This is a genomic window from Roseateles sp. FW305-36 (assembly GCF_058787015.1).
The window spans coordinates 109,597-162,663 of record NZ_JBYSZK010000002.1 but is presented as its reverse complement, the minus strand read 5'-3'; the positions used below and the strand labels follow the sequence as shown (position 1 = coordinate 162,663).

The following is a 53,067-nucleotide window of genomic DNA, read 5'->3' as shown; positions in this document are numbered from 1 at the left end:
TCCAGCCAGGCCAGGCCGGCCTCGGGTTCCATGAACATCGGGTCCAGCACCTGGGTGCTGTAGCTGCCACCAAGCTGCAGCACTTCACGGCGGGGCGCCTGCAGCGCGGTGTCGATGCGACCGCGCAGCCGGCGGGCGGTGCTGTTGTAGGGCTGGCTGGACGAGTCGGGCTGGTAGGGGTTGGAGGCATAGCCCACCTGCACCTGCGAGAAGGGCTCGACGCCGGGGCCCTCGTAACGCGTCAGGTAGTTGACCGGGCTGTAGGCCATCACCCAGGGCTGGGGCGGCGGCGGTGGCAGGCCGCCGGTCTGCACGACGCCCGGCTGGAACTGCAGGGCGCGCTTGGCGCGGCGACAGGCGTTGGCGTCGGCAAAGATCAGGATGGCCACCGGCTGGCCGTAGAACTGCGGCGCCGTGCCCAGCGGCACCAGCAGCTGGCTGACGCCGTCGGCACCGGCGCTGGAGAAGGGCAGGCTGAGGTTCAGCGAGGCGAGGTCGCGCTGCGGCCAGGGGTAGGTGGGAGGGAGCGGCGTCTGCGTGATGGTCAGCAGCGGCACGGCGTCCACGCCCGCCAGGCTTTGCAGGTCCAGGCCGGAGAAGGCGAGGCCCGGCTGGGTGGCGCGCAGGATCATGGCCATGCGCTCCGTCTGCGGCCAGCCCGGCATGTCGACGGCGCGGAAGTCGCGGGCGTAGATCTTCTGGCCCGTGACCTTGGCCAGGCCGTCGATGCGAAAGCGCGCCTTGCCGGGGCCGCCGGACCAGTCGGGCGCGCCGGGCGGCGTTTGGGGTTGCACGGGGCTGCCCTCGGGCCGGGGCCGCGCGCGCGGGTTCTTCAGCACGGCCGGCCGCGCCAGGGCCAGCTCATGCACCAGCAGGGTCACCGCGGCCGCGCCGGTGCCGATGACGCCACGCCGTGTCAGTCGGAACGGCCCGTTTGTGTTCTGCGACACGCCTGTCTCTCCTCCCATGCGATGGAGGGCGAGTGTGTCACCGCGACGACCGCGGCGGTGAGAGGATCAGACCGGATTTGCCCGGGGAGAAACGGGGCTCGGCCGCGTCTTGTAGAAGGTCATGGGCTCGGCCTTCATCTGGCCATTCAGCTGCTTCAGCACGTTCCTGCGCATGGCGCCGACGACATGCATCTCGCAGGGCTTGCAGTCGAAGCGCAGGGTCAGGGTGTCTTCTCCATGGGTCAGCGTCAGCGGCTCGGCGCGCACCGTGCCCTGCACGCCGGTCACGCCCTTGGCCTGCTTGGGGCAGAGGCTCAGGGACCAGCGCACGCAGTGCTTGGTGATCATCAGCGGCACCTCGCCCAGCTCCTCGTGGCTCTCGTAGGCGGCGCCGACGACCTTGACGCCGTGGCGGGCGTAGAAGGCCGCCGCGCGGCTGTTGTAGACATTGGCGAGGTAGCTCAGCGTGTCCTCGGGGTAGGGCACGGGCGGCTCGACCGGCATGGCACGCGGCAGGCGCTCGAAGGCCGCTTCGCGCGCTGCCTCCAGCGCTGCCACGGCGTCGCGGCGCAGCGCGTTGAGCTTGCTGGCGGGCAGGAAGAGGGGTTCGCCGCGCATCGCCAGGCGCACGCGGCGGGCCTCGAAGATCGTGTCGCCGAGCTTGGCCAGACCTTCCTTCAACTGGGCGTCGGCCTGCTTCGCGTCACGCGCAGGCTCGTGGGCGTGGGGCAGCTTGACCGCGGCCTTGGCGCCGGTCTCATCCTTCAGGCTCAGCTCGAAACCCTCGTTGACCTGGGCCAACGTGAGGTCGACGGCGATGCGGCGTTCGCTGCTGGGCTTGGCCAGCATGCGCTCCCAGGCCATGTCGCGGTTGCGGTTGACGGCCGTGCCGGGGAAGAGGTCCTTGAGGTCGCCGAAGGCCTGGCCCTGGGACAGGTTGGGCTCGATCTTCCAGCGCGTGCCGCCCAGCGGCGTGGCCACGTTGACCGGCACGCCCTGCAACTCGCCCTGGCGGTCCCACCAGGTCAGCGCATCGCCGTTGTTGACGACCTTGACAGCATCGCGCGTATCGATGTCGAAGTCCTCGGCGCCCACGCGCGCGATCTCGCCCAACGGCAGGCCGGCATGCTTGGGGCTGTCGAAGGCGCCGATATCGATCTGGCGGCCGTTGACGAAATAGTCGGTGCCGCCACGGTTGAAGGCCTGCTCGGGTTCGGGCGTGAACGTGAAGCTGCAGCGGCCGTGGCCGGTGGAGGCCAGCTCCGGGCGCTGCTCCATGATCGCGTCCAGCAGCGTGCGGTAATGGGCCGTCACGTTCTTGACGGTGGCCATGTCCTTGTAGCGGCCCTCGATCTTGAAGCTGCGGATGCCGGCATCGATCAGGGCCTCGAGGTTGGCGCTTTGGTCGTTGTCCTTGAGGCTCAGCACATGCTTGTCGTGGGCGACGACGCGGCCCTGGGAGTCGGTCACCGTGTAGGGCAGGCGGCACTCCTGGCTGCAGCTGCCGCGGTTGGCGCTGCGGCCGCTGTGGGCGTGGCTGATGAAGCACTGGCCGCTATAGGCTACGCAGAGCGCGCCGTGGACGAAGAACTCCAGCGTCGCCCACTGCACCTGCTCGCGGATGGCGATGATCTGCTTCAGGTCCAGCTCGCGGGCCAGCACCATCTGCGAGAAGCCGACGTCCTGCAGGAAGCGCGCCTTCTCCGGCGTGCGGATGTCGGTCTGGGTGCTGGCGTGCAGCTGCATCGGCGGAAGGTCCAGCTCGAGCAGGCCCATGTCCTGCACGATGAGGGCGTCGACGCCGGCGTCATGCAGCTGCCAGGCCTGCTGGCGTGCACCCTCCAGCTCGTCGTCACGCAGGATGGTGTTCATCGTGACGAAGATGCGCGCGTTGAAGCGGTGGGCGTGCTTCACCAGCCGCGCGATGTCTTCGATGGCGTTGGGCGCCTTGTCGCGTGCGCCGAAGCCGGGACCGCCGATGTAGACGGCGTCGGCGCCATGGTTGATGGCCTCGATGCCGATGTCGGCATCGCGGGCGGGGGCGAGCAGTTCGAGGGGAATGCGGGCGGCCATGCCCGGATTTTAGGAAGCCGCCGCCACTTCCCTGGCGACCTCCTCCACCAGCGCACGCAGCCAGCGGTGCGCCGGGTCGTCGCGGTAGCGCACATGCCAGGCCATGTGGACGGGGAAGCTGCCCAGGTCCACCGGCGCGGGCAGCACCTTGAGCCGCCGGTCCTGGGCCAGGTGGCGGCAGATCAGGCGCGGCAGCGTGGCGCAGTAGTCGGTCACGGCCACCATTTCCGGGATGGCCAGGAAGTGCGTGACCGACACCGCCACCTCGCGCTTGAGGCCCTGGCGCTCCAGCGCCTGGAACAGGCCCACGCGCAGCCGCCCCGGCGGCAGCATGTTGACGTGCTTGAGGCTCTCGTACTGGGCCCGTGTCAGGCGCTGGCCGACCGTCGGGTGGTCGGCGCGCACGATGCAGTCCAGCCCGTCGTCGATGAGGTGCTGCACGACGAGGTTGTCGGGCGGGTCGACGACGCGGCCGAGCACCAGGGCCGTGGTGCCGGAGATCACGCCGGTGTCGGCCAGGTCGCTGCCAAAGGGCGTGAGCCGCAGCCGGATGCCTGGCGCCCGATCGCGCAGCCGCGCGACGATGGCCGGCACCAGCACGAACTCGACATAGCTGTTAGGCGCGATGGTCAGCAGCAGCTCGGCACGCGCCGGGTCGAAGGCCTGCTGGCCGAGGATGACGCCGTCCAGGGCTTCCAGCGCCGCGGCGATGACGGGCGCCAGCTCCTGCGCCTTGGGCGTGGGTTGCATGCCGTAGCGCTCGCGAATGAAGAGGGGGTCCAGCAGCAGGGCGCGCAGCCGCGTGAGGGCGTTGGACAGGGCCGGCTGCGTGATGTTGAGCCGGGCCGCGGCGCGGGTCACGCTGCGCTCCTGCATCAGGGCCATGAAGACGGGCAGCAGATTGAGGTCGTAGCGCATGCAGATATGTTGAACGGCGAATATCTGGAATTCAATAGATAAATTGGATGAATTGCTGCAGCGCATCCATTCTTCGGTCATCGCCTCAGCAACCCCCTGACCTGGAGACCGCCATGACCAATACCCTGTTCACCCCCACCCGCCTGGGCGCCATCGCCGTGAAGAACCGCATCGCGATGGCCCCGCTGACCCGCTCGCGTGCCGGCATGGACGGCGTGCAGACGCCGCTGGCCGCCGCCTACTACGCCCAGCGCGCCTCGGCCGGCCTGCTGATCGCCGAGGCCACCAACATCTCCCGCCAGGCCCGCGGCTATGCCTACACGCCGGGCATCTACACCGACGAGCAGGTCGCGGCCTGGCGCCCGGTCACCGACGCCGTGCACGCCGCCGGCGGCAAGATCGTGCTTCAGCTCTGGCATGTAGGCCGCATGTCCCACGTGAGCCTGCAGGAAGGCGGTGCCGCGCCCGTGGCGCCCTCGGCCCTGCAGGCCGGTGGCAGCGTGTTCACCGAGCAGGGCTTCGAGCCGCCGTCGATGCCGCGCGCGCTGCGCACCGACGAGATCCCCGGGCTGATCGAGGACTACCGCCAGGCCGCGCTGCGCGCCCAGGCCGCCGGCTTCGACGGCGTGGAGGTGCACGCCGCCAACGGCTATCTGCTGGAGCAGTTCCTGCGCGACAGCACCAACCACCGCAGCGATGCCTACGGCGGCTCCATCGAGAACCGCGCCCGTCTCACCCTCGAGGTTGTCGCGGCAGTGGCTGGCGCCTGGGGTGCCGACCGCGTCGGCGTGCGCGTGTCGCCGCTGTCCACCGCCATCGGCGACACGCCGCTGGACAGCACGCCCATGCAGACCCATGGCTATCTGGTGGCCAAGCTCAGCGCCTTGGGGCTTGCCTATCTGCACGTGGTGGAAGGCCAGATGCATGCCGGCAACCATGCCGACGCCTTCGACATCCGCGCGCTGCGGGCAGCCTTTGCCGGCGCCTACATCGCCAACAACGGCTACGACCGGCAAACCGCGCTGGACGCCACCGCCCAGGGCCGCGCCGACCTGGTGGCCTTCGGCCGCGCCTTCATCGGCAACCCCGACCTGGTGGCGCGCCTGCGCGACAACCGGCCGCTGTTCGACGCCCCCGCGTCGAGCTACTTCGGCGGCGGTGCCGAGGGCTATACCGAGTTCACCCAGCCCCAGGCCGCCTGAACAGGCCTTGCATTCCCCCCAGCCGGCCGCAACTGCGGCGGCCGACCCGTCAAAACCTCACCCCAAGACTCGTCATGAACAACTTCAACCTCTACGTCCCCACCCGCGTCCTCTTTGGCCAGGGCCAGATCGCCGGCATCGCTAAGCAGGTGCCGGCCGGGGCCCGCGTGCTGGTCACCTACGGCGGCGGCAGCGTGCTGGCCAATGGCGTCATGGCCCAGGTGCGTGAGGCCCTGGGCGAGCGCCTCATCGCCGAGTTCGGTGGCATCGAGCCCAACCCCGACTACGCCACGCTGATGCGCGCCGTTGCCCTGGGCCGGGAGCAGGCCATCGACTTCGTGCTGGCCGTCGGCGGCGGCTCGGTGGCTGATGGCAGCAAGTTCATCGTCGCGGCCATGCCCTACGAGGGCGATCCCTGGGAGCTGCTGACCGGCCAGGGCAAGGTCAAGTCGGCCGTGCCGCTTGGCGTGGTGCTGACCCTGGCCGCCACCGGCTCGGAGATGAACTCCGGCGCCGTCATCAGCCGCCGCGAGACTGGCGACAAGCTCTTCTTCGGCTCCGAGAAGGTCTTCCCGCGCTTCGCCGTGCTGGACCCGAGCACCCTGTACAGCCTGCCGCCGCGGCAGACGGCCAACGGCGTGGTGGATGCTTTCGTGCACACCATCGAGCAGTACCTGACCTACCCGGTCAACGCCAAGGTGCAGGACCGCATGGCCGAGGGCCTGCTGCTGACGCTGATCGAAGAAGGCCCCAAGGTGCTGGAGCAGCCGAGCGACTACGACGCGCGCGCCAATGTGATGTGGGCCGCCACCATGGCCCTCAACGGCTACCTGGGCGCCGGCGTGCCGCAGGACTGGAGCACCCACATGCTCGGCCACGAGATCACGGCCGTGCACGGCCTGGACCATGCGCAGACCCTGGCCATCGTGCTGCCCGCCATGCTGGCGGCGCGCCGCGCGCCCAAGCGCGCCAAGCTGCTGCAGTACGCCGAGCGTGTGTGGGGCCTGCGCGAGGGCAGCGAGGACGCTCGTATCGACGCCGCCATCGCCGCGACCCGCGCCTTCTTCGAGCGCATGGGCGTGCCCACGCGGCTGTCGGGCCACGCCATCACCGAGCCGCGGCTGGACGCCATCCTGGCCAAGCTGCAGGCCCATGGCATGACGAAGCTCGGCGAACACGGCGATGTGACGCTGGACGTCAGTCGTGCGGTGCTGGAAGCCGCCGTCTGAGGCTCAGCGCGTAAGGCGGTAGATCAGCAGCGCCGCGCGGATGGCGCCACGTTCGATGGACGAGATGTCCAGCCACTCGTCCGGCGTGTGGGCGCCGCCACCCGCGGCGCCCAGGCCGTCCAGGCTGTCGACGAGGGGCGCGACGAACTGCACATCGCCCGCGCCGCGCTGGCCGGGCGGGAAGGCCACGACAGCGCCCAGGCCGGCGTCGGCGCTGGCCGCCGAATAGGCCTCCAGCACCTTCAGGTTGCCTGGCGTGGGCGCCATCGGCGGGTAGCTCTCGTTGAAGCTGATCTTGGAGCGCGTGCCGGGCAGGGCCTGCTCGACGATGGCCTGCATGCGCTCCCTGGCCTTGGCGCCCTGCTCGGCGGTCAGATAGCGCAGGTCGCCGCGTACCTGCGCGTCCCGCGGGATGACATTGGTCTTGCCAAAGGCCTGGCCCTGGCTTTCACCGTCATCCCATTTGGCGCTGGTGCCGGCCACCAGGGTCGCGGCATTGAAGGTCAGGTCGGGCTCGATGAGCTGCTCTCGGAAGGCGTTCAGCACACGGGCCGCCTCGTAGACGGCGCCATAGCCGTCCTTGCCGAAGACGCCGGCCGAGTGGCCGGTGCGTGCCGTGACCGTCAGATGCCATCCGCCCGAAGCCCGGCGGCCGATGGTGGCGGCGTCGCGGCCCTGGTCGTCGCGGGTGGCGCCTTCGAAGGCGAGGGCCACGTCGCTCTGCTTGGCGGCATCGATCAATGCGGCCCGCGCCACCTCGGCGGGATGGCCCACGCGTTCCTCGTCGCCGGTGAAGACGACCCGCACCGTCGTGCCATTCAGCGCACCGGTCTCATTCAAGGCCTTGAGCGCCAGCAGGACGATGACGTCGCCGCCCTTCATGTCGGACACGCCCTGGCCGCGCACGCGCTTGCCGTCGGCGGCCCAAGGCGGCACGGCGCTGTCCTTCTCGAAGACGGTGTCCAGGTGACCGATCAGCAGCAGGCGCTTGCCCTGGTTGCCGGTGCGCTCGGCGACGAGGTGGCCGGCGCGCTTCATCTCGGCCGGCATGTCGACCCAGCGCGTCTTGAAGCCCAGGGCCTCGAATTCGGCGCCATACAGGGAGCCCACCTCACGCACGCCGGCCGGGTTCAGCGTGCCGCTGTTGACGAGCACGCTGCGCTCCAGCAGCTTGAGCGCATCGGGCGTCAGGCGCTTCACGTTGGCGACGACCTTCTGCTCCTGGGCATCGAGCCCGGCCGCGAACGCCGGGGACGTGACGAGCAGCAGGGCCAGCGTGATTCGGATAGCGTGTGGGGTCTTCATGCCTCGAGTGTCAATCACACGCCATGCAACGCCGCCTGCTGCTGACCCTGCCCCTGATAGCTTCCATGCCGGCACTCGCCGCCGGGCCGTCAACGGCCCTGAGCAGCGTGCAGGTCCTGCCCGAGCCGCTGGCCATGCCGGGCCTCAACCGCCTGCGTACGCTGCGCCTGTATCGGCCGCCCACCTACGACCACGACGCGCTGCGGCGCTACCCGGTCATCTATATGCACGACGGCCAGAACCTCTTCGACGCGGCCACCAGCTATGCCGGCGAATGGGGCGTGGACGAGACCATGGACGCCCTGGCCCGGGAGATCGGCTTCGAGGCGCTCGTTGTAGGCATCGACAACGGCGGCGAGAAGCGCAACAGCGAGATGGCGCCCTTTGACCACCCGCAGCTGGGCAAGGCCGAGGGCCCGGCCTATCTCGACTTCATCGTGAAGACTGTCAAGCCCTTCATCGATGCCGGCTGGCGCACGAAGCCGGAGCGCGAGCACACGGCCCTGATCGGCAGCTCGCTGGGCGGCCTCATCAGCCATGCGGCCCTGCTCAATCACGGCGAGACCTTCGGCCGCTATGGCCTGTTCAGCCCGTCCTACTGGGCGGCGCCGCAGATCTTCGACGCGACTGCCGCGGCCACCCTGCCAGCGGCCACGCGCATCCATCTCTACTGCGGCGGCCGCGAAGGCGGCGGCATGGCGAGCGGAACCCGGCGCATGCACCAGCAGCTGGCCCGCCAGCTGCCCGCGCAGCAGCTCAGCCTGCACATCGCTGACGAGGCGGGTCACAACGAAGCGGCCTGGCGGGCCGAACTGCCGTCGGCCCTGAAAACACTGTTCAGGCTGGGTTGAGGGCGTCGTCGACGGCGCCGCTGCGCGCGATCTGCAGCCGCTTCTCGTTGCGCCAGGCCGGCAGGTCCTCGGGCGCTTCGCGCGGCGACAGGCCGTTGGCGCGGATGGCGCCCACGTAGCCGTCGCGGCCCTGGGCCTTGGCGGCATACAGGGCCGAATCCGCCAGGGCCAGGCAGGCCCGCCAGTCCCACAACCGTGGGTGGCGCGGGTCCAGCGGGAAGGCGCAGAAGCCGATGGACACGGTTACATGCACGGTCTCGCCGGGACCGATCTCGAAGGGTTTGTCGCGCACCGCGGCGCAGACGCGTGCCGCCAGTTCGGCGGCGTCACGGCGCTCGGTCTCGCGGGCCAGGGCCAGCACCTCCTCGCCGCCCCAGCGCACCAGGGAGTCGGTCTCGCGGAAGACGCCGCGCAGCCGCTCGGCCAGCTGCACCAGCACCGCGTCGCCGGCCGCGTGGCCGTGCAGGTCGTTGACGCGCTTGAAGTGGTCCAGGTCCAGCAGCATCAGCAGCAGGTCGGCGTCCGAGCCCGGGCCATCGCTGTCGGGCGTCTCGAAGCGGCGCAGGCACAGGCGCAGGTCGTCGTCCAGGCGCAGCTCGAGGTAGCGGCGGTTGCGCAGGCCCGTCAGCGCGTCGGTCAGGCTCAGTTCGCGCAGCTCGGCGGTGCGCTCGTCCACCAGGGCCTTGAGCTCGGCCTCGCGCAGGCGCAGCGAGCGCGTGCGCCAGCGCATCCAGGCCCAGATGGCCAGCAGCGTGGCCAGCACGCCGCCGACGCGGGCCGCGTCCGTCTCCCACCAGGCCGGCTCCAGCGTGATGGGCAGCTGCAGCAGCTCGGGGCCCCACAGCGAATGGTGGGCGGTGGCCCGCACCTGCAAGGTGTACTGGCCGGGTTTGAGCGGCCCGAAGCTGGGGTTGCGGCCGCTGGCATCGACACGGGTCCAGTCGCCGTCCAGGCCCTCCATGCGGAATTCATAGCGCAGCCGCGCGGGTTCGGCGTAGTCCAGGGCCGCGAACTCGATGGACAGGCTGCGCTTGCCGGGCGGCAGGGTCAGGCGCTGGGCCGGGCGCGGCAGCTCCCAGGGCTGGCCGTTGACGCGCAGGCCGCTGATGACCAGGGGCGGGGTGGTGCGCTGGGCGCGGTAGACGTCGGGCAGCACGCGCAGCAGGCCGCGGCTGCCGCCGAACAGCAGGCCGCCGCCGGGCAGCTCGGTGCTGGCGAAGAACCAGAAGCTGCCGAAGTTGGCGCCTTCGGCGCTGCCGAAACTGTCGAGCCGGTCGGCCGCGGGGTCGTAGACGTAGAGCTGGCTCCAGATGCGGCCCTGGCTGTCCTCGTGCAGATTGCCCCCGAACACGCCCTCCACGCCATGACGCTCGCTGATGCGCTCGAAGCGGGCGCGACCCTGGGCATCCCAACCCTTGAGGCGGTGCAGGCCGCTGACCGGCGTGTCCACCCACAAGCGCCCATCGCGTCCCCACAGCAGGCTCATGACGATGGGGCTGGCCAGGGCCTCGTCGGGCGCCTGGGGCACGACCTCCAGGCCGCCTTCTCCGGCGACCTTCTCGCGGAACAGGCCCTGCTGGCCACCCGCCCAGAGCCGGCCATCCGGCGCACTGCTCAGCACGTAGATGCCCCCATGCAGCAGACCATCGAGCGGATGGACGCGCTCCAGCGCCGCAGCGTTTTCGCTGGCGAGGCGGTACAGGCCCTCCTGCATGCCCAGCCAGACGCTGCCATCGCCGCGCAGCAGCAGTTGCTGGGCGCGGGCACCGTCCAGGGGCCAGTCGCGCAGCAGGCGGCCATCGGCGGCGCGGTGCTCCAGCCGCCCCGCGGCGGCCATCCACAGGCTGCCATCGGCTGCCTCGGCCATGATCTCGACGACGCTGCGCCGCTCGCGCGGCCATTCGCCCAGCGTGGCCAGGTCGCGGCCCGGGCGGCCGTCCAGGCGGGCGATGTGGCCGTTCTGGGTTGGCGCCAGCACCTCCCCGTTCTTCAGCGCCAGCACCGCGCGCACGTCGGCCTCGGCAAGCGGGCTGTTCAGGTCGGCATCGGGGCCGCGCACGGCCAGGGCCGGGTGGGAAAGGTGGCGCTGCACGCCCAGGCCATAGCCGCTGACCCACATCGCGCCGCTGTGGTCGCGCAGCAGGCCGCTGACGTCGTTGCCGGCCAGGCCCATGACGCGGCGCGAGTCCTGGCGCAGCCGGGCCTCGATGGCGCCGCTGGCCGGATTGACCCAAAACAGCCCCACCTTGCCGCCCACCCAGAGCCGCCCGTCGGCGGCTTCGGCGATGGCATTGATGGGCATGTTGAGCATCTGCACCCAGCGCACCTGGCCCTGCTCGACGACGCCCAGGTGGCCGTCCTGCGTGCCCAGCCAGATGCGGCCGCTGCGGTCCTCGGCCACGGCCTGCACGGGGTTGCCGGCGTCCAGCTCGGGCAAGGCGAGGTTTTCCCAGGCGCCGTTGACGAAGCGGGCCAGGCCGCGCCAGTGGCCGGCCCAGACCACACCATCGGTGCCCACCTGCAAGGCGAGCACCCGCTTCTCGGCCTGGCCGCGCCAGCGCAGCTCATGGGCCTCGAAACGCTTGGCGGCGGGGTCGTAGCGGTAGAGGCCCTGGCCCAGAGTGCCGACCCAGATGCTGCCGTTGCGGGCCGCGGCCAGCGCGCGGATGGGCGGCTGCGGGCCCGTGCCGCCCTGGGCGCTGCCATGGCTTTCGACGCGGTCCTGTTCGGGGTCGTAGGCCACCAGGCCCTGGAATTCGGTGCCTATCCACATGCGGCCATCGGCCGACGGCGCCATCGCGCGCACCCAGCCCAGACTGCGCTTGGCCACCGTGTCGCCGGCCAGCTCGATGGGCCGCAGCCGGTAGCCGTCGTAGCGCGTGACGCCCCGGTTCAGGGCGATCCACATGAAGCCGGCCTGGTCCTGGGCGATGGCCGGCACCGAGTTCTGCGGCACGGTCACGCTGCGGAACTGCACCTCCAGCGGGCCCACGCCGGCGTCGGCGCGGGCCTGGGCCCCGCCACACAGCAACAGCAGGCCGAGCAGGCCTCGAATCAGGGGGTGCATACCCCCGCCATCCTAAAGGCGCCGATTGACGAAACCGCCGCCGCGGGTGTATTGCGCGCGCCTTAGTCGACCAACAAATCACGCAGCCGGCGTTGCGGATCGGCCATGAAGTCGCGCATCACCTGGAAATGGGCGGTGTCTTCATAGCCTACGCGGTGGATGCCATCGGCGCCGAAGCGGTAGACCCAGGCATCGGGATAGGCCATCAGCACGGGCGAATGCGTCGCGATGACGAACTGCGATTCCTGGCGCACCAGGGCGTGCAGGCGCTGCAGCGCGTCGAGCTGGCGCTGCGGCGACAGCGCCGCCTCCGGTTCGTCGAGGATGAAGAGGCTGCGGCCGCCGAAGCGCTCATGGAGCAGCTTCAGGAAGGACTCGCCATGCGATTGCTCGTGCAGGGAGCGGCCGCCATAGGAGGCGATGACGGGCGGGCCGCCCGGCCCTTCGTCCAGACGCTCGATCTCGGTGGCGACGTTGAAGAAGCTCTCGGCACGCAGGAAATAGCCGTCCCGCCAGCGCTTCACGCCCTTGGCCACGCGCAGGTAGTCGTGCAGCACGGAATGCGAGGCCCGCGTGCCGAAGCTGAAGTTGCGGCTGCCGCCTTCCGGGTTGAAGCCCAGCGACACGGCCAGGGCCTCCAGCAGCGTCGACTTGCCCGAGCCGTTCTCGCCGACGAAGAAGGTCACCTTGGGATGCAGCTCCAGCCTCTCCAGCGTCTGCACCGCCGGCAGGTTGAAGGGGTAGTGGTCGAAGGACTCGACCTGGTCGCGCTTCAGGGCGAGGTGGAAGACGAATTGGGAGGCGAGCATCGGCTCCCGACTATGCCAAGGCCGGGTGGCTTCAGGCCACGGCCGCCACCGCATCCACCACCACCCTGCCGTCCAGCAGCCTCAGCGTGCGCGAGGCCTGGGCGGCATGCTCCAGGGAGTGGGTGACCATGACCAGGGTCGTGCCCTCGGCATTGAGCTCGCGCAGGATTCGCATCACCTCGGCGCCATGGGCGCTGTCGAGGTTGCCGGTGGGTTCGTCGGCGAGCAGCAGGGCCGGGCGGGCGGCGATGGCGCGGGCGATGGCCACGCGCTGCTGCTGGCCGCCGCTGAGCTGGCTGGGTCGGTGGCCGGCGCGGTGGGCGATGCCGAGCCTCTCCATGACCTCGTCGACACGTTCGCGGCGGGCGCGGGCCGGCAGCTCGCCGTACTCCAGCGCCAGCGCGATGTTCTCGGCCACGCTGAGGTCGTCGATGAGGTTGAAGCTCTGGAAGACGAAGCCGATGCGACCGCGGCGCAAGGTGTTGAGCTGCTTCTCGCCCCAGCCGGCGACGTTGTGGCCGTCGAACCAGTATTCGCCGCCCGACGGCGCGTCGAGCAGGCCAAGGATGCCCAGCAGCGTGGACTTGCCGCAGCCCGAGGGGCCCGTGATGGCCAGGTATTCGCCGGCCTCGATGTCGAGGTCGATGCGGTCCAGGGCCGTGGTCTCGATGTCGCCGGAGCGGAAGGTCTTGGTGAGGTGCTTGAGCTTGAACATGGTCAGTCCAGTTGAAGAGCGGTGGCGCCGGTGAAGGCGCGATACGGGGAGACGACGACCTGCTCGCCGGGCTGCAGGCCGCCGAGGACTTCGACGACGCCGTCGGCGCGACGGCCAAGCTTGAGTTCGCGGCGCTGGGCATGGCGACCGTCGGCGTCGAGGACGAAGGCCCAGGCACCACCGGTGTCGGCGTAGAAGCCGCCGTCTGGCAGCAGCAGGGCCTGTTGCGTGTTGCCCAGCGTCAGGCGCACATCCAGGCTCTGGCCGACCTGCAGCGGCGGCGGCTCGGCGTCGAAGCCGAGTTCGACACTGAAGCGGCCATCCTTGACCTGGGGGTCGATGCGGACGACGCGCAGCGTGTGGTCGCGGCCGTCGTGGGCCAGCGTGGCGGCCAGGCCCTCGCGCACGCGGCCGAGATGGAATTCATCCAGGCGCAGCTCCAGCTTGAAGCGGCCCAGGCTGTCCAGGCGCGCGATGCGCGTGCCGCTGCGCACGCTCTCGCCGACCTGCAGCGCGAGGCCCGTCAGCCGGCCGGCCACCGGCGCCCGCACGGCCAGGCCTTCGCTGGCGGTGCGCATCGCGTCCAGCCGCTTGTTGAGGTCGGCCACGGCGCGCTGCATGGCCTGCACGGATTGCTCGCGCACGGCGAGCTCCTCACGGCCGTCGGCCTGCTGCTGGGCAAAGAGGCGTTCGGCCATGGACAGCTTGTCGGCCGAATCCTCCAGCGCCGACGGCGACAGGAAGCCCGTGGCGGCCAGCTCGCGGTTGCGCTGGTGCAGGCGGCGCACACGCTCCAACTCGAACTGCGCCTCGGTCAAGCTGCGGCGCTGCGCGGCCTGGGCCTGCATCCACGCGGCCCGCAAGGTGGAGAAATTGGCGAGCTGCTGGGCCGCCTCGCTGGAGCGCGCCATCAGCTCCTGGGCGCGCTGGCTGCTGGCCAGCACGACGAGCAGCTGGCCGGCCTCGACGCGTTCGCCATCCTTGACCAGCACCTGCTCGACGCGGCCTTCCTCGGTGGCGTCCAGCAGCACCGACTGCAGCGGATGGGCGGTGGCGCGGCCGACGACGACGTCGCGGAAGGCGCCAGGCTTGGCGGCAGCGATCTCGACATCGGCCCGGGCCACCGGCACGCCACGCGGCCAGTGGCGGGCCAGCAGGCCGGCGGCGCCCAACGCGATGGCGGTCGCCAGCACCATCAGCCAGCGGCGCGATGGCTGCGCCACACGGCGGTCCATGGCCGCGCCAGAAGTCAGCACCGCGCTCATCCCCTCAAGGCCTGCAGCGGCCGCAGCGCCAGCGCGGCATACAGATGGCGGGCCACGGCCAACGCCGTCACGGTGGCCAGCAGCGCGACGGCGGCCAGCAGCACCCACAGCGAGAACGGTCCCACCGGTGCACGTTCGACGAAGTCCGCCAGATAGCGCTGCGACAACCAGGCCGCCCCCGGCAAGGCGATGGCGCAGGCCACCGCCAGCACGCCGGCGAACTCGCGCGCCAGCAGGCCCGCCACCGCGCCCGCGCCGGCGCCATGCAATTTGCGCAGCACGATCTCGCGCTCGCGCAGGCGCAGCGTGTAGGCGGCCAGCGCATAGATGCCCACGGCCGCCAGGCCCAGGGCCATCAACCCGGCGATGCCGACGACGCGACCCAGCCGCGTGTCGTCGGCCACCTTCTGCAGCAGCATGTCGCGCATGGGCAGGGCACTGGCCTCGGCATCCGGGAAACGCTCCTTGACCAAGGCCGCCAGCTTCACGCGCGTGGCCTGGGGGTCGCGGCTGTGCACGCCGATGACGCTGTAGCCGCGCTCCACCACGGGCCGGATCGCGTGCGGCTGCGGTGGGCTGCGCGGGCCTTCGAGGCGGATGTCGTCGATGACGGCCACCACCGTGGCGGGTTTGCCGTCGTCGATATTGGGGCCGGTGCCGAGCTGCTGGCCCACGGCCGCCTCGGGGCTGGCAAAGCCGAGGGCGCGCACGCCGCTGCGGTCCAGCACGATGCCCAGCTGGGCCTGCTCGGCGACATGGTCGGCCGACAGGCGCCCGGCGATGACACGCATGCCATAGAGCTGGAAATAACCCGGCGTGAAACCGACGCCGGTGCGCAGGCTCACCGACTTGCCGCCGGCGCCGGTGAACTCGCCATACCAACTGGCGAAGTCACGGCCGGGCACGTCCTCGGCGGCGGCGGCAGTGATGACCTCGGGCCAGGTACGGATGCGCTCCAGCAGCGCCTTCGTCTGCGCCGGCTGGGCCTCCCAGGGCAGCTCGATGGCGACGCGATCCTGAATCTCGAAGCCGCGCGGGATGTCGGCGCTGTGCTCGGCCTGCCACAGCACCGTGAAGGCCAGCGTTGCGAACACGGCGGCAGCGCCGAACTGCAACGTCGTCATGACCCGGCGCAGCCATCGGCTGGCCCGACCCTCGCTGTGGCTGCGGCCCGCCAGCGACTCGGCCGGCCGCACGCGCAGCGCAATGCCGCTGAGGGGCAGCGCGCTGAGGGCGGCGATGGCGCCGCACAGCAGCAGCGTCAGCCCCAGCATGCCCGGCGCCAGCACGGGCGCATGGAATTGCCGCTGCATCAGCACCTCCACGGCGGGCGTGACCCACCAGGCCAGCAGCAGGCCCAGGGCGCCGGCCAGGCCCGCCACGACGGCGGCCTCGGCGAAGAACTGCAGGGCCAACTGCCGGGCGCCCGCACCCAGCGATTTGCGCAGGCCGATCTCGCGCTGGCGCTTCAGCGTGCGCACGCTCCACAGGTTGACGAAGTTGATGACGGCCAGGGCCAGCACGCCGGCCGCGGCGGCCGCCAGACTGCCGAGCTGCAGGCGGCGCAGCGGGCTGCCGGCACCATGCAGGCCGACGTCCACCACCGGCATGGCGCGCAGATAGGCCGGCTTGCCGCCGCCCTTCAGGAAGTCCATCGGGAAGCCGGGCGGGATGGGTTGCTGGTCCAACAGCCGCTGCGCGAGCGTGGTCAGCTGCTCGGGCCGGGCGCCCGGCTGCAGGCGGGCGTAAAGGTGGCCGGTGGTGTGGAGCCAGGTGTCCGAGCGCGCCAGATAGGCCTTGGCGGCCGGCGCGTGGAAGCCGGCAATGGCGTCGAAGCCGAGCATGCCGTTGAGGTTGGGCGTGGGCAGCACGGCCTTGACGGTCAGCGTGAACTGATGCGCCGGCGCGCGGCCTTCGGGGTCGGGCGGCAAGGCGATGCTGAAGCTGCGACCGACTGCCTGCACCGTGCCGAACAGTTTTTCGGCCGCCGATGCGCTCAGCGCGATGCCCTCGGGCGTGCCGAGGGCCGCAGCCATGTCGCCTGTCAGCGGCTTCAGGCCGAACAGGGTCTGCAGGTCGGCGTCGCCCACCGCGATGACGATGCGGCTGCTGCGCTGCACACCCTGGGCATCGGCGGCGCTGGCCGCCAGCTGCGTGAACAGCACCCGGCTCATCGCCTCGACCGGTGCGCCGTTGGCGCGCAGCTCGTTGTACAGCGGCACGGTGGGCACTTCGCGGAACCAGTCGGTCTTGATGCCCCCGGGGCCCCGGGCCTGCCATTCGAAGGTGACGAGGCGCTCGCGCTCGGGCAGGCCGGCGTCGGGCCACAGCACGTCCTGCAGGAGGCTGGCGGTCAGCAGCGTGAGGGCCAGGCCCAAGGCCAGGCCGGCGATGACGAGGGCGGCCGGGCCGGGCTCGGCGCGCAGTTGGCGCCAGGCACCGCGCCAGAAAAGGGTGGAGGGGAGCAGCTTCATGTGAGGCTCTTGTGCAAGAGACGGGCCAAGCCGTCTTCCCCGGGGAAACCGGGCTTCCCACGGCGCCGGCGTCCGGAAGCGGACACCCGCACTGTCCGCTTCCGGACAGTGCCTTGCCCGGCCCCACAGCCGCGCTTAGAGTCGCGCCCTCTCATGGCCGGCCTGCTGATCCTCGACGACGACCCCGACGTGGCCCTGGCCGCGCGCCTGGCCCTGCGCAAGCTCGCGCCCGTCGCCGTGCGCAACGACCCGCGTGAACTGGCGGCGTCCCTGGACGAGATCGCCCCCGACGTACTGTTGCTGGACATGAACTTCACGCCCGGCGCCAGCGATGGTGCGGCCGGCCTGGCCCTGCTGCGCGAGGTGGTGGCCCGCCGCGATGCGCCGGCCGTCATCGTCATGACGGCCTATGCCGAAGTCGAGCTGGCCGTGCAGGCGCTGAAGGCCGGCGCGGTGGACTTCATCACCAAACCCTGGCCCAACGAGCGGCTGGTGGCCTGCGTGCAGGCGGCCCTGGCACGTCGGGCACCGGCACCTGCGACGGGCGAACTGCTGGGCGATTCGGCGGCCATGCAGTCGCTGCGCGCCCAGATCGCTCAGGTAGGGGCCAGCGAGGCCAGCGTGTTGATCCTCGGCGAGAACGGCGTTGGCAAGGAGCTGGTAGCGCGCGCCCTGCACCACGCCTCGCCGCGTTCGCAAGGGCCGCTGCTGGCCGTCGACATGGGCTCCCTGCCCGAGGCGCTGGTGGAGAGCGAGCTGTTCGGCCACAGGCGCGGCAGCTTCACGGACGCGCGCGAATCGCGGCCCGGGCGCTTCGTCGCGGCGGCCGGTGGCACGCTGTTCCTCGACGAGATCGGCAACCTGCCGCTGCCCCAACAGGCCAAGCTGCTGGCCGCGCTGGAGCGCCGCGAGGTGACGCCGCTGGGCAGCGACCGGCCGGTGGCCGTGGACGTGCGCGTGCTGGCCGCGACCAACGTGCCCGAGAGCGAACTCTTCGATGCGAAGCGCTTCCGACCCGACCTGCTCTACCGCCTCAACACCGTGGTGCTGCGCGTGCCGCCGCTGCGCGAGCGCGGCGCCGGTGACGTCGCCCTGCTGCTGCGCCACTACCTGGCCCACTTCGCAAGCGCGAAGCCGGCGCGGGACATCGACGCCGATTCGCTGGCGCGCCTGTGCGCCTACCGCTGGCCCGGCAATGTGCGCGAACTGCGCCAGGCGTGCGAGCGTGCCACGCTGCTGGCGCGCGGGCCGGTCTTCACGTTGGCGGACTTCGGGCTGACGGAGCCGGCCACGCCGGCGCCGGTCGAGCCAGGCCTGGACCTGGCTCAGCGCGAACGCGAGGCGGTGCAGGCAGCGCTGGCCCAGGCTGACGGCAATATCAGCCAGGCAGCCAAGCTGCTGGGGGTCAGCCGCGCGGCGCTGTACCGACGGCTGGAGAAGCATGGGCTCTGATCGCGTCCGCATCGCTCTCGCTGCGCTCCTGCTGGCCGCCAGCGCGGCGGGCACGGTGGCAACGCTGCAATCCCCGCGGCTGCTGGTGGCCTGCGTGCTGGTCGGCCTGATTGCCGCGGTCCTCGGTTGGACGGCCCTGAGCCGTCTTGCCCACAAGCCGGCCCCCCTCCCCCCCGACCCGCCGCCGCCACCGCGGCCCGATCTGGACGCGGCACTCGAACACGCCCCACTGGCCCTGTGGCGCCTCACCGCGGGCAAACCGCCGCTGGCCCTGAATGCCGCCGCCCGCCGCCTCATCGCACCCGGCCGCGCCGTCGAGCCCGCCAGCCTGATTTCGCTGCTGGACGCCGACCCCGGCCGCCGCGTCGTCACCCTGCCCACCGAGCACGGCCAGGAGCGCGCCGTGCTGGCCGTGTCGGCCCTGACCGTGCAGGGCGAGGCCTGGCGTCTCGCGGCCCTGGCGCCCATCGAGTCGGAGCTGGAGACCGAGGCCCTGGCCGCCTGGCGACAGCTGGTGCAGGTACTGACCCACGAGATCATGAATTCGCTGACGCCGATCGCCTCGCTGGCCGCCAGCGCGCCGGCCCTGCTGGAGGCCGGCGAGCACGAGGAGCTGCAGGCGGCCCTGGCGGCGATGGCGCGACGGGCTTCGCATCTGCAGGGTTTCGTCGAGCGCTATCGCAGCGTCAGCCAGCCGCCGGCACCCACCCTGGCCGACACGCCGCTGCTGCCGCTGCTGCAGGCCGTGCAACACCTCGTCGCCCCCGCCTGGGAGGCGGTGGGCGGCCGCGTGGCCGTCAGCGTCGAGCCCGCGACCCTGGCCCTGCGCACCGACGCGGCCCAGCTGGAGCAGGTGCTGATCAACCTGGCGCAGAACGCCCTGCAGGCCTGCGCCGGACGGCCTTCGCCCAGCCTCGGCATCGAGGTCGCGCTGAGCCGCGGCGCGCGGCTGCGCCTGACCGTGGCCGACAACGGTCCGGGCGTGGCGCCGGGGCTGGAGAACCGCATCTTCACGCCCTTCTTCACAACCCGCGAGGGCGGCAGCGGCGTTGGCCTGGCCGTCGTGCGCCAGCTGGTGCATGGCCTAGGCGGCACGGTGCGCCACGCCAAGCGACCAGGCGGCGGCGCCTGCTTCATCCTGACGTTCTGACTTCCTGAAGCCTCTCGTCCAAGGACTGGCTTGACCGGTCACCCGACGGGACGGCGATGCTTGCGGCATCGAGCCGCAAGCACATCGCCAGCGCGGGCCGGCCAGGGAGCGGCCCGACGCTCGGCCCGAAAGAACCACAAACCTTCGGCATTCATCGAGAAATGCCGGCTTTCCTCAGTGGTGTGTCCTCGTGGCGGATGTTAGGCTGCCCGCTGTTACACCCCGGGGATGGAGTCGATGTTTCACGAGCTGCAGGAGTTGCTGGGCGCCTACTTGATGCCGGTATTGATCGCAATACCCCTCGCCATCATCGTGCTCATCGCCGCCTTCAAGCGTGACGACTACCGTCCGCCGCGCGAGTACACGCCGCCGCCGCGCCCGCCCGCCGGGGGGCACCACGCTAATGCGCCGGTGGTGCTACCGCCGCTGCCCATCAGCCCGAACGCCGGCCCCGGCCCGACCATGGCCAGCGCCTTCGTCACGGCGCCCACGCCCATGCAACCCCCGGCGCCGCCCGCGCCCGTGGTGCCCGAGGGCCCGCCCATCGTGCTGGTCGCCGACGACTCCGCCGTCGTGCGCACCAAGCTGAAGCGCCTGCTGGAAGGCGCCGGCTTCACGGTCGTGCAGGTCAACGACGGCAACGAGGCCATGGCCCAGCTGGACGAGAAACCCGAGATCGCGGTACTGATCACCGACCTCGAGATGCCCAACAAGGACGGTTTCGAGCTGATTGCCGACGTCCATGGCAGCCTGACGACCGAGGACCTGCCTGTCATCGCCATCACCGGCCACGACGAGCTGCATGGGCGCGTCGGCCAGATCGAAGGCGTCTACGGCATCTTCAAGAAGCCCTGGAACGACCGCGAGCTGCTCAAGCGCGTGGAGTCCTTGGTGCATCTGCGCCGCGCCGCCAGCCGACGTGGGCGCCGCGCTTCCGACCTGCGAGCACCGCCAAGCGCCTGATCCGGTGCGCACGGCTGTGCATGAAATCACCCGACAGCACCGTCGGTTACTCGACTGACGACGGGCTCAGCGAGGATGATGGCGTCACTTCCCCGTTGGAGTCGCTCGCATGTCGTATCTGGACCCGATGGATCAGCAGGCGCTGGACGTCAAGATTTCGGAACTGCTGGTCGCCACCGCCGACAGCCATGACGCCGCCCTGGACCGGCAGATCACCGACGTGCTGCTGATGCTGCGCAAGCAGCTGCAGATGGACGTCGTCTTCGTGTCCGAATTCGTCGATGGCGAGCGCGTATTTCGCTTCGTCGACGGCGGTGAGGCCATCGGCCTGCACATCGGCGACGCGGCGCCGCTGGAAGAGAGCTATTGCCAGCAGGTGGTCTCGGGCCGCATGCCCGAGCTGGTGCCGGACGCCCGCGTGCTGGTGCAGCGCGGCGAGTTGTTCGACCCCGGCATCCCCGTCGGCGCCCACCTGAGCACGCCGGTCGTCCTGCCCGACGGCCGCGTCTACGGCACGGTCTGCTGCTTCAGCGCCGAGGCCCAGCCCGACCTGCAGCAGAGCGCCCTGGCCTGCCTGCGCCAATGCGCCCGACTGGTGGCCCGCAAGGTGGATGTCGAGCCGCGCATGGACTTCGCGCCAACCCAGGTGGAATGGCAGGCAACCGAGCCCGCGCCTTTCCCGGACATCTTCGGCAAGGGCTGATCGCGACCGCTATTCAGCCGAACGCCAATAGGACTGGAATCCCATGCCGCCCACCTGCGCGTTGGCGGGCAGTTGCCATGCGGCAACCAGGGCCAGCACGAGGTTCACGCCGAAGGTCGCAGCGCTGAGGCAGGAGACGAAAACCAGCCATCCCGACTGGAGGCCGGTGCTCAAGACAAACAGCAGTGGCCCCAAGGCCATCAGCAGGAATGGCAGGACGAGCACGGCCAGATAGTGCGATCTGCCCAGCTTGTCGGAGTAGCCCGTGTACAGCAGCAGCCTCGACGGCCAGAAGCCCAGCGTGGATAGCCGGTAGCGCCCGGCTGGTGGATGCGCCGCGATCTGCAACAGCGGTCCCATCACGACCGTGGTGATGACGACCGGCAGCACGAGTTCAGGCTCCGCAAAAGCGATCTCGAAGGCCGGCGTCAGGACGATCCAGCACACAAACAGCAGCAACGCGAGGGCGATGCCTATCGGATAGGCCGCCAGCTGGAATGCCCACATGGGCAGCATGCGCAGGCGCTGCCACTGGCCGCTCGCCAGTTCGGCAGCGGTCAGCGAGTCCGGAGGCGGGCCGAGGCGTAGACGCATGGAAAGGCTTGCCCCCGCCTAAGGTCGCGCCGAGATCAGGGCAGGACCCTGACCTTGATGTTCCGAAAGTGCACCGTGCTCTCGGGGTCGTGGCCCTGCAGGGCGAAGGTGCCGCTGGCGAGATACCGCTGCTCCAGACCCTTCTTGCGCACGAGGGGCGACTCCTCGGTGTAGTCGGCCGTCTTCTCGTTGCCGACGAAGGTGGTGACATGCTTGCCGTCGACGCGAATGGTCAGCGTGAACCACTGGCCGTCGGGGGCGATGACCTTGGGAAAGTCCTGCACACCCCACAGGCCGCCGGTGCGGCTGGGGTCGCTGTGGGAGTTGTTGACCTGCACCTCGTAGCCCAGGTTGGGCCAGCCAACCTCCTGCCACCTCGTGTGGAAGTAGACGCCCGAGTTGGCCTTGGGGAAGGTCATCACGTCGGCCTTGAACTCGAAATTCTTGAAGTCGTGCTGCTGCACCGGGCCGACATAGAACAGATGCGAGCGCGGCCCCTGCACGACGATGGCGCCGTCCTTGACGCTGAAAGACCCCGGCGCATCGCTGGCGCGCCAGTGGTCCAGGGTCTTGCCGTCGAAGAGCAGCTTCCAGCCGGCCGCCGTCTCCTCGGCGGTCAGGGCGTTGAGGTTCATATCGGCAGCATGAGCAGCCGTGGCAAGTGCGAGGCTGGCAGCGATTGCGGTGACTTGGCGCATCAGGAGACTCCGACAATTTGCAGGACTTTGAGGGGCGGGCCGTCGAAGCTGACGGAGGGCACGTTGCCGACGAAGCCGAGGTCATTGCTGCCCTCGGGCGTCGTATAGAAGCCGCCCGCCGTCAGGTCGCGAAAGCGCCTGAAGAAGCGCGCGGCAGCGGCATGTTCCGGCCTGGCCTTGGCGGCCAGGCAGATGTCGTCGGCGATCTGCGATTGCTGGGCGACATCCAGTTCGGCAAACGGCTTGTGGAAGCGCGAACGACTTTCGGCATCCAGCCAGGCCAGGCCGGGGACGATGACGTCCTTGTCCCTGACCTGGTCGGGGTAGGGCGCGCTGATCCACTCGTCGATGAAGAGATGGACCTTGAGCTGGGCGGCGCTGGGCGAGCGCTCGTCGGCCGGGATGATGAGGCCGCACAAGGCCTGGGCCGTGCGCGACTGCTCAGGCGTGAAGGTCAGCGGCCACAGCTCGCCGCTGCGGTAGCTGGGCGTCAGCTTGGGGTCGGTGCCATAGCCCTTGCCAGCCTTGCCGCCCGAACGCTTGGCTGGCGTGGCGCCGGCGGACACCTCGGCGCCCAGGGCCGCGCTGGCCGCCAGCATCCATTGCAATGTCTGTCTGCGGTCCATGTTCAGAGCTCCTTGCGGCGGAAGCGTTCGGCGATGTGGTCGGCCTGGCGCCAGGCCAGGGCCATGATGGTCAGCGTGGGGTTCTTGTCGGCGTTGGACGCGAAGGGCGCGCCGTCGGACAGGAAGAGGTTGGGCACGTCCCAGGTCTGGCCCCAGCGGTTGGTGACCGAGGTGCGCGCATCGGCGCCCATGATGGTGCCGCCGACCTCGTGGATGATGGAGCCGCCCGGCGCGATGGCCTTGGCGCCGTCCAGCTCGGGTCCGCCCTGCACGCGGCCGCCCATCGCGGTGACGATGTCGGCGAAGGTCTTCTGCATGTGAGCGGCCTGCCGGGTCTCGTGCTCGGCCCACTGCCAGTGAAAGCGCAGCACCGGGATGCCGAAGCGGTCCTTCACGGTCGGGTCGATCTCGCAGAAGGACTGCTCGTTGGGGATCATCTCGCCGCGGCCCGAGAAGTAGACGAAGCTGCCGTAGAGGCGCCTCACGTCCTGCTTGAACCTGGCGCCGTAGCTGCCTTGCGTCAGCCAGTCCAGGCCCGCGCCGGTGCCCGAGGTGGGCATGCGTTTGCCGGTGCTGATCTCGATGTGATAGCCGCGCGGAAAGCCCAGCTTGTTCGCCCAGTCGCGGCCCTGCTGCTGGTAGAGCCACCAGGGCGCATAGGCATGGCCGCCGCCGGCGCCGTCCTCGTTGTGGTCGGGCAGGGACTCGAGGCCGGGAACCTGGCCGGACAGGTCGCTGCCCACCGTGTCCATGATGTAGTGGCCCAGCTTGCCACTGGAGTTGGCCAGGCCGCCGGGCTTGCTGTTCAGCAGGATGCGCACCGACTCACAGGCGCTGGCCGCCAGCACGACGGCGCGGGCCTTGGCCTCGATGTGCTTGCCGGTCTTGCGGTCGACGAAGCGCACGCCGCGGGCCTTGCCGTCTTTCGTCGTCACCTCGTAGACCATGGCGTCGCAGAGCACGTCGAGGTTGCCGCTGGCCAGGGCCGGCGGCAGATGCACGGCCGGGCTCTGGTAGGTGGCGCCGATGCTGCAGCCGCGGCCACAGGGCGTGGCCCAGAAGCAGGCGGCACGGTCACGCATGGCCTGGGCCACCAGGCCTTGGGCGCGCGGGTTGCCGGGATGCAGCAGGGCGGGGATGCGGGCGTCGTCGAGCTTCCTGGTCAGCACCGCGCGGTGGATGGGCACGACGGGCACGCCCAGGGTCGCCGCATGCTTCTTGATGAGGCGCTCGCCGACACGCATGGCCGGCGCCGGCAGCAGGCAGCCGTCGGGCGAGTCAGGCGTGTTCTCCAAGCCCTCCTTGCTGCCGTAGATGCCGACCAGCATCTCGACCTTGTCGTAGTAGGGCGCGACATCCTCGTAGGCGATGGGCCAGTCGAAGCCCAGGCCATCGCGGCTGTGGGGCTTGAAGTCGTAGGGGCCGTTGCGCAGCGAGATGCGGCCCCAGTGATTGGTACGGCCGCCCAGCATGCGGGCCCGCCACCAGTCGAAGCGCTGCTGCGGGTCAGCCGAAGCTTGCGTGTAGGGCTCGCCCGGCACCTGCCAGCCGCCGTCCACCGTCGCGTCGTAGAAGCCGAAGGGCTTGTCCGGTGTGCCGGCACCGCGCAGCGGTGCGTCGGCGCTGGTCTGGAACATCGGCGTCTCGGTGCGGAAGTCGTAGTGGCGGCCGGCCTCCAGCATCAGCACCTTCACGCCTTCGAGGGCCAGCGTGTAGGCCGTCTGGCCCCCGCCGGCGCCCGAGCCGACGACGATGACGTCGTAGTCCTTGGCCATGTTGCGCGTCGTCACGAAACCCATGCACCTCTCCCGGGGAAGACGGCGCAGTGTGCCACCACCGAGAAAGCGTTTTCATCTCGTCGTGGGTTGGGCCCGTGGGCTGATCAGCGCAGCCGCCGTCACCAGGCCCAGGGCCAGCAACAGCACCGGCAAGACCTGGCGCGTCACCGGGTCGAAGAGCAGGCCAGCCAGGGCCAGGGCGGCGCTGCTGGCCAGGGCGTCGCTGAGCTGCAGGGACGAGGTGTTGCTGCCTTGGCTGGAGGGCGGCGACAGCTTCAGCAGCAGCACCGACAGGATGGGGAAGGACAGGCCGATGCCCAGGCCAACCACCGTCCAACCCGCAAAGACCAGCGCCGACGGCAGGTCGAACAGGACCGGCGTGATGACGATGACAAGGCCGAGCACGGTCAGGCCGAAGCCGCCGGGCAGCAGCAGGCGCCGCGACTCGGGCCGGTGCACGCGAGCCTGCAGGGCGCTGCCTATGCTCCAGGTCACCGCGCCGGCGCTGAGCGCCATGCCGGCCTGGGTCAGGCTCCAGCCGAAATGCTGGGTCAGCAGCAGCGGCAGGAAGGCTTCCGCGCTGGCGAAGGTGGCGGCGATGAGGCCGCGCAGCAGGATGACGGTCGGCAGGCCCCGCGCCGCCCGCAGCGTGCCGGCGGGCAGCAGCAGGCGGGCGGCAATGCCGGCCACCACCAGGCCGGCGCCAAACAGCAGGGCCGCGGCGCTGCCGGTCTGCTGGCTGGCGCTGTGCAAGGTCAAGGCCCCGACGCTGGCGAGCAGGGCCCAGCGCATCGCCCCCCAGCGCAACTCCTCGCCCGTGCCCGTGCCCACGCGCTTGAGGGCCGGCAGCACCAGGGCCGCCGCCACCGGCACCGCGGCCGCCACGGCCAGGAAGACAGAGCGCCAGCTCAGGAACTGCACGAGGAAGGACGCCAGTGCCGGCCCGACCAGGCCGGGCACGACCCAGGCGCCGGCGAACATCGCGAACATCTTGGGATGCAGCGGCGGCGGCACGACCTGGCCGACGCCGACATACAGGGTCACCCCAAGCACGCCGCTGCCCAGGCCCTGCAGGGCGCGGCCCAGCACCAGCACCGGCATGGACGGCGCGAAGCCGGCCAGCAGCAGGCCCGCGAGGAAGGCCGCCAGGCCGGCCAGGGCCGCGCGGTAGGGGCCGCGCTTGTCGCAAAGCTGGCCGGCCGCCGTCATGCCCAGCACCGAGGTCGCCAGCGTCGCGCCGAAGGCCAGGGCGTAATAGGGCAGGCCGTTCAGCGCCTCGGCCACGGCCGGCATGGCGGTGGCAACGGCAATGGACTCGAAGGCCAGCATGGAGATCAGCGCAATGGCACCCACGCAGGCGGCGCTGCGGCCTGGGGCGAAAAGGCTTTGGGATTCGGCGGGCGCGGTGTCGGTCACGGGGTCGGCGAGGTTCATGTCAGTGGCGCCCGGCCGCCCGAAGCCACTGAGCGCCCCCTCGGGGGGCAGCTCGCGGCGCGAGCGTGGGGGCAGTTGTTTCAGCGAGGCTAAAAGCTCAAGCCCACTTCAAGTCAAGCAGGGTCAAAAGTCGGCGCGCGACAATCGGGGCATGTCAGTTTCCGTGTTGCACTGTGCCTCAGCCGGCTTCGAGTCGGCCTGCCGCATCCCCGCCCTGCCCGCCTCGCATCGCAGCCATGGCCTGCATGGCCACAGCTATTTCGCCACCGTCCGCACGGCACTGCCGGCGAGCTGGGCGGCTTTCCCCGGCGGCGAGGTCGAGGCGCTGCGCGCGCGCATGGCCGACACCGTCGCACCGCTGGACCATGCCCTGCTGAACGACCACCTGGCCGAACCCACCGACGAGAACCTGGCCCGCTGGGTGCGCCAGCGCCTGCAAGTGCCCGGCATCGTGCAGGTCGGCGTGCAGAGCACCACGCACAGCGGCGTGGACCTGGACAACGCCGGCCATGCCCATGTCTGGCGTCGCTATCGCTTCCAGGCCGCCCACCAGTTGCCCAACGTGCCGGCCGGCCACCAATGCGGGCGCATGCACGGCCATGGCTTCGAGGTCATCCTGCATGCCAACGCGGACCTGGGCGAGCGCGACCTGTCCATCGACTACGACCACCTCGACGAGGTCTGGGCGCCGATTCACTTCGAGCTGAACTACCGATGCCTGAACGACATCGCCGGTCTGGAGAACCCGACCAGCGAGAACATCTCGGCCTGGCTGTGGCAGCGCCTCAAGCCCGAACTGCCCGAGCTCTCCTGGGTGACCGTCTACGAGACCGGCTCCAGCGGCGCCAACTTCAATGGCAGCAGCTACCGCATCTGGAAGGAAATGACGCTGGACAGTGCCGTTCGCATGAAGCAGGCGCCCGGCGGCCATCCTCTGGCCGGCATCCACGGCCACACCTTCACCTTGCGCCTGCACCTGGCCGCGCCGCTGGACCAGGTGATGGGCTGGACGGTGGACTTCGGCGATGTGAAGACGCTGTTCAACCCCCTCTTCAAGCGGCTGGACCACCACCCCTTGTTCGAGATCGCCAATCTGCCCGACGGGGATGCCGCTTCGATCGCCGCCTGGGTGCTGCGCGAAGGCGGCGGCGTGCTGCCGCAGATCGACCGCGTGGACCTGTACGAGACGCGCGGTTCGGGTGCCATCGTCAGCCGGGCTGACTCTGAAGAACTGATTCCCGTATGACGTACTCGGTCAAGGAACTCTTTTTCACACTGCAGGGCGAGGGCGCCCAGGCCGGCCGCGCGGCCGTGTTCTGCCGCTTTGCCGGCTGCAACCTCTGGACCGGCCGCGAGCAGGACCGCGCGACGGCGGTCTGCACTTTCTGCGACACGGATTTCGTCGGCACCGACGGCGTGGGCGGCGGCAAGTTCGCGACGGCGGATGACTTGGCCGATGCGATTGCGAAGCAGTGGCCCGGCGGAGGAAAACCGTATGTGGTCTGCACCGGCGGGGAGCCTCTGCTGCAGCTGGACACGCCGCTGATCGACGCCCTGCACGCCCGCGGCTTCGAGGTCGCCGTCGAGACCAATGGCACCCAGCCGGCGCCGCCCGGGCTGGACTGGATCTGCGTCAGCCCCAAGGCCGATGCGCCCCTGGTGCTGACCTCGGGCCATGAGCTCAAGCTGGTCTACCCGCAACCGCTGGCCCAGCCGGAGCGGTTCGCGCAGCTGGACTTCCAGAACTTCTTCCTGCAGCCCATGGACTCGGTGCTGCAGCGCGAGCACACCAAGGCAGCCGTGGCCTATTGCATGGCCCATCCGCAATGGCGGCTGTCGGTGCAGATGCACAAGGTGGTGGGCATCGCCTGATCAGCCTTGCTCGACGGCGCCGCCGAACACCCTCAACAGCAGGGCGGTGACGAAGTAGACCGTGGTGAAGACCGCCACGGCGCCGACCAAGACGAGCATCGCAAGAAACAAGTAAGCCTCGTAGCCACCGGCCTCTGTCGCACGCGACAGGGCCCGTGTGGCGAGCACGCTGGGCACCGCCACCAGGCCAGAGATGACCAGTTGGACGATGGCCAGCCTCTTCCTGGCCTTCCAGGCCAGCATGGCCGGCCAGACGGCCAGCAACAGCACGACGAGCACCCCTTGTAGCGAGAAGTTCATGAAAGGCTGTTCCTTCTGAAACGGGCATGAGGACCTCATTCTTACCCGCGGCAACAGCCGGTGCCGCTCAGTGCAATGCACGCTGCGGCCGCGCGCAGAACAGGGCCACCACCGGCTCGCCGCCCGCCTCCAACGAGCAGTGATAGGTGCGACGGCGCAGACGCACCGGCCCCCGGGTCGTGCCAACAGCCGCAGCGGCCTCGTCGATGCTCACATCGAAGCCGGCATCGGCGAGGCGACGCAGCCATTGCGAGGCGGACTCGTGGCGTTCGCTGCGATGACCCTCGGCCTGGCCGAGGATGTCGGCGATCTCGCGGCCGAAGAAGCCGACCTTGAGGGCGTCGCGATCGGCCTGCGCCAGGTCCAGATGGTCCAGTGTGTCGAAGACGGCACTGAAATGCGCGAAGCAGTTGCGAAAGCGCGGGTAGAGGGCCGTCTCCAGGTGGTCGACGTCGGGCTCGGCCAGCACCAGCAGCGCGGGGTCGAGCTCGTGCAGGCGCTGCAGCACGCATTGGCGCTGGTCGCGGCCCTGGTCGTCGTCGTCGATGTGGTGGAGTGCGAAGCTGGCGTTGACGATGGGCGAGGCGCCGGCACAGGCCGCACGGATCAGCGCCCAGGCCCCTTCTTCCAGAGTTTCGACGCTGCCCAGCACCGGCAGCATGCGCATCGCCAGACCGAGTTCGCGACCGGCCTGCTGCAGTTGTGCGTGCGCCATCTGCAGCGCGACCTCGGCCGGCTCAATGCCGATGACGGTCAGCTCGCGCAAGCCTTGGGCGGCAAGCGTCGGCAGCAATTGCAGCAGTTGCCGGCCGGTGCCGATGCCAACGTCGATCAGCACGGCACTGCGCATGCCACGGCAGGCCTGGGCAATGGCCTGGTTGCAGACCGTCGTGGCGAGGCCGACGAAGGGCAGGGCGCGGCCCAGCAGGTTGAACAGCTCGATCTGGGTCCTGTCGTAGCGCCGCAGATAGAGATTGGCCTGGGTGGCCGTGCGTCCGTCCAGGCGCTGCGCCAGCGCGGCGCCGAACACATAGAGGCCGACATGGCGTGGGTCGTCGGATTGCTGCAGGCCATCCAGCCATTGCTGCAGGCCGGCGCGCGCACTCGGGCTGCGGGCTTCGACGGCCCGCGCCAGGCGGTGCAGTTCCTCGACCTGGGCGTTGAAGCGGTTGCTGGGGCGGAAGGCGGTCGACGTGGTGGCGAGTTGCATGGCAGGCATCCGAAGGCTGTTGGAATGCCCTCAGTCTGCAAACGCCAGGTTTCAATGCGGCTGCAGCCGGGTGAGCCTTGGGCTGCATTTGTTATGCGGCCCGGAAACGATTGAAACCTGCGCGCCGCACCCCGCTAGAAGAACCAGACCGTCTGGATCAGCCCGTCCTTCACCTTGTACACGGCAATGGCCTCGACCACCCCTTCCCGAAGGCCCGTGACCTGCTCGTGATCCACGACGATGTCGCCGGACACCATGCGGTTGACCACCCGCGCATGCAGCTCGGGCAATGTGAAGCGGTTCTTTGCGTAGTGCGCAGTGAACGCCGGTTTGCCTGACAGAAGCGGCTCTGCCGCGGGTGCCACAAAGACCTGGACGTCCTGCGCGTACTCGGCCGCGAAACGCTCGATGTCACGGGCGTTGTAGGCCTCGAGTTGGCGCTGCACGGGTTCGATCGGATTCATTGCCTGCTCCCATGCCCGACGGGGCAGACCCCATGGTAGGACGCCGTTCAACAACCCATCTGCACCGCCTGCAAGACGCCACCATCGCGAACGTCGACCGCCACGGCGATCCAGCGGCTCGGATGGCCGGATTCGCCGGCTGTGACCGGGACTGACCAGTCCTTTCGACCTCCACCCTCCCACACCGGCAGCCGCATGTACTCCCGCACGACGCTGTCGTGGTTGAGCGTCTCGCCGCGGTTTTCGCCGGCGCGGACGCGGGTCTGGTGGCCGTCCTCGACGCGCGCCCACCAGAGCTGGATGCGCGAGGGCGCGCCGGCCAGGGCCTCGGCGCTGAGCTTCAGTTCACCGCTGCCTTGGCGGCTCCAGGCCAGGCGCACGCGCGCCGTCTCGGTGCCGGCCGCGGGCAGCGAAGCCCCGCGCCAGTCCCTGCCGTTGACGACGAGCTGCGGCGTGTAGGCATAGCGCGAGCCATTGACGCCCACGCCCTGCTTCTGCCTCTCGGTGTAGGCCGCGCTGGAGAAACGGTCCGGCCAGCCCAAGCCGTTCCAGTAGTCCACATGGAAGGCCAGGGAGATGACGCCGGCCTGGCCCTTGAGCCCGTTCAGCCAGCGCTCGGCCGGCGGGCAGGAGGAGCAGCCCTCCGAGGTGTAGAGCTCGACGAGGCGCGGCACGATCGCACCGCTTTGCACGGTGGCGGCAATGGGGCAGGTCTGGGCGAAAGCGAGGGCAGGCATGGCCAGCACGAACAGCAGGGTCAACAACTTCATGCGACTTCGGTCGCCGTGACCCGCCGGAACCTGACAGCCGGGCAGAAAAAAGGGAGCCCGCAGACTCCCCTTTCACTGTCAGGCCAAAGCCCGATCAGAAGCGGTAACCGATGCCGAACTTGATCGACACCGGGTCCAGCGTCGTCTCGATGGTCTGGCCCGTGGACAGGCTGCCCGTCGTCTTGATGAATGTCTTGGTGACCGACAGGCTGGCGGACCAGTCCTTGGTGATGTTGAAGGCACCGCCCGCTTCCATCGTCGTGCCGAAGCGGCTCTTCATGGACAGCGTCGTCGGGTTGCTGGGCGTGCCGCCGGTGATGCCGGACAGCACGGCGGTGGCCTTGGGCTTGAAGAAGTAGCCGTAGGTGACGCCCGCGCCGACGAAGGGGCGGAACGTGCTGTTGGCGTCCCCGAAGCGGTACTGAGCCAGCAGCGTCATCGGCAGCGACTTGACGGTGCCGAGCTTGCCCACGCCTTCGATGGCACCGGCGCCGACGACATCGTGCTTGAACGGCAGCGCGATCGGCAGATCGATGCTGATGTTGTCGGTCCAGTAGTAGGTCACGCCGCCGACGAAGGACGAAGCCTTCTTCACGTCGACCTTGGTACCGGCCAGGCTGGGGGCGGTCAGGTCACCGCTCTCGACATGGGGGGTGATCTGGGCGGCGCCGCCGTAGACGACGATGCTGCCAGCCGATTGAGCGAAGGCACTGCCGCTGGCGATGAGGGCAGCCGCGGCACCGAGGAGGAACTTGGTTTTCATGGGTTGTCTCCGTGTCGAGGCGCGCTTTACAGCCAGCCCTTGGTGGCCAGGGACTTGGCGATGAGTTGCTGGGTCAGCTGGTGGCCATAGGGCGTCGGATGGAAGCTGTCGGAGAAGGCATAGCTCTTCCACCAGTCGGCACCCCCGCTGACACCGGCGGGCGGCGCAGCGGACAGGGCCGCGGCCGTGCAAGCCGGGAAGTTGTAGGTCGGCAGGCCATCGCTGCCGACACCGACGATGGGGCAGGCCGGCGTCTTGACATTGCTCAGGCCGAACTGGGCCGGCGTCGAGACCTGGTCCTGGAAGGCCTTGTAGAAGTCGACGACGATGACGTTGTCATTGCCGGCGAACTTGGCGGCCAGCTCGGCGTTGAAGGCCGTCATCCAGCCCTGGAACACGGCTTGCGACTGCGCGCGCGCCGTGGCGCCCGCCGTGCCGCCGCCGCTCGCCGCGGCGATGCTGTCCAGCACCATCTGGAAGCGCGGCGTGAAGCTCACGTCGGGCATGTTCATGACCACGACGTGGGTCGCGCCCTTGTCGAGCACGCTGGCCTTGATCTGGGCGTAGAACTTGTCGGCCAGGGCCGTCATGTAGGCGCCGCCGATCTGCGCCGTCGTCGTCGCGCCGCCTTGCAGGGCTGCGCCGATCTGGGCCGGGGTCAGCAGGGTGCCGAGCAGGGCCGAATAGGTCTTGGCACCGTCCTTGGGGATGGTCAGGTAGGCACCGACCAGGTCGGCCGCGTCATTGCCACCACCGTCGATGATGACCAGGTCGCTGGCCGTGTAGCTGCCGGCCGCGGCATAGGTGGCCATTTGCGTGCCGACGTTCAGCGGATTGGCAGCGCCGCCCGCGCCCGTGTAGGTGATGCGGCCGCCGCCGATGGAGAAGTTGGTGCAACCCGTCTTGGCCGTGTTGGCCGCGAAGGTGGTGCCGGTGAAGACGAAGAAGTTGCACAGCGTCTGGCCATAGTTGGCCGCGATGCGCTCGACGTAGATGAGGTTGTCCGGGCTCTGGACGGTGAACTTGTAGCCGAAGGTGCCGCTGTCCTGGATGCTGTCGCCGAAGACCTTGACCGAGGTCAGGGAGACCTTGGGCGTCGTGTCGGCCGTAGCGCCGCCACCGCCACAGCCGGCCACCAGCATGCTGCCCAACAGCGCCACCGAGGCGGCAGCGATCCGGGTGAGGAAGGGTTTCATTGTTGTCTCCTAGGCGACACCGCTACAGCACGGCGCATTCAAATCGGGAGCGCAACTCTATCTGCAGCTTTTTAGAACGGTCGTTCGTTTTTCCCCTTGGTACGAGTAAAGAAACAACGCTGAAGGCTTGGGGAAGGGCAGGTCTGGGCAAGTCTGTGGACGGCGCTGGGACAACACAGCAGATATCCACAGGCCGAGGGCCGCCGGCGAAGTTGTTCCCAATCGCGGGTCCACTCGTCCGGGGGGTGGCGCACAGGCTTGTGCGACATCCAAGCGCTTGTGCCCTAAGGATTTTTTTCCCTTGTCCACAGGCTGGACGGCCCTCTACTACCACGACCACTTTGAAATCTTGAATACAGTTTGGAATACATCGGACAACTTCCGCGACCTGTACTTCCGCTGCGCGCCCAGCCTCAGGGCGACCGAACCTTCCACCATCCATGGACATCACCGCCCTGCAGCAGCGCCTGCGCCGCTTTGCCGACGAACGCGACTGGCAGCCCTACCAGACCCCCAAGAACCTTGCGATGGCCATGACGGTGGAGGCCGCCGAGCTGCTGGAGATCTTCCAGTGGCTGACGCCCGAGCAGTCCCTCAAGCTCGACGAAGACCAGCGCCGCCATCTTGGCGAGGAGCTGTCGGACGTGCTGCTGTATCTGGTGCAGATCGCCGATCACGGCGGTGTCGACCTGGATGCCGCCGTCGAGCGCAAGCTGGCGATGAACGCCATCAAGCACCCGCCCAAGCAGTCTTGAGGAGGGGTTGCTGATGGAAACCATCGCCGTCATCGACTTCGAGACGACCGGCCTCGCGCCGACCACGGGAGGCCGGGCCACCGAGATCGCGGCCGTGCTGGTGCGAGGCGGCGAGGTCGTGGACGTCTGGAGCAGCCTGATGAACAGCGGCGCCTGGGTGCCGCCGCAGATCCAGGCCCTGACCGGCATCACGAACGAGATGCTGGCCGGCGCGCCGGATTCGACTGACGTCATGCGCGAGCTGGCCCGCTTCACGGCGGGTTGCCCGCTGATGGCGCATAACGCTTCCTTCGACCGGGGCTTCTGGCAGGCCGAGATGGAAAGAGCTGGTGTGGCGCGGGACCCGGCGCATGAATTCGCCTGCACCGTGCTGCTGTCGCGCCGCCTCTGGCCCGAGGCCAGGAGCCATGGCCTGGGCGCGATGACGCAGTTCCACGGCCTGAGCTTCACGGGCCGGGCCCACCGCGCGATGGCCGATGCACGCGTGACGGCGGAGTTGTTACTGAAGGTTCAGCAAGAGGTCGCGCGGCGCTTTGCGCTTGACCTCGGCGACGCAGCCGTCGACCATGCGCTGATGCAGCAGCTGCAGAGGACGCCACTGCGCTGGCTCAGGCGCGGTCTCGTTGAGCATGTGAAAGCGCAAAGAATGACTGCCTGAGCGCAGGAAAAATTTCTGTCAAGAGCTGACGCTATGGCATTGGGCAAGGACAATCGCGCCCTTTCGTCCCGTGCCATTGCTCAAGAGTTCCATGTCCGTGATCCAGGTTCGCCCCGCCACCCTGCGCGATGCCAAGGCCATCGCCGAGATCCATGTCGCTTCCAGCCAGGATGCCTACAAGGCCCTGCTGCCCGCTGCCGCGTTGGATGCAATGTCGGTGCAGAAGCGCCAAGCCTTCTGGCGCGAGGCCATCGACCTCTGCGAGCCGCAGGTCATCGTTGCCCATCTCGACAACAAGATCATGGGCTTCGCCGGTTTCGACCGCTCGCGCGACAAGGGCACGCCCGCCACGACCGGCGAGGTCTGGGCGCTGTTCGCCGACCCGGTCCACTGGGACAAGGGCGTGGGCCTGGCGTTGTGGGATGCCACGCGCGACGGCCTGCAGGAAGAAGGCTGCACCAAGGCCACGCTGTGGTGCTATCTGCGCAATGAGCGCGCCCTGCGCTTCTTCGAGCTGGCCGGCTTCAAGCGCGAACTCGGCAGCGCCCGCACGACGGAAGTCGGCGGTGCCCGCGTTGAAGAAATCCGCCTGCATCGTTCCCTCGTCTAAGACGATCGCGCTGTGAGCAAAGCGCCCCGCGGGGCGCTTTTGTCTTGAGGCCGCCAGGTCAGGCGGCGTAGCCGCCCGAAGCCAGGGCCCAGCCGTCAGTGGCGTCGTCGTGGCGCTGGATGTGCACGGGGCTGAGCTTCTTGGCGGCGGCGCGTTCGACGAGGTTCTCGGCCTGCTCGGCCGTCAATTGCAGCGCGAAGCGGGTCCAGCGCTTTTGCACCAGGGGCAGCGCCCAGGCGTCTTCCAGCGCCCAGCGGATCTGGTGAGCCTCCTGCAACTCGGCCGCGGCCAGCACGCGCGGCGCCAGGGCCAGCAGGAAGCGGTTGAAGTCGGTGCGCAGCGCATCCGTCGGCAGCAGGGCTTCCAGGCGGCTCAGGCGGGCGCTCCAGCCCGGCGTCGCGAGCTGGCGGGTCACCAGGGCCTGCAGGGCCTGGATGGGGTTGAAGAGGCGCAGGCGATTCGGTGGCAACACGCGCAGCGGAATCTGGGCGGCCTCCTCATGGCTCAAGGGCGTGACGAAGCTGGCCAGGACGGCCAGGCGATCCCATTCGGCTTCGGCCAGGCCGCCGATGCGGGTGATGGGGCCGGCGGCGCAGCTGGCGGCCATGTCGACCAGGGCGGTGTGGCCGCGCTGGCCCTTGGCCTGGTTGGCGCGGCGGCTCATGACGGCCAGGTTGCCGGCGGCATAGCCGGCGTCGTCGCGAACGCGGTCGATGCTGCGGCTGTCGTCGTCCAGCAGTTCGCGGGTGATGGGGCAGTGGGTGGTGTCGAGCTGGGCCAGGTGATGGGGCGTCAGCTGGATGTCCTCGAAGCTGCGGCCGCGGGCCCAGGCATGGGTGCGCAGGTCCAGCCAGCGCTCGACCTGGGCGTTGGCCGGCGTGCGCACCGGGCGGCCGCGGGCGGCCATCCAGCCGCGCTGCAGCGGCGACTGCGGGTAGAGGTGGGCGATGGGCGGGGTGACGCCATGCAGGGCGTAGTCGCGGCCCAGGGCCAGGCCGGTGCGCTCGTGGGCGCTGATGCTGGCGGGCGCGTCGTCCATGTCCAGGTCGAACTGGACGAGGGCGGGGCGGGTAGCGATCTGGGTGTTGAGAACGGCTTGCATGGCTGACTCCTGTCGTTGGGCTCGCCGATGAAGTTCGCGGGCCTTGGAAAGCAGTCTCCGAGCTAGCTGGCTCATGAGATGATCCACCTCGAAAACACTGTAAATATTTTCAGCTCACGCCCATGGACCGCACCGAACGCTTCTACAAGATCGAGCAGCTGATCCGCGCCCGCGGCTGCGTGTCCTTCGCGACGCTGATCGAGGCCCTGGAGGTATCGCCGGCGACGCTCAAGCGTGACCTGGCCTATCTGCGCGAGCGCATGGACGCGCCCATCGAGTACGACGCCGCCGACAACGGCTACCGCTTCGGCGAGCAATGGCGCGGCGGCAAGCATGAGTTGCCGGGGGTCTGGTTCAACGAGGCCGAGCTGCATGCCCTCTTGACCATGCAGCAGATGCTGGCGGGGCTGGACGAGCAGGGCGTGGTCGGCCGCCATCTGCAGCCCATGTTCGACAAGATCACCGGCATGCTGGGCGTCGATGCGGCCGAGGCGGACGAGCTCAGACGCCGCGTCAGGCTGATCGGCACGGCGCGCCGGCGCGTGGCCAGCGACAGCTTCGAGACCGTCGGCAGCGCCGTCGTCAAGCGCCGTCGCCTGGCCATCCGCTACCGCAAGAAGCGCGACGCCGTGGGCAGCGAGCGCGAGGTCTCTCCGCAGCGCCTGGTGCACCACCGCCACGCCTGGTATCTGGACGCCTGGTGCCATGCCAGCGACGCCTACCGGCGTTTCGCCCTCGATGGCATCGAGGCCGCAACGCTGCTGGAGACCGCCGCCAAGCCGGTGCCGCTGGCCGAACTGGAAGCCGAGCTGGACCAGGGCTATGGCATCTTTGCCGGCGGCACGCCGCGCGAGGCCGAACTCGTCTTCAGCACCGAGGCCGCGGCCTGGGTGTCGCGCGAGGAATGGCATCCGGCCCAGCAGAGCGAATTCCTGGCCGACGGCCGCTGGCGGCTGCGCCTGCCCTATGTGGACGACACCGAGCTGCTGATGGACCTGCTGCGCCATGCTGGCCAGGTTGAGGTCGTGGCGCCGGCGGCGCTGAAGGAGGCGTACGCGGCTCGGCTGAAGCAGGCTGTCGCGGCTTTGTAGGACAAGCGCGCTTCGTTTGCGGTACGTCATGTGCGCGGCATTCAATCGCGTTAGGCTCGTCCCGTGTTTGATCCCCGACCGAGGAGCCAGCGATGAGTGACGCAACCCAGGCGAAGGAAAAATTGGCCTCTGATTTCCGCGCGGTGATGGATGACATCGACGCGCTGATGACGGCCACGACGAACAAGGCGGATGGTGAGGTCAAGGCCTTGCGCGCCCGCATCCAGGACCGCTTGTCCGGTGCCAAGGAAAAGCTGCTGGACGCCCAGCATGAAGCCATCCAGCGGGCCAAGGACGCTGCGACCGCCACCGACGACTATGTGCACGCCAACCCCTGGCAGGCCATCGGTGCCGCAGCCGCTGTCGGCCTGGCGCTCGGTGTCCTGATCGGCCGCCGCTGAGCCCGCGGTCTTGAGCGACGCCAAGGGACCTGTCTCCGCGCCGCTGCGGCGGCTCGGGGTCTCGTTGCTGACGCTCGGCCGCATCCGGCTCGAGTTGTTTGCCATCGAGGCCCAGGAAGAGAAGGAACGCATTGCCAGCCTGCTGCTGTGGGCCGTGCTGGGCGCGCTGCTGGCGGGCTTTGGCCTGCTGATGCTGCTGGTGCTCGTCACCGTGGCGTTGTGGGACACCCCCTACCGGATGGTGGCCCTCGGCGGTGGCACGGCCGTGCTGGTCGTGGCGGCCGTGGTGGCCGTGCTCAAGGTCAAGAAGCTGATCGACCAGCCGGCCAGCCTCTTCCAGTCCAGCATCGGTGAGCTGCGCGCGGATGCCGATGCCTTGCGCCGCCGGGCCGGGCCATGATCCCCCGCATCCCGGATGACCCGGCCTTGCGCGCCCAGCGCAAGGCCAACCTGCTGCTGGCCTCCGAAGTGGTGCGGGGCCAGGCGGCCCTGTCGGTCGACGACCTTGGAGAGCGCGCCGACGGCTGGGTGCGGCGCATCCTGAGCTGGCGCGACCTGCTGACCAGTCCTGCCGTTCTCGCGGCAGCCGGCGGTGGCGCCGCCTTCTTCGCGGCCTCCGGAAAACAAGGCCGGGGCAAGCTCTGGCGCGGCCTGCGCTGGGCCTGGCTGGCCTGGCGCATCTGGAGCGGCCGCAACAAGAACAAGGCTTAGGCGAGCGGGCTGTCGCGGCCCCGCGTGTGGGCCGGCACGGCGTCCAGTTCGCGCAGCCAGGGCATGGCCGAGTCGTGCCAGACCTGCAGCACGGGCTTGAGCTGGGCGCGTTCGTTGACGCAGCCCAGGCGGATGTTCAGCGTCTTGGGCGTGTCCGCCTCGGTGGCGAACAGCTGGGTGCCGCAGTCGCCGCAGAAGCATTGCGCCCGGCGGTTGCCGCTGGCGGCCACCTTCACATAGTTCTTGGGTGTGCCTTGCAACTCGACTTGCTCGACGGGGATGGGCACGACGGCGCGGAAAGGCCCGCCCGAAATGATCTGGCAGTCGGCGCAGTGGCAGGCAAAGACCCTGGCGGGGTCCGCCTCCGCCGTGAATCGCACGCTGCCGCAATGGCATTGGCCGGTGATCTTCATGGGGCCTCCTCGTTTCAGTTTTCTGCGGCGTCGAGCCTTTTCATGCGCTCACTCTGCCAATAGACATCGTCGCCGCCCAGGCCGTCGAGATTGGCGCGATTCAGCACGCGGGCCAGCACAAAGAGCAGGTCGGACAGGCGGTTCAGGTACTGGCGCGGAGCGGCGCGCACGGTCTCTGCCGAAGCCACCTGGATGACGGCGCGCTCCGCACGGCGGGCGATGGTGCGGCAGACATGGGCGATGGCCGCGCTGCGCGTGCCGGCCGGCAGGATGAATTCCTTGAGGCGCGGCAGATGCTCGTTGTAGTGCTCGAGCGCTTCGTCCAGGCGCAGTACGGCGGCATCCTTCAGCAGCGCACCGCCCGGCCAGGAGAGTTCGCCGCCGAGGTTGAAGAGCTCGTGCTGGATGGTGACGAGCAGGTCGCGCACGTCGTCGGGGAGGGGTTCGGCCAGCAGCAGGCCGAGGTTGGAGTTCAGCTCGTCGACGTCGCCCATCGCCTGCACGCGCAGATGGGTCTTGGGCACGCGGCTGCCGTCGGACAGGCCGGTGGTGCCGTCGTCGCCGGTGCGGGTGGCGATCTGTGAAAGTCGGTTGCCCATGGTGGCAGTGCGGGTCGGTGGTCGGACCCGCATCCTGCCTCAAATGACGGGCTCAGTGCCCCGTTCAGTGCCGATGCCCGCTGCGGTGGAAGGCTGGCTTGTGCGCCGGGGCATCGTGCGGCCTGAAGCCGCTGGATGCCGTCCGGCGCTGTGCCGGCGGGGCATCGTGAGGCGGCGGCGGGCCCTTGAAGACCTCGCGCCAGCGCGCGGCCAGCAGGTCGAAGCGCACGGCCCCGAAGGCGATCAGGGCCACGGCGACGATGAGCACGAGCAGGAGCAGGTTGGGGTCCATCGAGGTCTCCCAGGTTTGCTGTGTGCCCATGCTGTCACTACCGCGGCGTCACTGCAACACAATCGACGTTCGATCCCCGGAGTTGGCCATGAACGCGCCCGAATCCTTTGCTCCCACGCCCGCTCTGCCCGCTGCGCTGCTGGACGCCCTGCGCAGCGAATTCGCCGAACGCTGCTCGACGGCCCTGGCCGTGCGCGAGCAGCATGGCCGCGACGAATCCGTCTTCGACGTGCCGCCACCCCAGGCCGTCGTCTTTGCCGAGAGCGAGGCCGAGGTGGCGCGCCTCGTGGCGTTGTGTGCGGCTCACCGCGTGCCCGTCATTCCCTATGGCGCCGGCTCCTCGCTGGAAGGCCATCTGCTGGCCGTGCAGGGCGGCATCAGCCTGGATGTGTCGCGCATGAACCAGGTGCTGCGCATCGCCGCCGAAGACCTGACGGTGACTGTGCAGCCCGGCGTCACGCGCAAGGCGCTGAACGACGCGCTCAAGCACGAAGGCCTGTTCTTCCCCATCGATCCGGGCGCGGATGCATCGCTGGGCGGCATGGCGGCCACGCGCGCCAGCGGCACGAATGCCGTGCGCTACGGCACCATGCGCGAGAACGTGCTGGGCCTGCGGTTTGTTGCGGCCAGCGGCGAGGTCGTGCGCAGCGGTTCCCGTGCGAAGAAGAGCAGCGCCGGCTATGACCTGACGCGGCTGCTCATCGGCAGCGAAGGGACGCTGGGCGTCATCACCGAGCTGACCGTCAAGGTCCATTCCCTGCCCGAAGCCGTGTCGGCCGCGGTCTGCTTTTTCCCCAGCATCGACGCGGCCGTGCGCACGGCCATGCAGATCATCCAGATCGGCGTGCCCATCGCCCGTTGCGAGCTGCTGGACGCCAATGCCATCAAGGCCGTCAATGCGCACGACAAGCTGGGCCTGAAAGAGGCGCCCATGCTGCTGATGGAATTCCACGGCAGCGAGGCCGGCGTGGCCGAGCAGGCGGCCGTGGTGCAGGAAGTGGCCGCCGATCATGGCGGCGAAGCGTTTGAGTGGGCCACCACGCCCGAGGCCCGCACGCGGCTGTGGACCGCCCGCCATCACGCCTATCTGTCGGGCCTGCAGATGCGCCCCGGCTGCCGCGCCGTGACGACGGACACCTGCGTGCCCATCTCGCGCCTGGCCGAGAACATCAACGCGTCCATCGCCGAAGTCGAGGCCGCCGGCCTGCCTTACTTCATCGTCGGCCATGTCGGCGACGGCAATTTCCACATGGCCTATCTGCTGGACCCGGTCGACCCCGCGGAACTGGCGACGGCCGAGCGCCTGAGCGCGCAGATGGTGGCGCGGGCAATTGCGCTGGAGGGCACCTGCACGGGCGAGCATGGCATCGGGCTGCACAAGCAGGGCTTCTTGCTAGACGAGACCGGTGAAGAAGCGGTGGCGCTGATGCGGGCGGTGAAGCAGGCGCTGGATCCGCTGGGCATCCTCAATCCGGGGAAGATCTTTACGGGCTGAGGTGAATAGACAGGTGGCGCGCGTGGGTGGATTTCCTCAAGCCAGCGCAGGGAGTGCCCGATGCCGCGGTATGGCTGAATCACGATGAGGGGTCGCCCTCTTCGCCAGAAGGATGAGCCTGCGGCTGGGCGGCGGCTGTATTTGAGGTCGGACAGCCTCCACAAACTGAACGAGGTCGAGACAAGGCGGGCCTCCTAAACTGCCCCGATGGACACCCTCGCCGCCCCTCCCGTTGGCGCGCTGCGCCAGTTCGACGATTTGCCTGGCCCGCGCGGCGTGCCGGTGTTCGGCAATCTGCTGCAGATTGACTCGTCGCGGGTGCACCAGCAGGCCGAGGCCTGGTGCGAGGAGTTCGGGCCGGTCTTCAAGCTGCGCCTGGCCAAGCGTCGTGTCGTTGTCGTCGGCGACCATGAGCTGATCAGCACCGCACTGCGCGATCGCCCCGACGGCTTCCGGCGCACGCAGCGGCTGGAAGACGTGGGCCGCGAGATGGGCCTGAACGCCGGCCTGTTCGGCTCCAACGGCGAGGCCTGGAAGCGCCAGCGCCGCATGGTCATGGCCGGGCTGGACCCGGTGCATGTGAAGCGTTACTACCCCTTCCTCATGCGCGTGGCCGAGCGCCTCGTCGGGCGCTGGCAGGATGCCGCGCGCGAAGACCGGCGCATCGTGCTGCAGGCCGACCTGATGCGCTTCACGGTGGACGCCGTGGCCGGCCTGGCCTTTGGCGAGGACGTCAACACGCTGCAGTCCGACGAGGATGTCATCCAGCAGCACCTGAACCGCATCTTCCCGATGCTGTTCAAGCGCATCTTTGCGCCGCTGCCGCTGTGGCGCTGGTGGCCTTCGGCCGAGGACAGGGCGTTGACGCGAAGCGTGGCGGCGGTCAACGAGGCCGTACAGGGCTTCATCGCCAAGTCCCGCGCCCGCATGGCGGCCAACCCGGCCCTGGTTCAGGAACCGACCAACCTGCTCGAAGGCATGCTGGTGGCCGCCGACGAACCCGGCAGCGGCATCGACGACGAGCAGGTGGCCGGCAATGTGCTGACCCTGCTGCTGGCCGGCGAGGACACGACGGCCAACACGCTGGCCTGGATGATCTGGCTGCTGTGGCGCCACCCCGAGGCGCTGGCCCGGGCGCGTGAAGAGGTCGACCGCGTGCTGGGCGATGCGGCCCTGCCGGGCATCGAGCAGCTTGGCCGGCTGGACTACATCGAGGCCTGTGCTCACGAGACCATGCGCCTGCGACCCGTCGCGCCGCTGAACGTCATGCAGGCGATGCACGACACGCGGGTCGGCGACGTGCTGGTGCAGGCCGGCATGATCGTCATGGCCGTCATGCGCCGCGACGCCACCAGCGAAAAGCACCTGGCCGACCCGTCTGCCTTCGACCCTTCGCGCTGGCTGCAGGACGCCAGGCAGGCCGGCGCGGCCAAGCGCCTGTCCATGCCCTTCGGCGCCGGGCCGCGCATCTGCCCGGGCCGCTATCTGGCGCTGATGGAGATCAAGCTGGCGATGGCCGCGCTGCTGCGCCACTTCGACATCGCCGGCGTTGACACGCCCGACGGCCAGGCGCCGCGCGAGCATCTGCAGCTGGCGATGGGGCCGGTGGGCCTGTCGATGCGGCTGCGGTTGCGCGCCTGAATGAAAAACGCCGCCTCACCGGAGGCGGCGTTGTCGTGACAGCGAGGCGAGGCTTAGAACAGCGCCTTGAACTGCACGCCGTAGGTGCGCGGGTCGTTGATGAAGCCCGTCAGGTTGTTGAAGTCGATGGCGCCGGTGACGCGGATCTGGTTGGTGATGTTGCGCACGAAGCCGGCGGCCTCGTACTTGCCATTGCCCCAGATGTAGCCCGCGCGCAGGCCGCCTTCGGTCAGGGCCTTGCCGGTGAACTCGGTGGCCTCGTACAGGAAGAAGTTGACCTTGGAGCGGTAGGCCCAGTCGGTGTAGACATAGACCTCGTCGCCGCTGGCCAGCGGGATGCTCCAGCGCGCCGTCAGGTTGTAGGTCCACTTGGGCGCGTTGGGCAGCGGGTTGCCGTCGATGAGGGCATTGCCGTTGAGCAGCACGTCCTTCACGGTCGGGTACTGGCCGTTGACCTTCAGCGAGCCGCCCGGCGGCACGCCCAGCAGCGGGTCCTTGATCTTGGTGTTGTTCAGCGAGCCGCCGAAGGTGACCAGCACGTCCGGCGTGATCAGGGCTTCCAGGTTCAGTTCGGCGCCGTTGCCGCTGGCCTTCTTGGCGTTGAGCAGGCGGGTGGCGTTGTTGCTGCCGCCCACGGCCGTCAGCTGCAGGTCCTTGACGGTGTAGGTGAACAGCGAGCCCGACAGGCGCAGGGTGCGCTTGAGCAGTTCGCTCTTGAAGCCCACTTCGTAGGAGTTGACGTTTTCCGGGCCGGCCTGCGACTGGCCGGCGAAGGCCGAGGCGTTCTGCATGGACGAGGCGCGGAAGCCGTTGGCGTAGCGGGCGTAGAGGTTGGTGCTCTCGTCGAGCTTGTAGGTGGCCGACAGGTCGCCGCTCCACTTGCCGTCGTCCGTGCTGGCCGTCGTGCCGGTGGAGGTGTTGAACAGGCCGGTGCCTGCGTGGGTGGTGGACAGGTCCTTCTTGTCCTTGGTGTAGCGCAGGCCGGCGCGCAGCTTCAGCTCGTTGCTGACGGCGTAGTTGATGGAGCCGAACACCGCGCCAGCCTTGTTGGTCTGCGAGGTGTAGATGTGGTCGACGTCGGCGTGGGTCGTCGTGTTGTAGGTGATGTTGTCGATCGTGTACTTCTCGTCGAAGAGGTACACGCCGGCCTGCCAGCTCAGCGGGCTGGTGGTGTTGGACTCCAGGCGCACTTCCTGGGTCAGCTGGCGGTGGCCGTTCATGCCGCTGCCGGTTTCCGACTGGAAGGGGATGCCCGGTGCACCGGCCACGCCGCCATCGATGTCGCCGCGGGACAGGGGCTTGACGTGCTCGCCGCCGGTGATCGAGTAGATGTTGATGCCGGGCAGCGACCACTTCAGGCGCAGGCTGCCGCCGGTCTGCTTCAGGGTCTGCTCGTTGACGCCGTTGAAGGCGACCTTCTCGGCGTCGAAGCCGTCGGCCAGGTCATTCGTGCCGCGCTTGATGGCGTTGGCGCGGAAGAGGCGCGGGCTGCCGTTGAGATCGCGGACATGGAGGTTGGCCAGGGCGCTGAACTGCTTGTGCGGCTCGAACAGCACCTGCGCGCGCACAGCGGTGTCGCGGTAGCCCTCGGTCTTGGGCGTGACGGCGTTCGGGGCGGTGTTGTCGACGAAATCGCTGCGGCGCTGGCTCTGTGCGGAGATGCGGGCGGCCCAGTCGCCGCTCAGCGGCAGGTTGGCCGCGCCTTCAAGGTTGAGGGTGCCGTAGTTGCCGACGGTCACGCTGGCATAGCCGTCCTGCTTCTGGCTGGGCTTGACCGAGTCGAACTTGACGACGCCAGCCGGTGTGTTGCGGCCGAACAGCGTGCCTTGCGGGCCGGCGACGACTTCGACGGCGGCCGTGTCGAAGATGGGGAAGCCCTTCAGGATGGGGTTCTCCTGGACCACGTCATCGACGATGACGCTGACCGGCTGGGAGGCATTGAGGCGGAAGTCGGTGTTGCCGTAGCCGCGCAGATAGAAGCGCGGGAAGGCACGGCCGAAGCTGGATTCGATGTTCAGGCTGGGCACGCGGCCCGACAGGAAGCGCAGGTCCTGGCCACCCGAGGCCAGCACGTCGAGCTTGTCGCCGCTGATCTTGGAGACGGCATTGGGCACGTCCTTGATGTTCTCGGCACGGCGCTCGGCCGTGATGACGACGGTTTCGAGCTGGCTGCGGTCCTTGGGGGCTTCCTGGGCCAGGGCGGGCAGGGCAGCGCCCAGGGCGAGGGCCAGGAGGCTGAGACGGGGGGCGTACATCGGGCAACGACTCCAAAAATGGCGGCCCGAAAGCTGGGCCGGCGGCGATTGTGCGGATGCAGCAAGAAACTGGCTGGCGTCATGGCGACGTTGTTGCGCAAGTCTGACGGACTAGTCAGTTTGCGGACGGGCGAGGCCGGTGCCGCGCACCTGTGCCGTGCATGGCGCGCACGAGAATGCGGCGCATGAAGCGTCGACTCATGGTTTTCCAAGCCGCTTTGCTGGCGGCCCTGCCCGCCTTCGCGCGGCCCGCGCCGGCCCCGGACTTCGCCGCGCTGGAGGGCCGGGTGCGGGGCAGGCTGGGCTTCTTCGCCCTCGACGCCGGCAGCGGCCGGGTGATGGCCCACCGCGCCGACGAGCGTTTCGCCACCGCATCGACCTTCAAGATCCTGCTCGCCGCCCGCGTGGCCCAGGGCGTGGAGGCCGGGCGCTGGGGTTGGAACGATGCCGTGCCGCTGCACGAAACCGACCGCGTGCCGCATTCCCCGGCCTTCGACCGCTACCTGCCGCGTGGCCAGGCGACGCTGGGCGAGTTGGTGCAGGGCATCGTCGTCGAGAGCGACAACCCCTGCGCCAATGTGCTGCTGCGCCATTGCTGCGAGTCGCCTGCCGGCCTGACGGCCTGGTTGCGCGAGCAGGGCGATGCGGTCACGCGGCTGGACCGCTGGGAGACCGCGCTGAACGAGAACGCGCCCGGCGATGAGCGCGATACCAGCACGCCGCGCGCCTTCGCCAGGACGCTGCAGCACCTGCTGCTCGGCCCGGGCCTGAAGCGCGGCAGTCAGGCGCTGCTGTGGGCCGACCTGCAGGCCTCGCGCACCGGCCTGAAGCGGCTGCGTGCTGGTGTGCCCGATGCCAGCTGGCGCGTCATCGACAAGACGGGCAGCGGTGCCCGCGGCTCGGTCAACGACGTGGCCCTGGTGTTCCCGCCGGGCGGCCGCTCGCCCTGGGTCGTCGTCGCCCTGCAGTCCGATTCCAAGGCGTCGACCGACGAGCTTTGCGCCGTGCAGGCCGACGCCATGCGCCTGCTGGCGAGGGCCTGGACATGAGCGCGCCGCCCAACGCCAGCCGGCGCCAGTACGAAGCGCGCATGCATCGGGTGCGGGAACACATCGACCGGCATCTGGACACGCCCCTGGACCTCGAGGCCCTGGCCGCCGTGGCCCACTTCTCTCCCTATCACTTCCACCGGCTCTTCCTGGCGTGGACGGGCCAGACCCTGGGCGACTATCTGGCGCGCCGCCGGCTGGACAAGGCTGCCCAGCGCCTGCGCGGCCAGCCGGAGTCGACGGTGCTGAGCATTGCGCTGGGCGTGGGCTATGGCTCGGCCGAGGCCTTTGCGCGGGCCTTCAAGGGGCGCTTCGGCCATTCGCCGACGCAGTGGCGCAATCTCGATCAGGCCGACAGCAATCTGGATCAGGGCGGCGCATGGCGCGCCGACGAGCATGGCTTCTCCCGCAATGACGACGAAGGAGAAGTCACCGTGAACGTCCGCCTCATCACCCGTCAACCCGTGCGCATGGGCTATCTACGCTACCAGGGCGCCTATGGCCCCGAGCTCGGCCGCTTCTGGGCCCAGACCTTCAACCCCTGGCTGGCCACGCAGAACCTCGGCGCCGTGGCCCGCTTCGGCATCGGCCACGACGATCCCAGCCTAGTGCCGCCCGAGCAATGCCGCTACGACGCCGGCGTGGCCGTGCCGGACGACTGGGTGCCCAACGGCGGCGCCCTCGTCACCGAGCTGCCCGGTGGCCGCTATGCAGCGCTGGACTTCAAGGGCACGGCCGCCGAGATCGGCGCCGCCTGGGCCGCCATGATGGGTCAGTGGCTGCCGTCCAGCGGCCTGCAGCTGGATGCACGGCCCTGCTTCGAGCACTACGGACCGCAGTCGAGCTTCGACTTCAAGACCGGCGTGTTCGACTGCGAGCTCTGCATTCCGGTGGCGCCGCTCTAGACCAGCGGTGCGAACTCGCTGACGGTCCGGTCTCGGCCGGTCTGTTTGGCTTGATACAGCGCCCGGTCGGCGCGTTCGATGGCCTGGTGCAGGTCCTCGCCCGGCGCGCATTCGGCCACGCCGGCCGAGAAGGTGATGTGCAGGCCCGGCACCATGCTGTCGAAAGAGGTAACGGCCAGGGCCGCACGCAGGCGCTCGACCAGGGCCGCGGCCGTGTCGGCGCTGGCCTGCGGCGTGACGACGAGGAATTCCTCGCCGCCCCAGCGACCCGCAAAGTCGGTGCTGCGCAGCGCCCCCTGCAGGGCAGCCGCGAAATGACGCAGAACCGCGTCGCCCACCGCATGGCCGTGGCGGTCGTTGACGGTCTTGAAATGGTCGATGTCGATCAGCACCAGGCTCATGGTCTGGCCGCTGTGGCGCTGGTTGAGCTGCTCGGCGGCCAGGCGCTCGCTCAAGTGGCGACGGTTGCTGATGCGCGTCAGCTCGTCGTGATGGGCCAGGTACTGGATGCGCTCCAGTGCCGCGCGCAATTCGGTCGTGCGCGCGCCCAGCTTGGCGCGCAGCCGCGCCATGTTGACCGACAGCACCGACACCGCCGTCATCAGGATGGCCGCGAAGCTGAAGTGCAGCACCTCAACGGCGGGCGGAAAACGCACCGGATCGGTGGCCGCGCCATAGCCCATGGCCGCCCCCAGCGACGACAGGCCGAACAGATAGAGGCCGAAGGCCTGGCGCTGCGACAACACGAACATGCCCCACACCAGGTTGAGCAGCATGATGGCGATGATGGCGCCCCGCAGCGGGGGGTCGATGGCATAGCCCCAGGCCGTGATCAGCACGCCGAAGACCGATTGCGGCAGCGTCAGCGTGGGGTCGTTGCCGAGGTGGCGGCTCAGGCCGCTGCGCACCAACAGGTAGAAGCCCGTAATGCCCGCCAGGCTCAGGCCGCTGACCCAGAGGCCGGGGCCGGCCTCCATCAGGCCCAGCTTCACCTGCACGGCCACGTTGAGCGCGAACAGTCCGTAGACCGCCAGCGCCAGCAGCGTCAGCTTGACGGCGCCGCGGCCCTGGCCGTCGCGACCGAGCAGCGCGTCCGCCCAGCGCGAGGACGCGGGGTCGGGGGCGGGGGCAGGGTGTTGCTCGGCGGGCATGGGGCGCTGAGGATAGCCGTGGGCCAGCATGTCGTGGGTGCCGACACAGTTGGTTGCAAGGGCCCGGTCAGGGCACGATGCGCAGGCCGTCTTCGGCCCAGGTGATGGGGCCGGCGTAGTGCTGGCGGATGGCGGCCTGCACAGCCTCGCGGCGGCCCTCGACGGCGGGCGACAGATGGGCCAGCAGCAACTGGCCGGCGCGCACGTCGGCAGCGATCTCGCCGGTCTGGGTCGGGGGCGTGTGCAGGGTGTAGAGGACGGGCGGCGAATCGGGCGGGTCGAGGACGACGCTGTTGACGACGAGCAGGCTGGTTTCGACGGCGAGGCGGCGCAGCGCGGCATGGCCCGCCGGGTCGATGTCGCCGCTGAAGGTCAGGCTCTTGCCACCGTGGTCGATGCGGTAGATGACGGCCGGCGCGTCGCGGTGGTGGCCGGCGATGGCCGTGATGCGCAGGCCGTCCTCGTCCAGCAGCAGGCGCGGCTGGCGAGTGGTGGCGGGGATGTCCGTCGCCTGCAGCGTCAGCGGCGCCGAGAAGTCGCGCAGATAGCCGAAGGCGCCCTGCCTGCCGAACAGCAGCTCGACGAAACGCCGCGTGGACGGGAAGTCGGCGTCGTCGCGCTGGCGTGCCTTCTGGCCGGTGGGGCCGAAGATCTTCAGCGTCACCGGGCGGCCCGCCGACACTGCCCGGGCCTTGACGATGCCGGGCAGGCCGCCGGCATGGTCGGCATGCAGATGGGTGAGCAGGAATAGGTCCAACCGCCCCAGCGGCAGGTGGGCCTCACCCAGGCGCGCAAAGGCGCCGGGGCCGGCGTCCACCAGCACGCGCGCCACGCCGTCCACCAGCACCAGGTGGCTGGACCCTGCGCGGCCGGTGGCACCCGGGCCGCCGGAGCCGAGCACGACGAGTTCCAGCGGCGGCGGAGCGGTCTGCGCCTGCGCGGCGCCGGCCAGGCCGACCAGCAGGGCGAGGAGGGAGCGGCGCAGGCGGTCCATGGCCGGAGCCTAGCCCATGCTTCGTTGCACGGCGAAGTGTCGTTGGACGCTTGCCGCCCACACTGAAGCCCACATCGATTGCGAGAACCGCCATGCCCCAGATCACCTGCTTCATCCGCTACGAACTCGACCCGATCCAGCGCGAGGCTTTCCGCGAATACGCCCAGGCCTGGGGCCGCATCATTCCCCGCCTCGGCGGCCGCCTGCTGGGCTACTGGCTGCCCTGGGAAGGCACGAACTACGAGGCCTGGGGCCTGGTGGGCTTCGACTCGCTGGCCGACTACGAGGCCTACCGCACGCGGCTCAAGGCCGACCCCGAGGCGCGCGCCAACTTCGAGTTCGCTCAGGCGCAGCGCTTCATCCTGCGCGAGGAGAGGACCTTCTGCGAGGATGTCCAGCCATGATCGCCGTCATCTTCGAAGTCGAACCCACGGCCGAGGGCCGGCCGGCTTACCTCGACCATGCCGCCGCCTTGAAGCCGCTGCTGGAGCAGATGGACGGCTTCATCTCGGTGGAGCGCTTCCAGAGCCTGACCCAGCCGGACAAGCTGCTCAGCCTGTCCTTCTGGCGTGACGAGGAGGCCGTGCGAGGTTGGCGCGAGATGGAGCGCCACCGCGAGGCCCAGGCTGCCGGTCGCGGCGGCCTGTTCGCCGACTACCGCCTGCGCGTCGCCCATGTCGTGCGCGACTACGGCTTGAACGAGCGAGAGCAAGTCCCGCGATGACTGGCGCCGAGCCCCGCCTGGCCCGTGTGGCGGCCGCCATTGCCGACCCGACGCGGGCGCGCACCCTGGCCCGCCTGCTCGACGGCCGCCTGCACACGGCGGGCGAGCTGGCCGCGCATGCGGGTGTGGGCGCGGCCACGATGTCGGCCCACCTGAAGCTGCTCGTCGACGAAGGCCTGGCGCGCGTGCGGCCGCAGGGGCGGCATCGCTACTTCGGCCTGGCCGATGGCGATGTGGCCCATGCGCTGGAGGCCCTGCTGCGCGTGGCCGATGGCCGCGAAGCCGGTCCGGCCGCCGACCTCAGGCGCTGGCAGAAGCCCGAGATGCGCGGCCTGCGCCATGCGCGCAGCTGCTATGGCCATCTGGCCGGCGAACTGGGCGTGCAATGGCGCGAAGCCCTGCTGGCCAAGGGCTGGGTGATGGCGGCGCCGGATGGGCGGTATGAAGTCAGCGAGGCGGGGCGGGAGGCTCTGGCGGGGCTGATGCCAGAAGGTTTTGCGGCGACGGGGCGAATGCTCTATGACTGCGTGGACTGGTCGGAGCGCCGCGACCATTTCGCGGGACCACTGGCGGTGGCGTGGCTGGAGGGGATGGTGGGCAAGGGCTGGCTTCGGCGTGTCGAGCAATCTCGGGAGTTGCGCTTGACGCCGCCAGGCCAGACGGCGCTCGATATGCTTCGTTGAAGGGCGGACTTCGATCGCCCGCTGCAAATGTCACAACAGGTCAAGGCATATGGGTCTGGTTGAAAGCATTCGCCGGCTTTTTCGCCGCGTCCCACGGTCCGTGGTCTTCGACGGCGAGAAGGTCGTTCGCACGCTGAGGAGTGGCGAAACTGAAGTGGTGCACTGGGACGATTTGCAGTCCGTCGAGGTCATCACCACGGATGACGGCCCTTGGGGCGAGGATGTCTTCCTGGTCCTCAAAGGACGGGTCGGCGGATGTGCGGTCCCTCAAGCCGTGCCGGGTTCCTCGGAGCTGGTTCGGCGTCTTCAAGAGCTGCCGGGTTTCCGGAACGAGGCATTCATCAACGCCATGGGATCGACGAGCAACGCCACGTTCCTTTGCTGGGAAAGAGGTGCTCCGTAGTTGCCGGCCCGACTGACGGCGACGTGCCTATTCCCGGCTTGTAGGTGAGAGCCGTTCTTTGTCGATGATTGTTGGCATAGTCATCGCATATTGCCCCTTTGCAGCAGTCGCTGCGATGGCTGTCGCCTCAGAGCCCCTTAGATCGCGCAACGACCCGTATGGCTGGCCGGAGCATGTTCCAAGTCAAAGTTCCCGGGATTGCACTTCCGCTGCTGTTCGCCACGTCGATCGTTGCCGCCTTCTTCGCTGGCCACTACATCGCTGGGTTCGATGTGACGAAGCACGAAGCAGAGAAAGTTCGCCTCTTGCAGGCAGGCGTCAGCGCCGATCAACTCCAGCTGCATGCATCCCTGCTGGCTGGTATCCGATCGGGGCAGGTGGATGGCGCCATTCGCGTGCTTGAGTTCGAGGCGCACGCAGAAGCAGCGGGCGCCGCGGAGTGCCTGTCCAGCCAGATCTGTGCAACCCTCGCCGCGCCGACGCCGGAGAAGCGGAAGCAGTTGCAGGATCTGGTGGATGCTCACGCGGTGTGGCCGCCGACGCCTTAGAAGCAGACCAGCCAACCATTCTGGGTTCCCCGCGGCCCCGCAGGGCTGCCTCGTCAAGCTAGCTGGAAGCTCGTCCTTGTTCAAGTTCCTCTTCAGATGCCTGCTGTTCTGCTTCGGCCTGGTGCTTGTGGTCGATGCCGGCCTGCCGATGCGCACCCACCAGTTGCAGGTCGACCGGCATACCAGCAGCACGCAGACTGACGCCCGGTCGAGGACCAGCAGCGACACCAGCTACACGATTCACTTCGTCGGGGGCGCGCTGTCTTCCTGCGACGTGGGTTATGCGACGTACACGGCCTTGAAGGACGGCGACAGCGTGGAGGTCAAATCGACCACGCTGTTCAAGCGCTGCGTGCAGGTCACACGCGGCGGGGAAGTGTTTGAATTCAGCAAATACTGGCGCGTCTTCGAAGTGGTGGGCGGGGTGCTGATGATCTTGAGTGCCATCGGCTTGCTGGGTCGCAATGACGAAGAATCAGACGGCTTCGACATCCGTCGCAGTTGGTGAGGAGAGGTCGACCGTGCCCCTGTCCAAGCTCGTGTCCTGCTTCCGCTGACGGCCGCCTATTTCGCCGCCAGCCTCGCCCACTTCAGCCACAACGCCCGGTACATCGCCTTCTATCCCGGCATGCCGGCCTGGCTGACGCCGGGGCGGGTCTGGCTGTTCTGGTTTGCGGTCTGCGGCGTGGGCCTGCTGGCCTGGGTGTTGAACCGTCTTGGCCTGCGCGCTCTCGGCCAGCATTGGTTGAAGGTTTGATGGGCGTCGTGCCTATTCCCAAGTCGTGAGCCATGGTTGGCAATGGTTTGTTGGCATAGTGGCCATGACTAACTTGGGGTACTGAAGCTGGTGCGTGGAGGGCGTTCAATGGCGCGCAAACGGGTTTCGTTTCAGATTGCCTGGCTCTCTGTGTGCATGGCCGTCGTGTGCGACGTTTCGGCGACGACCTGCAAGTGGGGCGTCGATGTGTATTTCCCTGCCCGCAGCGCTTTGACGAGCGACGAGGAGATGTCAAAAGCTTTGCAGGCTATCCGCCGAGTGAAGACAGGCGATGTGATGGCGGTCTATGTTGTAGGCCATGCCGACCCTTCCCAGGAAGGAGATCCGGAGCGTCTGGCGGCCGCTCGCTCTGCTGCGGTGTTGGCCTATCTTTCCTCGCAAGCCCCGGAGCTCGCCGGCACATTCAAAGTGGACTCTGTTGGCGCTACTCAGCCGGTGGCGCCTGCATCGCACGCAAATCTCAATCGGAGAGTCGAGGTGGAGGTTGTTTGTGTCGTTCCTTCAGCCGCATCATCAACTGCAAACCCGCGTCCTGAATGACTCGGATATCGTTCATCTCACTTCCCTCCATGCCGCGCAGCCTGATCGCTCTCGCCACCGTCTACTTCGCCGCCAGCCTCGCCCACTTCAGCCACAACGCCCAGTACATCGCCTTCTACCCGGGCATGCCGGCCTGGCTGACACCGGGCAAGGTCTGGTTGTTCTGGTTCACCGTCTGCGGCGTCGGCCTGCTGGCTTGGGTATTGACGCGGCTGGGGTTGCGAGCCCTCGGCCTGCTGGCCCTCGGCGTCTACTGCGCCCTGGGCCTGGATGGCCTGCTGCATTACCGGCTCGGCCTGTGCTCCGGGCACACGCTGCTGGCCAACGTGACCATCTGGGCCGAGGCGACCACGGGGTTGATGCTGTTGCTGGTGTCGGCGGTGCTGTTCGCAAGGCGCTTGCTGAGGCCCGCGAGCGCCTGGGGCGCATGAGGCTGCT

General features: G+C 69.2%; 57 protein-coding genes (2 of these 57 cut by a window edge). 30 read left to right on the top strand and 27 right to left on the bottom strand.

Translation table 11 applies throughout. The annotated features are described in order from the left end of the window. The 3 genes from AC3WOE_RS05040 to AC3WOE_RS05030 all read right to left on the bottom strand — a co-directional run. A protein-coding gene (locus tag AC3WOE_RS05040; RefSeq protein WP_492688727.1) for a xanthine dehydrogenase family protein molybdopterin-binding subunit crosses the window boundary here: on the bottom strand, nucleotides 1-950 show its 5' end (the start). 1,873 nt of this gene lie to the left of the window's left edge; only the first 950 of its 2,823 coding nucleotides appear in the window; its start codon is at nucleotides 948-950; its stop codon lies off the left edge, out of view. A gap of 66 nt (nucleotides 951-1,016) precedes the next feature. Continuing rightward, the gene (locus tag AC3WOE_RS05035; RefSeq protein WP_492688726.1) at nucleotides 1,017-3,023 is read right to left on the bottom strand and encodes a peptidase U32 family protein; all 2,007 of its coding nucleotides are present in this window, start codon (nucleotides 3,021-3,023) and stop codon (nucleotides 1,017-1,019) included. A 9-nt stretch (nucleotides 3,024-3,032) separates the two neighbouring features. After that, a complete protein-coding gene (locus tag AC3WOE_RS05030; protein ID WP_492688724.1) occupies nucleotides 3,033-3,941 on the bottom strand; it encodes a LysR family transcriptional regulator in 909 nt (302 codons plus the stop codon). Nucleotides 3,942-4,054: 113 nt separating this feature from the next. Here AC3WOE_RS05030 and AC3WOE_RS05025 point away from each other — a divergent pair, with 113 nt between their 5' ends. Both AC3WOE_RS05025 and AC3WOE_RS05020 read left to right on the top strand, forming a co-directional pair. Beyond that, complete coding sequence (locus tag AC3WOE_RS05025; protein WP_492688722.1) at nucleotides 4,055-5,143, top strand: alkene reductase; 1,089 nt, start codon at nucleotides 4,055-4,057, stop codon at nucleotides 5,141-5,143. A gap of 74 nt (nucleotides 5,144-5,217) precedes the next feature. Next, complete coding sequence (locus AC3WOE_RS05020; protein ID WP_492688721.1) at nucleotides 5,218-6,372, top strand: iron-containing alcohol dehydrogenase; 1,155 nt, start codon at nucleotides 5,218-5,220, stop codon at nucleotides 6,370-6,372. 3 nt (nucleotides 6,373-6,375) lie between these two features. Here AC3WOE_RS05020 and AC3WOE_RS05015 read toward each other — a convergent pair whose 3' ends face one another. After that, nucleotides 6,376-7,677: a M20/M25/M40 family metallo-hydrolase gene (locus AC3WOE_RS05015; protein WP_492688720.1), complete on the bottom strand. Its 1,302-nt coding sequence runs from the start codon at nucleotides 7,675-7,677 to the stop codon at nucleotides 6,376-6,378. Nucleotides 7,678-7,700: 23 nt separating this feature from the next. Here AC3WOE_RS05015 and AC3WOE_RS05010 point away from each other — a divergent pair, with 23 nt between their 5' ends. Next, nucleotides 7,701-8,528 carry an alpha/beta hydrolase gene (locus tag AC3WOE_RS05010; RefSeq protein ID WP_492688719.1) on the top strand — a complete coding sequence of 276 codons (828 nt, stop codon included), beginning with the start codon at nucleotides 7,701-7,703 and terminating at the stop codon, nucleotides 8,526-8,528. On the opposite strand, the gene AC3WOE_RS05005 is transcribed toward AC3WOE_RS05010, so the two are convergent. The 5 genes from AC3WOE_RS05005 to AC3WOE_RS04985 form a co-directional block, all read right to left on the bottom strand. After that, entirely contained in the window at nucleotides 8,515-11,595 is a 3,081-nt protein-coding gene (locus AC3WOE_RS05005; RefSeq protein ID WP_492688717.1) for a ligand-binding sensor domain-containing diguanylate cyclase, read from the bottom strand. The two genes, AC3WOE_RS05010 and AC3WOE_RS05005, sit on opposite strands and share 14 nt — an antisense overlap. A 62-nt stretch (nucleotides 11,596-11,657) precedes the next feature. Beyond that, nucleotides 11,658-12,404, bottom strand: a complete 747-nt coding sequence (locus tag AC3WOE_RS05000) for an AAA family ATPase (protein WP_492688715.1) — start codon at nucleotides 12,402-12,404, stop codon at nucleotides 11,658-11,660. Nucleotides 12,405-12,435: 31 nt separating this feature from the next. Then, a complete protein-coding gene (locus tag AC3WOE_RS04995) occupies nucleotides 12,436-13,119 on the bottom strand; it encodes an ABC transporter ATP-binding protein (protein WP_492688714.1) in 684 nt (227 codons plus the stop codon). 2 nt (nucleotides 13,120-13,121) lie between these two features. Further along, the gene (locus AC3WOE_RS04990; protein WP_492688713.1) at nucleotides 13,122-14,354 is read right to left on the bottom strand and encodes an efflux RND transporter periplasmic adaptor subunit; all 1,233 of its coding nucleotides are present in this window, start codon (nucleotides 14,352-14,354) and stop codon (nucleotides 13,122-13,124) included. Between the two features lie 26 nt (nucleotides 14,355-14,380). Further along, on the bottom strand, nucleotides 14,381-16,858 hold the full coding sequence (locus tag AC3WOE_RS04985; RefSeq protein WP_492688711.1) for an FtsX-like permease family protein: 2,478 nt from the start codon (nucleotides 16,856-16,858) through the stop codon (nucleotides 14,381-14,383). Between the two features lie 153 nt (nucleotides 16,859-17,011). Here AC3WOE_RS04985 and AC3WOE_RS04980 point away from each other — a divergent pair, with 153 nt between their 5' ends. The 4 genes from AC3WOE_RS04980 to AC3WOE_RS04965 all read left to right on the top strand — a co-directional run bounded on the left by AC3WOE_RS04980 (nucleotide 17,012) and on the right by AC3WOE_RS04965 (nucleotide 21,126). Next, nucleotides 17,012-18,310 carry a sigma-54-dependent transcriptional regulator gene (locus AC3WOE_RS04980; RefSeq protein WP_492688709.1) on the top strand — a complete coding sequence of 433 codons (1,299 nt, stop codon included), beginning with the start codon at nucleotides 17,012-17,014 and terminating at the stop codon, nucleotides 18,308-18,310. Continuing rightward, entirely contained in the window at nucleotides 18,300-19,460 is a 1,161-nt protein-coding gene (locus AC3WOE_RS04975; protein WP_492688707.1) for a sensor histidine kinase, read from the top strand. The genes AC3WOE_RS04980 and AC3WOE_RS04975 overlap by 11 nt, the downstream gene beginning before the upstream one ends. Before the next feature lie 228 nt (nucleotides 19,461-19,688). Further along, complete coding sequence (locus AC3WOE_RS04970) at nucleotides 19,689-20,423, top strand: response regulator (protein ID WP_492688706.1); 735 nt, start codon at nucleotides 19,689-19,691, stop codon at nucleotides 20,421-20,423. A gap of 109 nt (nucleotides 20,424-20,532) precedes the next feature. Then, entirely contained in the window at nucleotides 20,533-21,126 is a 594-nt protein-coding gene (locus tag AC3WOE_RS04965) for a GAF domain-containing protein (protein ID WP_492688704.1), read from the top strand. 9 nt (nucleotides 21,127-21,135) lie between these two features. Here AC3WOE_RS04965 and AC3WOE_RS04960 read toward each other — a convergent pair whose 3' ends face one another. From AC3WOE_RS04960 to AC3WOE_RS04940, 5 genes are all read right to left on the bottom strand, one after another. Next, the gene (locus AC3WOE_RS04960; RefSeq protein ID WP_492688703.1) at nucleotides 21,136-21,720 is read right to left on the bottom strand and encodes a hypothetical protein; all 585 of its coding nucleotides are present in this window, start codon (nucleotides 21,718-21,720) and stop codon (nucleotides 21,136-21,138) included. Between the two features lie 35 nt (nucleotides 21,721-21,755). Next, a complete protein-coding gene (locus tag AC3WOE_RS04955; protein WP_492688702.1) occupies nucleotides 21,756-22,355 on the bottom strand; it encodes a 3-keto-disaccharide hydrolase in 600 nt (199 codons plus the stop codon). A gap of 62 nt (nucleotides 22,356-22,417) precedes the next feature. Next, entirely contained in the window at nucleotides 22,418-23,044 is a 627-nt protein-coding gene (locus AC3WOE_RS04950) for a gluconate 2-dehydrogenase subunit 3 family protein (RefSeq protein ID WP_492688701.1), read from the bottom strand. A 2-nt stretch (nucleotides 23,045-23,046) separates the two neighbouring features. Beyond that, nucleotides 23,047-24,843, bottom strand: a complete 1,797-nt coding sequence (locus AC3WOE_RS04945) for a GMC family oxidoreductase (RefSeq protein ID WP_492688699.1) — start codon at nucleotides 24,841-24,843, stop codon at nucleotides 23,047-23,049. A gap of 51 nt (nucleotides 24,844-24,894) precedes the next feature. Further along, nucleotides 24,895-26,256 carry an MFS transporter gene (locus tag AC3WOE_RS04940; protein WP_492688697.1) on the bottom strand — a complete coding sequence of 454 codons (1,362 nt, stop codon included), beginning with the start codon at nucleotides 26,254-26,256 and terminating at the stop codon, nucleotides 24,895-24,897. 151 nt (nucleotides 26,257-26,407) lie between these two features. On the opposite strand from AC3WOE_RS04940, the gene AC3WOE_RS04935 reads away from it, so the two are divergent. Together AC3WOE_RS04935 and queE are read left to right on the top strand one after the other, a co-directional pair. Then, on the top strand, nucleotides 26,408-27,502 hold the full coding sequence (locus tag AC3WOE_RS04935) for a 6-carboxytetrahydropterin synthase (RefSeq protein ID WP_492688696.1): 1,095 nt from the start codon (nucleotides 26,408-26,410) through the stop codon (nucleotides 27,500-27,502). Further along, nucleotides 27,499-28,128 (top strand): 7-carboxy-7-deazaguanine synthase, encoded by a 630-nt coding sequence (gene queE, locus AC3WOE_RS04930; protein WP_492688694.1) that lies wholly within the window; start codon nucleotides 27,499-27,501, stop codon nucleotides 28,126-28,128. Before AC3WOE_RS04935 ends, queE begins: the two co-directional genes overlap by 4 nt. On the opposite strand, the gene AC3WOE_RS04925 is transcribed toward queE, so the two are convergent. The 6 genes from AC3WOE_RS04925 to AC3WOE_RS04900 all read right to left on the bottom strand — a co-directional run bounded on the left by AC3WOE_RS04925 (nucleotide 28,129) and on the right by AC3WOE_RS04900 (nucleotide 32,831). Further along, entirely contained in the window at nucleotides 28,129-28,428 is a 300-nt protein-coding gene (locus tag AC3WOE_RS04925) for a hypothetical protein (RefSeq protein ID WP_492688693.1), read from the bottom strand. 67 nt (nucleotides 28,429-28,495) lie between these two features. Next, entirely contained in the window at nucleotides 28,496-29,638 is a 1,143-nt protein-coding gene (locus AC3WOE_RS04920; RefSeq protein ID WP_492688691.1) for a GRAS family protein, read from the bottom strand. Nucleotides 29,639-29,772: 134 nt separating this feature from the next. Next, a complete protein-coding gene (locus tag AC3WOE_RS04915) occupies nucleotides 29,773-30,102 on the bottom strand; it encodes a nuclear transport factor 2 family protein (protein WP_492688690.1) in 330 nt (109 codons plus the stop codon). A 47-nt stretch (nucleotides 30,103-30,149) separates the two neighbouring features. Next, nucleotides 30,150-30,872, bottom strand: coding sequence for a DUF1223 domain-containing protein (locus AC3WOE_RS04910; protein ID WP_492688689.1), 723 nt, complete (start codon nucleotides 30,870-30,872; stop codon nucleotides 30,150-30,152). A 94-nt stretch (nucleotides 30,873-30,966) separates the two neighbouring features. After that, complete coding sequence (locus tag AC3WOE_RS04905; protein ID WP_492688687.1) at nucleotides 30,967-31,635, bottom strand: OmpW/AlkL family protein; 669 nt, start codon at nucleotides 31,633-31,635, stop codon at nucleotides 30,967-30,969. Nucleotides 31,636-31,661: 26 nt separating this feature from the next. After that, nucleotides 31,662-32,831: an SGNH/GDSL hydrolase family protein gene (locus AC3WOE_RS04900; protein WP_492688685.1), complete on the bottom strand. Its 1,170-nt coding sequence runs from the start codon at nucleotides 32,829-32,831 to the stop codon at nucleotides 31,662-31,664. A 440-nt stretch (nucleotides 32,832-33,271) separates the two neighbouring features. Between AC3WOE_RS04900 and AC3WOE_RS04895 the strand changes: the two genes are divergently transcribed. The 3 genes from AC3WOE_RS04895 (at nucleotide 33,272) to AC3WOE_RS04885 (ending at nucleotide 34,854) form a co-directional block, all read left to right on the top strand. Beyond that, nucleotides 33,272-33,586: a nucleotide pyrophosphohydrolase gene (locus AC3WOE_RS04895; RefSeq protein ID WP_492688683.1), complete on the top strand. Its 315-nt coding sequence runs from the start codon at nucleotides 33,272-33,274 to the stop codon at nucleotides 33,584-33,586. A gap of 13 nt (nucleotides 33,587-33,599) precedes the next feature. Continuing rightward, a complete protein-coding gene (locus AC3WOE_RS04890) occupies nucleotides 33,600-34,244 on the top strand; it encodes a 3'-5' exonuclease (RefSeq protein ID WP_492688681.1) in 645 nt (214 codons plus the stop codon). Nucleotides 34,245-34,335: 91 nt separating this feature from the next. After that, entirely contained in the window at nucleotides 34,336-34,854 is a 519-nt protein-coding gene (locus AC3WOE_RS04885) for a GNAT family N-acetyltransferase (protein WP_492688680.1), read from the top strand. Between the two features lie 58 nt (nucleotides 34,855-34,912). Here the strand turns inward: AC3WOE_RS04885 and AC3WOE_RS04880 are convergent, their stop codons facing one another. Next, nucleotides 34,913-35,956 carry a hypothetical protein gene (locus AC3WOE_RS04880; RefSeq protein ID WP_492688679.1) on the bottom strand — a complete coding sequence of 348 codons (1,044 nt, stop codon included), beginning with the start codon at nucleotides 35,954-35,956 and terminating at the stop codon, nucleotides 34,913-34,915. Nucleotides 35,957-36,078: 122 nt separating this feature from the next. On the opposite strand from AC3WOE_RS04880, the gene AC3WOE_RS04875 reads away from it, so the two are divergent. From AC3WOE_RS04875 to AC3WOE_RS04860, 4 genes are all read left to right on the top strand, one after another. Further along, complete coding sequence (locus tag AC3WOE_RS04875; protein ID WP_492688678.1) at nucleotides 36,079-37,047, top strand: helix-turn-helix transcriptional regulator; 969 nt, start codon at nucleotides 36,079-36,081, stop codon at nucleotides 37,045-37,047. Nucleotides 37,048-37,139: 92 nt separating this feature from the next. Next, on the top strand, nucleotides 37,140-37,448 hold the full coding sequence (locus tag AC3WOE_RS04870; protein WP_310267133.1) for an ElaB/YgaM/YqjD family protein: 309 nt from the start codon (nucleotides 37,140-37,142) through the stop codon (nucleotides 37,446-37,448). A gap of 10 nt (nucleotides 37,449-37,458) precedes the next feature. Then, nucleotides 37,459-37,848 (top strand): phage holin family protein, encoded by a 390-nt coding sequence (locus tag AC3WOE_RS04865; RefSeq protein ID WP_492688677.1) that lies wholly within the window; start codon nucleotides 37,459-37,461, stop codon nucleotides 37,846-37,848. Further along, on the top strand, nucleotides 37,845-38,159 hold the full coding sequence (locus AC3WOE_RS04860) for a hypothetical protein (protein WP_492688676.1): 315 nt from the start codon (nucleotides 37,845-37,847) through the stop codon (nucleotides 38,157-38,159). Before AC3WOE_RS04865 ends, AC3WOE_RS04860 begins: the two co-directional genes overlap by 4 nt. On the opposite strand, the gene AC3WOE_RS04855 is transcribed toward AC3WOE_RS04860, so the two are convergent. The 3 genes from AC3WOE_RS04855 to AC3WOE_RS04845 all read right to left on the bottom strand — a co-directional run bounded on the left by AC3WOE_RS04855 (nucleotide 38,156) and on the right by AC3WOE_RS04845 (nucleotide 39,493). Next, entirely contained in the window at nucleotides 38,156-38,572 is a 417-nt protein-coding gene (locus AC3WOE_RS04855) for a GFA family protein (protein WP_492688674.1), read from the bottom strand. The two genes, AC3WOE_RS04860 and AC3WOE_RS04855, sit on opposite strands and share 4 nt — an antisense overlap. A gap of 14 nt (nucleotides 38,573-38,586) precedes the next feature. Further along, complete coding sequence (locus AC3WOE_RS04850) at nucleotides 38,587-39,171, bottom strand: cob(I)yrinic acid a,c-diamide adenosyltransferase (RefSeq protein ID WP_492688673.1); 585 nt, start codon at nucleotides 39,169-39,171, stop codon at nucleotides 38,587-38,589. Between the two features lie 64 nt (nucleotides 39,172-39,235). Further along, on the bottom strand, nucleotides 39,236-39,493 hold the full coding sequence (locus tag AC3WOE_RS04845) for a hypothetical protein (protein WP_492688672.1): 258 nt from the start codon (nucleotides 39,491-39,493) through the stop codon (nucleotides 39,236-39,238). A 58-nt stretch (nucleotides 39,494-39,551) separates the two neighbouring features. Here AC3WOE_RS04845 and AC3WOE_RS04840 point away from each other — a divergent pair, with 58 nt between their 5' ends. Both AC3WOE_RS04840 and AC3WOE_RS04835 read left to right on the top strand, forming a co-directional pair. Then, complete coding sequence (locus AC3WOE_RS04840) at nucleotides 39,552-40,958, top strand: FAD-binding oxidoreductase (protein ID WP_492688671.1); 1,407 nt, start codon at nucleotides 39,552-39,554, stop codon at nucleotides 40,956-40,958. Nucleotides 40,959-41,165: 207 nt separating this feature from the next. Then, nucleotides 41,166-42,599, top strand: coding sequence for a cytochrome P450 (locus tag AC3WOE_RS04835; protein WP_492688669.1), 1,434 nt, complete (start codon nucleotides 41,166-41,168; stop codon nucleotides 42,597-42,599). A gap of 53 nt (nucleotides 42,600-42,652) precedes the next feature. On the opposite strand, the gene AC3WOE_RS04830 is transcribed toward AC3WOE_RS04835, so the two are convergent. Beyond that, on the bottom strand, nucleotides 42,653-44,854 hold the full coding sequence (locus AC3WOE_RS04830; protein ID WP_492688668.1) for a TonB-dependent receptor: 2,202 nt from the start codon (nucleotides 44,852-44,854) through the stop codon (nucleotides 42,653-42,655). Between the two features lie 185 nt (nucleotides 44,855-45,039). On the opposite strand from AC3WOE_RS04830, the gene bla reads away from it, so the two are divergent. Further along, nucleotides 45,040-45,903 carry a class A beta-lactamase gene (gene bla, locus AC3WOE_RS04825; RefSeq protein WP_492688667.1) on the top strand — a complete coding sequence of 288 codons (864 nt, stop codon included), beginning with the start codon at nucleotides 45,040-45,042 and terminating at the stop codon, nucleotides 45,901-45,903. Then, a complete protein-coding gene (locus AC3WOE_RS04820) occupies nucleotides 45,900-46,808 on the top strand; it encodes an AraC family transcriptional regulator (RefSeq protein ID WP_492688666.1) in 909 nt (302 codons plus the stop codon). The genes bla and AC3WOE_RS04820 overlap by 4 nt, the downstream gene beginning before the upstream one ends. On the opposite strand, the gene AC3WOE_RS04815 is transcribed toward AC3WOE_RS04820, so the two are convergent. Further along, entirely contained in the window at nucleotides 46,805-47,959 is a 1,155-nt protein-coding gene (locus tag AC3WOE_RS04815; RefSeq protein WP_492688664.1) for a GGDEF domain-containing protein, read from the bottom strand. The two genes, AC3WOE_RS04820 and AC3WOE_RS04815, sit on opposite strands and share 4 nt — an antisense overlap. Nucleotides 47,960-48,026: 67 nt before the next feature. After that, nucleotides 48,027-48,953: an MBL fold metallo-hydrolase gene (locus tag AC3WOE_RS04810; RefSeq protein WP_492688663.1), complete on the bottom strand. Its 927-nt coding sequence runs from the start codon at nucleotides 48,951-48,953 to the stop codon at nucleotides 48,027-48,029. A gap of 92 nt (nucleotides 48,954-49,045) precedes the next feature. On the opposite strand from AC3WOE_RS04810, the gene AC3WOE_RS04805 reads away from it, so the two are divergent. The 10 genes from AC3WOE_RS04805 to AC3WOE_RS04760 form a co-directional block, all read left to right on the top strand. Then, complete coding sequence (locus AC3WOE_RS04805; RefSeq protein WP_492688661.1) at nucleotides 49,046-49,357, top strand: NIPSNAP family protein; 312 nt, start codon at nucleotides 49,046-49,048, stop codon at nucleotides 49,355-49,357. Further along, nucleotides 49,354-49,677 (top strand): antibiotic biosynthesis monooxygenase family protein, encoded by a 324-nt coding sequence (locus AC3WOE_RS04800; protein WP_492688659.1) that lies wholly within the window; start codon nucleotides 49,354-49,356, stop codon nucleotides 49,675-49,677. The genes AC3WOE_RS04805 and AC3WOE_RS04800 overlap by 4 nt, the downstream gene beginning before the upstream one ends. Next, nucleotides 49,674-50,360 carry an ArsR/SmtB family transcription factor gene (locus AC3WOE_RS04795; protein ID WP_492688657.1) on the top strand — a complete coding sequence of 229 codons (687 nt, stop codon included), beginning with the start codon at nucleotides 49,674-49,676 and terminating at the stop codon, nucleotides 50,358-50,360. The genes AC3WOE_RS04800 and AC3WOE_RS04795 overlap by 4 nt, the downstream gene beginning before the upstream one ends. 49 nt (nucleotides 50,361-50,409) lie before the next feature. Then, nucleotides 50,410-50,763, top strand: a complete 354-nt coding sequence (locus AC3WOE_RS04790; protein ID WP_492688655.1) for a hypothetical protein — start codon at nucleotides 50,410-50,412, stop codon at nucleotides 50,761-50,763. 173 nt (nucleotides 50,764-50,936) lie between these two features. Next, nucleotides 50,937-51,311 carry a hypothetical protein gene (locus AC3WOE_RS04785; RefSeq protein ID WP_492688653.1) on the top strand — a complete coding sequence of 125 codons (375 nt, stop codon included), beginning with the start codon at nucleotides 50,937-50,939 and terminating at the stop codon, nucleotides 51,309-51,311. A gap of 76 nt (nucleotides 51,312-51,387) precedes the next feature. After that, the gene (locus AC3WOE_RS04780; RefSeq protein ID WP_492688651.1) at nucleotides 51,388-51,819 is read left to right on the top strand and encodes a hypothetical protein; all 432 of its coding nucleotides are present in this window, start codon (nucleotides 51,388-51,390) and stop codon (nucleotides 51,817-51,819) included. Between the two features lie 120 nt (nucleotides 51,820-51,939). Then, on the top strand, nucleotides 51,940-52,068 hold the full coding sequence (locus tag AC3WOE_RS04775) for a hypothetical protein (protein ID WP_492688649.1): 129 nt from the start codon (nucleotides 51,940-51,942) through the stop codon (nucleotides 52,066-52,068). A gap of 108 nt (nucleotides 52,069-52,176) precedes the next feature. Continuing rightward, nucleotides 52,177-52,629 carry a hypothetical protein gene (locus AC3WOE_RS04770; protein WP_492688648.1) on the top strand — a complete coding sequence of 151 codons (453 nt, stop codon included), beginning with the start codon at nucleotides 52,177-52,179 and terminating at the stop codon, nucleotides 52,627-52,629. Nucleotides 52,630-52,658: 29 nt separating this feature from the next. After that, nucleotides 52,659-53,060, top strand: a complete 402-nt coding sequence (locus AC3WOE_RS04765) for a hypothetical protein (RefSeq protein WP_492688646.1) — start codon at nucleotides 52,659-52,661, stop codon at nucleotides 53,058-53,060. Next, on the top strand, nucleotides 53,057-53,067 hold the start of the coding sequence (locus AC3WOE_RS04760; RefSeq protein ID WP_492688644.1) for a hypothetical protein. The gene runs 370 nt beyond the window's last position; only the first 11 of its 381 coding nucleotides appear in the window; its start codon is at nucleotides 53,057-53,059; the stop codon falls past the right edge of the window. The genes AC3WOE_RS04765 and AC3WOE_RS04760 overlap by 4 nt, the downstream gene beginning before the upstream one ends.

Coding starts and splice junctions, on each gene's coding strand:
- AC3WOE_RS05035 (WP_492688726.1), bottom strand. CDS start 3,023: ATGGCCGCCCGCATTCCCCTCGAACTGCTCGCCCCCGCCCGCGATGCC.
- AC3WOE_RS05030 (WP_492688724.1), bottom strand. CDS start 3,941: ATGCGCTACGACCTCAATCTGCTGCCCGTCTTCATGGCCCTGATGCAG.
- AC3WOE_RS05025 (WP_492688722.1), top strand. CDS start 4,055: ATGACCAATACCCTGTTCACCCCCACCCGCCTGGGCGCCATCGCCGTG.
- AC3WOE_RS05020 (WP_492688721.1), top strand. CDS start 5,218: ATGAACAACTTCAACCTCTACGTCCCCACCCGCGTCCTCTTTGGCCAG.
- AC3WOE_RS05015 (WP_492688720.1), bottom strand. CDS start 7,677: ATGAAGACCCCACACGCTATCCGAATCACGCTGGCCCTGCTGCTCGTC.
- AC3WOE_RS05010 (WP_492688719.1), top strand. CDS start 7,701: ATGCAACGCCGCCTGCTGCTGACCCTGCCCCTGATAGCTTCCATGCCG.
- AC3WOE_RS05005 (WP_492688717.1), bottom strand. CDS start 11,595: ATGCACCCCCTGATTCGAGGCCTGCTCGGCCTGCTGTTGCTGTGTGGC.
- AC3WOE_RS05000 (WP_492688715.1), bottom strand. CDS start 12,404: ATGCTCGCCTCCCAATTCGTCTTCCACCTCGCCCTGAAGCGCGACCAG.
- AC3WOE_RS04995 (WP_492688714.1), bottom strand. CDS start 13,119: ATGTTCAAGCTCAAGCACCTCACCAAGACCTTCCGCTCCGGCGACATC.
- AC3WOE_RS04990 (WP_492688713.1), bottom strand. CDS start 14,354: ATGGACCGCCGTGTGGCGCAGCCATCGCGCCGCTGGCTGATGGTGCTG.
- AC3WOE_RS04985 (WP_492688711.1), bottom strand. CDS start 16,858: ATGAAGCTGCTCCCCTCCACCCTTTTCTGGCGCGGTGCCTGGCGCCAA.
- AC3WOE_RS04980 (WP_492688709.1), top strand. CDS start 17,012: ATGGCCGGCCTGCTGATCCTCGACGACGACCCCGACGTGGCCCTGGCC.
- AC3WOE_RS04975 (WP_492688707.1), top strand. CDS start 18,300: ATGGGCTCTGATCGCGTCCGCATCGCTCTCGCTGCGCTCCTGCTGGCC.
- AC3WOE_RS04970 (WP_492688706.1), top strand. CDS start 19,689: ATGGAGTCGATGTTTCACGAGCTGCAGGAGTTGCTGGGCGCCTACTTG.
- AC3WOE_RS04965 (WP_492688704.1), top strand. CDS start 20,533: ATGTCGTATCTGGACCCGATGGATCAGCAGGCGCTGGACGTCAAGATT.
- AC3WOE_RS04960 (WP_492688703.1), bottom strand. CDS start 21,720: ATGCGTCTACGCCTCGGCCCGCCTCCGGACTCGCTGACCGCTGCCGAA.
- AC3WOE_RS04955 (WP_492688702.1), bottom strand. CDS start 22,355: ATGAACCTCAACGCCCTGACCGCCGAGGAGACGGCGGCCGGCTGGAAG.
- AC3WOE_RS04950 (WP_492688701.1), bottom strand. CDS start 23,044: ATGGACCGCAGACAGACATTGCAATGGATGCTGGCGGCCAGCGCGGCC.
- AC3WOE_RS04945 (WP_492688699.1), bottom strand. CDS start 24,843: ATGGGTTTCGTGACGACGCGCAACATGGCCAAGGACTACGACGTCATC.
- AC3WOE_RS04940 (WP_492688697.1), bottom strand. CDS start 26,256: ATGAACCTCGCCGACCCCGTGACCGACACCGCGCCCGCCGAATCCCAA.
- AC3WOE_RS04935 (WP_492688696.1), top strand. CDS start 26,408: ATGTCAGTTTCCGTGTTGCACTGTGCCTCAGCCGGCTTCGAGTCGGCC.
- queE (WP_492688694.1), top strand. CDS start 27,499: ATGACGTACTCGGTCAAGGAACTCTTTTTCACACTGCAGGGCGAGGGC.
- AC3WOE_RS04925 (WP_492688693.1), bottom strand. CDS start 28,428: ATGAACTTCTCGCTACAAGGGGTGCTCGTCGTGCTGTTGCTGGCCGTC.
- AC3WOE_RS04920 (WP_492688691.1), bottom strand. CDS start 29,638: ATGCAACTCGCCACCACGTCGACCGCCTTCCGCCCCAGCAACCGCTTC.
- AC3WOE_RS04915 (WP_492688690.1), bottom strand. CDS start 30,102: ATGAATCCGATCGAACCCGTGCAGCGCCAACTCGAGGCCTACAACGCC.
- AC3WOE_RS04910 (WP_492688689.1), bottom strand. CDS start 30,872: ATGAAGTTGTTGACCCTGCTGTTCGTGCTGGCCATGCCTGCCCTCGCT.
- AC3WOE_RS04905 (WP_492688687.1), bottom strand. CDS start 31,635: ATGAAAACCAAGTTCCTCCTCGGTGCCGCGGCTGCCCTCATCGCCAGC.
- AC3WOE_RS04900 (WP_492688685.1), bottom strand. CDS start 32,831: ATGAAACCCTTCCTCACCCGGATCGCTGCCGCCTCGGTGGCGCTGTTG.
- AC3WOE_RS04895 (WP_492688683.1), top strand. CDS start 33,272: ATGGACATCACCGCCCTGCAGCAGCGCCTGCGCCGCTTTGCCGACGAA.
- AC3WOE_RS04890 (WP_492688681.1), top strand. CDS start 33,600: ATGGAAACCATCGCCGTCATCGACTTCGAGACGACCGGCCTCGCGCCG.
- AC3WOE_RS04885 (WP_492688680.1), top strand. CDS start 34,336: ATGTCCGTGATCCAGGTTCGCCCCGCCACCCTGCGCGATGCCAAGGCC.
- AC3WOE_RS04880 (WP_492688679.1), bottom strand. CDS start 35,956: ATGCAAGCCGTTCTCAACACCCAGATCGCTACCCGCCCCGCCCTCGTC.
- AC3WOE_RS04875 (WP_492688678.1), top strand. CDS start 36,079: ATGGACCGCACCGAACGCTTCTACAAGATCGAGCAGCTGATCCGCGCC.
- AC3WOE_RS04870 (WP_310267133.1), top strand. CDS start 37,140: ATGAGTGACGCAACCCAGGCGAAGGAAAAATTGGCCTCTGATTTCCGC.
- AC3WOE_RS04860 (WP_492688676.1), top strand. CDS start 37,845: ATGATCCCCCGCATCCCGGATGACCCGGCCTTGCGCGCCCAGCGCAAG.
- AC3WOE_RS04855 (WP_492688674.1), bottom strand. CDS start 38,572: ATGAAGATCACCGGCCAATGCCATTGCGGCAGCGTGCGATTCACGGCG.
- AC3WOE_RS04850 (WP_492688673.1), bottom strand. CDS start 39,171: ATGGGCAACCGACTTTCACAGATCGCCACCCGCACCGGCGACGACGGC.
- AC3WOE_RS04845 (WP_492688672.1), bottom strand. CDS start 39,493: ATGGGCACACAGCAAACCTGGGAGACCTCGATGGACCCCAACCTGCTC.
- AC3WOE_RS04840 (WP_492688671.1), top strand. CDS start 39,552: ATGAACGCGCCCGAATCCTTTGCTCCCACGCCCGCTCTGCCCGCTGCG.
- AC3WOE_RS04835 (WP_492688669.1), top strand. CDS start 41,166: ATGGACACCCTCGCCGCCCCTCCCGTTGGCGCGCTGCGCCAGTTCGAC.
- AC3WOE_RS04830 (WP_492688668.1), bottom strand. CDS start 44,854: ATGTACGCCCCCCGTCTCAGCCTCCTGGCCCTCGCCCTGGGCGCTGCC.
- bla (WP_492688667.1), top strand. CDS start 45,040: ATGAAGCGTCGACTCATGGTTTTCCAAGCCGCTTTGCTGGCGGCCCTG.
- AC3WOE_RS04820 (WP_492688666.1), top strand. CDS start 45,900: ATGAGCGCGCCGCCCAACGCCAGCCGGCGCCAGTACGAAGCGCGCATG.
- AC3WOE_RS04815 (WP_492688664.1), bottom strand. CDS start 47,959: ATGCCCGCCGAGCAACACCCTGCCCCCGCCCCCGACCCCGCGTCCTCG.
- AC3WOE_RS04810 (WP_492688663.1), bottom strand. CDS start 48,953: ATGGACCGCCTGCGCCGCTCCCTCCTCGCCCTGCTGGTCGGCCTGGCC.
- AC3WOE_RS04805 (WP_492688661.1), top strand. CDS start 49,046: ATGCCCCAGATCACCTGCTTCATCCGCTACGAACTCGACCCGATCCAG.
- AC3WOE_RS04800 (WP_492688659.1), top strand. CDS start 49,354: ATGATCGCCGTCATCTTCGAAGTCGAACCCACGGCCGAGGGCCGGCCG.
- AC3WOE_RS04795 (WP_492688657.1), top strand. CDS start 49,674: ATGACTGGCGCCGAGCCCCGCCTGGCCCGTGTGGCGGCCGCCATTGCC.
- AC3WOE_RS04790 (WP_492688655.1), top strand. CDS start 50,410: ATGGGTCTGGTTGAAAGCATTCGCCGGCTTTTTCGCCGCGTCCCACGG.
- AC3WOE_RS04785 (WP_492688653.1), top strand. CDS start 50,937: ATGTTCCAAGTCAAAGTTCCCGGGATTGCACTTCCGCTGCTGTTCGCC.
- AC3WOE_RS04775 (WP_492688649.1), top strand. CDS start 51,940: ATGCCGGCCTGGCTGACGCCGGGGCGGGTCTGGCTGTTCTGGTTTGCG.
- AC3WOE_RS04770 (WP_492688648.1), top strand. CDS start 52,177: ATGGCGCGCAAACGGGTTTCGTTTCAGATTGCCTGGCTCTCTGTGTGC.
- AC3WOE_RS04765 (WP_492688646.1), top strand. CDS start 52,659: ATGCCGCGCAGCCTGATCGCTCTCGCCACCGTCTACTTCGCCGCCAGC.